The organism is Paenibacillus agri (genome assembly GCF_013359945.1).
Classification (GTDB): Bacteria; Bacillota; Bacilli; order Paenibacillales; family Paenibacillaceae; genus Paenibacillus_AQ; species Paenibacillus_AQ agri.
In genome coordinates, this window is the sequence record NZ_JABWCS010000216.1 from 1 (window position 1) to 57671 (window position 57671).

Here is a 57671-nt window from a genome sequence, read left to right on the forward strand (position 1 = left end):
TTCCCATATGAATATCCACATCATTCTGCAGCCCGAGTTCATGACACAATCCCTCGCCTCTCCCCCCGTAGATCCCCCCGCTATGTGCCTCATCCACCATTAGCATCGCTCCGTACTCGCGTTTGAGTGCAGCAAGTTCGCGCAATGGCGCCTGATCGCCATCCATGGAGAAAACAGCATCTGTAACGATCAGCTTCCGCCGTTTATCACGATACTTGTTCAATAGCGTGCGCAAATGCTCCATATCATTATGACGGTACCGGGCATGCTCCACTCGGCTCAATACAATGCCGTCCACAATGCTTGCATGGTTCAACTGATCGCTAAAAACAACATCTCCCCGGCCTACAAGTGCACTAATAACACCTGAATTCGCCATATATCCATTAGCAAGAACCAGTGCTGCTTCGCAGTTTTGCCAATCGGCCAGCGCTTCTTCCAGACGACTATAAGACGCCCGGTTACCTGTCACATGGCGTGAAGCACCTGAGCCAGCTCCTTCCGAGAGCAGTGCCTCCCGCATCACTTCAAGTATGGCAGGATGCTGGGAGAGTCCAAGATAGTCATTGGAGGACAGGTTGAGTAGCACTTGCTCTCCGCGCAGCGTATAACCAGGAGATCCGGATACTGGGCTACTTATGTGCAAGGAGCGCTCCAACGAAGCATCAGCCATTAATTTAAGCTCATTTTCCATCCAGATCATGGTTGACACCGCCTTAAAGGGCATTTAATTCAATCTCAAAGCCCAAATCCTCAATGATTTGATGATCAGCCGTAACATCTTGGCCTGCTGTCGTTAAATAATCACCCACAAAGAGTGAGTTGGCGGCGAACAGAGATAAGGGCTGCAAAGTGCGAAGATTGACCTCGCGACCGCCTGCCACGCGGATTTCTTTAGAAGGACAAATGAAACGAAATAGAGCCAGTACCTTCAGAGCTTTCATTGCCGGTGTGCGACCTGCATGTTCCAGAGGTGTTCCCGGTATCGCGTTCAGGAAATTGATCGGAATCGAATCCGCATCTAGTTCGCGGAGTGCATATGCCATTTCAACTATTTCTTGATCGGTCTCTCCCATGCCGATGATGACACCAGAGCAAGGAGACATGCCATGTGTCTTGACCTTCTCCACGGTTTCCACACGTTGATCATAGGTATGGGTCGTCGTGATAGAGGGGTAGTTTGCCTTACTAGTGTTCAAATTGTGATTGTAGCGATGTACGCCGGCTTCAGCTAGACGTTCGGCTTGATCATCCTTGAGAATCCCCAGACATGCGCAAATTTTCAGTGGCATTGTATTACGGATTTCTCTAACCGCATCCACCACTTGATCCAACTCCTTGTCTGTCGGGCCTTTCCCGGACGCTACAATACAATAGGTTCCGGCTTTGCGTGCCAGCGCTTCACGTGCGCCTGAAACCAACGTGTCCTTATCAAGCAAGGTGTATTTTTTAACCGGGGCTGTCGAAACAATCGATTGCGAGCAGTAGCCGCAGTCCTCAGGGCAAAGGCCGCTTTTGGCGTTGATGATCATGTTCAGCTTCACTTTTTTACCGTAAAAATGTTTTCTCACCTTAAACGCAGCCTGCATGAGCAATAGCACCTCATCATTGTCGGCGTCAAGTACAGCAATCCCTTCCTCTAACGTTAAACATTCTCCGTTCAATGCTTTTTGAGCAAGCGCTAGCCAATCCATCTCCGCTGCAATTGTATTCATATCAATTATCCTCCTATGGTCTGAACTGCAAATGTCTCTTTGATAGGCGCGAGTTGTATGGTTCTGCGTACGTTATGTATCAACGTCTCTGATGTTGCTTCATCGGTTAAATGGGGAAAGCGACCGAGAACCTTTAGACCGCTGTATTGTTCGATGAGTTGTGCATTCGTAGCCACACTTGGATCATCATAGGGTTCCGTTGACTCCCCGTCATTCAATATGACACCAACAATTGGAACCCCACGATCCCGAAGAAATGAAGCAGTCAGAAGTGTATGATTAATTGTTCCTAGGCCAGAACGGGCTACAATTAATGCAGGTACCCGAAGCTCCGAGATTAAGTCCACTATGAGAGCGTCATCGGTTAGCGGGACAGCGACGCCTCCTGCGCCTTCGATGAGTAATGCCTCGAAACGTTTAGTCAGCGGTAGACCTGCAGCGATAATCTCCTGTAACGTAAGATCTACCCCAGCTTGTCTGGCGGCGAGCATTGGTGTAAGTGGAGCTTCAAAGGTAAAGGGTGCGACTGCTTCGGGCCGTTCATTAATTCCCGTGCTTTTCAGCAGCCGTTCAGCATCGGTAAGTCCGCTTCCAAGAGGTGCACCCGACTGAACCGGCTTCCAAACACCGGCATTCAACCCTTCGGCTCGGAGCGTAGCGGTAATGGCTGCTGTTATAACCGTCTTCCCGATTTCGGTGTCTGTACCTGTCACAAATAATCCACGTAGCGTTTCATTGTTCGCTTTGTTCATGTAACCGGACCACCTTCAGTGACTTGAGATATGGATTCCGTCAAAATATCTATCATGGCACCAAGTTCAGCCTCACTACTGGCAAGCGGAGGGATGAAGACGATCACATTGCCGAGCGGTCTTGTTAACATTCCGAGTTCTCTGGCCCGCAAGCTTGTCCGAACGCCAACTCGCTCTGCCCAATCGTACGGCTCACGTGATCTTTTATCGCGTACGAGCTCGATTCCGATCATTAGTCCCTTTTGCCGGATTTCGCCGACATGCGGATAATCCTTGAGTGCTGCCAGCTTTTGTTCAACAAATGATGCCTTTGTTCTCACTTCCTCGATCATATTGCGCTCTTCAAACAGCTTCAAACTTGCCAAAGCAACGGCACAGCCGAGTGGGTTCCCAGTGAAGGAATGACCGTGGAAAAACGTTTTCTGCTCTTGGTAATCAGCATAAAATGCTTCGTACACTTCGTCAGTCGCAAGCGTGGCTGCCACAGGCAAATAACCACCAGTCAACCCTTTCCCGATCACCAGCAAATCAGGTGAAACATCTTCGAGATCACAAGCGAACATAGCCCCTGTCCGGCCGAAACCAGTCGCCACTTCGTCAGCGATGAGCAGCACGCCATACTTCCGGCACAAATTAGCCATTTGGCTTAAACAACCCGGCGGCATGACTATGATGCCACTTGCTCCTTGTACGATTGGCTCCACAATGAGCGCCGCAATCTCATCCGCCCGAGTCTCGAGCAAATGACGCAGTGCGGTCAGTGTATCTTCCATTGCCTTCGTCTCACCGCCCTCATGACGATAAGCGTAGGGATATGGAATGACGTGGGAAGGAAATAGCATCGGGCGAAACACATCATGGTACAGAGGGATCGCCCCGACACTCACTGCTCCAACTGTATCTCCGTGGTACGCCTGATTCATCGTGATAAACTTCGTTTTACCCCGTACTCCCTTGTTATGCCAGTATTGAAAAGCCATTTTGATCGCGATCTCGACACCGGTTGCGCCTGAATCTGAGTAAAACACTTTGTTTAATCCTTCCGGAGTAATCCCCACCAACTTTTCTGCGAGCTCAATTGCTGGTACATTGGCCATGCCAAGAAGGGTGGAATGAGCGACTCGCCCCAATTGCTCCGTGATTGCCTGATTTAGCTCCGGCACGTTATGTCCATGTACGTTGAGCCAAACGGATGAGAAACCGTCATAATAAGCACGTCCTTGGACGTCATAGAGCATGATGCCTTCGCCGCGTTCAATAATGAGTGGATCAGAGTTATCGTAATCTTTCATTTGCGTAAAAGGATGCCATAAGTGATCCTTGTTCATGGCAGCAAGACGTTCGTAATCCGTTATCAAAGATTATCACCATCCGTTGTTTATTTAATTGTAAACCAAATAACTTTTATAGGTTCACAATCGGATTTGGTAATTCTAGCAGACAGAAACGCCCCTGTAAAGAGAATTAAAATTGTAAGTTTGAAGATTGATATCACGAAAACTAAGGGAGAACGCGGAAACGTGGTACCTTAAAGACTCAGGTGAAAACATCACCTCAGATATGAAAACAAAGAAAAAAGCCGCTAAATTAGCGACTTTTATTATTTATTCAAATTCATTCCCTCGTCCACACTCTGGCATGTTTTTTGGCAAAATCCATAAAAGATACAGGCGCTTTGCCGGTGACCTTTAATACCGAATCGGTGGTTAAATCCTCTGTCCCCTCCTCACGAATTCTGCGGTCAAGTTCGGTCATGAACGCCGCATACTCTTTGCCTAGTCCTAACGCTAACCAGCTACGGGTGAGTTCATGATCTTCGATAGATGTATGCTTTATAATTCTTCCCGTTACATGGCTTATGATTTGACTGACCTCATCATATGAGAGAGAATCCGGTCCGGTAATCATATGCTCCGTATTATGGGCATGATCATCAACAAGTGCTCTTACCGCAACTTCGGCGATATCTTCCGCGGTAACAAAACCAATCTTCCCTTGTCCTGCAGCCCTTATAATCAGATCCTGATTCGAAATGGTTGCTGCGTGCTGACCTTCGGTGAAATTTTGCATGAAATAGGAAGGTCTGAGCACGGTCCACTCCGGAGTCAGCTCCTTCAACAATTGATGAACAGCACCAAAGACAGGCCCATTCTCTGAAATGGATGCACTGCTGAGTAGCACAAAACGACGTACGCCCTTTTCCAGTGCCAACTCAATAAATGGTTTCATGACTTTAATAGGTTCAGGGTCACCTACTGGTGCAACCAAATAAACGCGTTCAATATCTTTCAATGCCGGGAGAAATGTGGAACTGTCGTACCAGTCGAAGTGGACTTGATTGCTCGGTTCCGTAATGTCCTGGGTATTTCGAAAAGTCGACTTATAAGAATATCCCTGTTGTTCCAGCCGCTCTGCAATTCTTGTGCCTGTCTTCCCTCTTCCGCCTGTTATGAGGATTTTTCGCTGATTTTTCATCTAGAATGCATCTCCTTTCTCCAGACCATTCAGTCCGATATATTCAAAAAAAATAAAACGAAATCACTTATCAGACTATTCAGTCTAAAATAAATAAAATAATAATGAAGCCCTCCTCCTTTGATCACATCATTATCATACTCATTTCGGATCGATCAGTCAAGAAAGGATATCAAATTAACAAAACACAGCAATTGCATGAGACGTATCTCTTACAATTGCTGTGTTATCTTTTTAATAGTTTTGGAGAATAGTCTTATTCTTCTCAAAGAAACGGGCGTTATGAGACGAAACACCGGCCATATCTGAGGCTGTCGGTTCCATGTATAGTTTTGCGCTGTTCACCGCTAAGACCGCATCATTAAAGGCACCTGCGATCAAGCGGACCTTGCTGCCGTAAGTGATACAATCACCGGCCCCGAATATCCCCGGGATACTGGTTCGCATCCGTGGATCAACAGTCATCCCGTAATCTTCCTTGGCTAAGCCCCAATTCAATAATTCGCCAAAATCACGATCAAACCCATGACTCACTACCACTTCATCGACATCAAGGTGTTCAATTGCACCAGTCTCTGCATGTTCGAGGGCAACCTTTTCTATTTTATCCCCTACTCCATGTAAGCGAGAAATACTATAAGGTGTCATCACCGTCGCACTGGCCTTCATTTCTGCAACAGGGAGTTCGTGTGCCGTGAATTGATCCCGTCTGTGGGCAACGGTGACATGCTTAGTCCATTTTACAATCTCGTTGGCCCAGTCAACGGCAGAATCCCCTCCGCCAGAAATAAGAACACGCTTATCTTTAAATCTCGACAAATCCGTAATCGTATAGTGAAGATTCGTTAATTCATAACGGTTGGCACCTTCAACATCCAGCTTCTGAACTTGGGTCATGCCCCGACCAGCACATAATATTAGTGTACGAGAATAATGACGTTCCCCCGATTTCGCTGTGATTACAAAGCTATTATCAGCAAGGCGTTCCAGATGAGCAATTTCTTGGCCAAAAACAATCGTTGGGTCAAAGGTTCTGGCTTGTCTTTCTAAAGAATCTATTAATTGTTCACACGGTATCGGATCGACTCCGCCAACATCCCACACGAGCTTTTCGGGATAGGTCCGCATGAAGCCGCCCAATTCCGTTTTGGCTTCGATAATTTTGGTACGCATGGCTCTCATCCCGCTGTAGAAAGCCGCATACATTCCTGCCGGACCACCGCCGATAATCGTAACATCATATACATCCATTTCGTGTGTACTCATTAAGGCACCAGCTTTTCTACAATATAGTCAATTAACATACCTGTTCCGATCGGACCCTTAGCTTGAATATAATCATTGGTGCGCAATGGGAATACTTGATTATTTTTAACTGCACTCAGGCCTTTCCACAGAGGATTGTCTTCTAATTCCCCTAAGGATTGTGTGCTATCGTAGTCCACCATACTTCTTGTTTCTAGGAAAATATAATCCGGTTTGATTTCCGGTAAAATTTCTAATGAAAACTGTGTGAACCATACGTCCGAATCCTTAGTGACTTCGGGACTTTTCAGCCCAAGCGTCTGATAAAAGAATCTACTGACATCATCATCCGCCTTTGGCCCTAAATAGCGGTACCGGGTAGGCTCAACTCGAAGTACAAGTACCGTTTTATCGCCAATCGCTTGATGAATTTTATCTTTAGCCTCACTCGCTTTCTGGTCTAAAGCGGTTAATACTTTCTCTACTTCGGCTTCTTTATCGAAAAGCACTCCCAGCTCTTTCATGGCCTCATGTACCCCGACACCTGCCTTTATAGCAACGGTGGGTGCAATTTTTGACAACTCATCATACACTTTGGTTTCCATACCTTCCCCTGACGTAAGAATCATATCCGGTGATAAGCTCAGCAACTGCTCAAAGTTATATTCATATTGCGCTTGCGAGATCGTTTTTACCCCGTGTTTTTCTAAATAGGGAGTTCGGTAATCAGGCTCAATCTCAGGAACAACTACGGCTAACTGTGGAGTTATACCCATCTCAATTAGATCCTCTGCATAGCTTGAGCTTGTGACAAGCAGGTTCTTGGGATGGGCCGGAATCGTCACCTTACCAAAAATATCAGTTACAACCCTTGTTTCGCTATGATTTGCCGGCGTTTCCGCAGACACCTCTTCTTTCTTACTGGATTCGTTGGAACATGCAGCTAAAACAACAACCATTAGCGCTGTTCCAAGCAACTTGGTCAATCTTCCTGCCATTATGTACTCGCCCCTTTATTTATTGATAATAATTATCATTATCAAAGATTATCAAATAAAGAGCCTTCCTTCCATAGCGAATGGTGCGAATTCCAATGGATTATTGTGCTACATCCTGCTAATGATTTTTCAAACTGCTAACCACTTGATCAATAATTATGTTCTGGCCAATGACTCCACAGCCATCCACCCACAGACTTGTATCAATGTAGAAAACATGACCGTCCTTTACCGCCCTTAAATGCCTCCACTGCTGGCCTTCTCTTAGTTTCTCCATATTTTCGTCTGCATTAAAATACTCCATCATACGTTTCTCCACAAATAAATAAGCCGGATCGGCTGCAGATAATTGATCGATTGTACAAGGGTTAAACCAACCCTCTCCTGCCATTAGAGACTCGGGAAGCGCCAGCCCTAATCTCTGATACAGCAGCTGTGACACGCCACTGGAGTTGCCGCCCAAATATCGATATCCGAACGGTTCTACTCGCAAGACCATTACTGTGGCCCCAGATTCAATGATTGAGCTTAATTGTTGCCTTGCAGCATTTACTTTATTGTCCATTTGTACCTGAAGAGCGTTAGCTTCTTCTTGTCTATGAAACCAAAGACCAAACTGTTGGAGCAGGATTTCTACATCATTGGTCAGACCGGTTAGGATTGGAGCGACCCCGCGCAGCTTCTTCTTAATATCTTCTGTTATGAAATGCCCCATAATGATCTCAGGCTGCTCTTGCTGAATGAATTCAATATTAGTCTCATATTGGGGAACTTCCAGCTGTTTTACCCCATGCTTTTCAAATAGCTCTTGTTGATGCTGAGGTATTAGTAAAGGTGTTACCATTACAGCCTGGGGAATGATCCCTAATGAGATTAGAACCTCGGCACAGAGTGCTGAGATTGATAATACCTGCCGCTTGTCCAAATGCTGAACATAATTCCTTGGTGACATGCCAGCAAATTGTTTGAAGCGACGGCTGAAATAATGCACATCTTCAAATCCTATCTTTTTGGCAATATCTTGTGAACTGGCTGACGTTAATAGCAACTCTTCCTGGGCACGATGGATTCTGTAATTTGCCAGGTAGTCTAAAGGAGGCTTGCCACACAATTCACCAAATTTGCGAGAATAATGCCACTGACTGACACCTGCGATCTGTGCTAGTTCTTCGCGGGTAATCGTCTCATGATAATGCTCCTGCATATAAGCAATCGAACGCAGAATTCCTTCTTCTGTTGTGTGCTGATCACTCGTTGGTTTAAGATATAAGCTTTTCAATAATCCATATAAAAAAGCCTGATGCTCTACAAGCTGCTCAGATGCTCCCATAGACTGCTGTGTATTTAAAGAATCACTTATGCTCGTTAAAAAACCACCGGTCAGCTGCACAATCTGGTATGTATTTCCTAACGGTACGTGCCAATCTGCTTTCACTACTGTTCCTTCTGCTTTCAGAATGGACCAAGTATGAAATTGGATATGCCAGCCTGCTAAATCCAGGTTTCCGCCCTCTAATACCTCAACGAAAGAGTTCTCTTCAATGGCGATGAAATGACCAAAGGCTAAATGAACATGCTGCCCGTTAATATTCCAAACCGCTTGGCCATCTGTGATCACGATTAATGTATGGGATGTACAATAATTAATTTCACCAGCAGTCATCCATTTCTCTGACAACAATGTAGTCGACTCCCATTGAGCGATCCATGGCCTTACATTGGGTTGATGCGTTTCTGTCCAACTCAAGATGTTCTAACCCCCTTATAGCCTTTAACAATCCATAACGCGCCCTTTTGTCCACATTACAGTGCAGAGACTTTCATTCTACACGAAATTACCATGACCTTGTAGTCGAAGCTGGACGTATAAAAATACCCCCAAATGCTATGCATTGGAGGTGTTCATTATTTCTATGAGGCAGAAAAGAGTACAATAGCTCTTTTGCGCTTACTGTGGATGCAGAAGACTTAACTGCCAAGATACCCCGAACCGGTCGGCGGTCCAGCCGAATTTTTGACTGAATGGGTACGCGCCTAGTGGCATTAGGATTTGTCCACCTTCCGACAGCTCGGCAAAGATCCGGTCAATCTCTTCTTCGGAATCACAGGTGACGAACAGGGAGATCGCAGGTGTGAACGTAAAAGCATGCTTGACATGGCTGTCGATACACATATAGACTTGACCGTTTAACGAAAAGGAGGCCTGTACTACGCTTCCTTCAGCACCAGACTCATTGGGCCCATAACGCTTGATGCTGATGATTTCAGAGTTTTCAAACAAGGAGATATAGAAATTCATCGCCTCTTCGGCCTGTCCTTCGAACATTAGAAATGTGGCAATTTTTTGTGATACTTGTCCCATGCGTAATCAACTCCCGTAACTATTTTAAAATGTACTATTCTTATTTTAGAGGAGTTAGAAGAGAATTGCTACAACCCTCAACTCGGTTTGGTTACCATCCTTATTCCTTCTCAGCTGGAGGAAAAACATTTCTCTCGTATACCTTTAACCGGGCATATACCGTTTGCAGAATAGGGTAATCGCCTTGATCTGGAGCGGCCAATGCCAGAAGGAAACCATGCAGATGATCGGCTTCGATCGGCAGCCTCTTCTGCATATCCCGCTGCATCGATGACATCATTGATGGCTGCATGGAAATCATAGTTTGCAAGGTGGTGGACTCCAGATCTGGATCTACCGGCATTCCGGCACTACGGGCAATGGTGACAATTTCCTTGAGCAGCAGCGAGTATACCGACATGGCTTCAGGTGTTTGAAGAATCGGCCCCACTGGAGACTCCATGAATGTAGTTATGCCGCTAAAACTTGAAATGAATACATATTTCTGCCAGACCACACGCTGAATATCCTCGGATAGAACGACTGTGAATCCCGCACCATCCAGGTGACTAAACAGCCGCTGAGACCGCTCTGATACCCCGCCTGTCCATTCTCCAAATACAATACGGTGAAACGGACTGCTCTGAATGATTGTCCCTTCCTCATCTAGCGTCGATTCAATATAACAAAGACCACCAAGCACTTTCTCACGGCCAAAATGGTTGCCTAACACATTGAAATGGTCGTAACCGTTAAGGAGCGGAAGAATTAACGTATGTTCTCCCACGTAAGGGGCAAGATCACTCAGCAACCCTGACAAATGATAGGCTTTAACTGACAGGAGGATGCAATCGAATGGCTCCGCTTGGTCTCCATATGTAATCGTACGGATTGGGGTATGGAAATCCCCATGCACACTTTTAACCTGCAGCCCATGATCTGCTAATTGACGCTGTTTGGACGGGCGGACGAGAAACGTAACATCTTCTCCTTTTTGAACAAGACGACCACCGAAGTAACCGCCAATTGCACCTGCACCTACAACCAGAAAACGCATGCTTGCCATCAAAATTCAAATCCTCTCTATAACCTTATTGGGATAAATAAAAAGACCTCTTAGCAAATCTGCTAAACAGGTCCGATCGGCAAAAAAAGAGTCAAGTTTTGACCGTTCTTTTGTCTCGGTCCTTGCGGATCAGAGCAAAATCCAACGAGTTCACCTCCATGGCTTCGCGTGAAGAGCTATTCAAATACTGCAATTACTAAGGAGCACCATTCGACCTGGTCGATACAGCCTCCTTCGTGAGTATAACAGAACAGGTATACCTTGCCTATCTTTTTCAAACAGGCCCCTGAAACGGTGATTTGATCCATAATTTCGAGAGATCCAGAAAGCCAAAGGTACTGGTGTGTAATCCATATAAACTTTGATCGAACAGGGCTCTCTTGTTGAGATGGCATCCGTATAGCACCCAGACATTGTCACGAAGTATGCTCTCAGCTTGATTTAGCAGCCTGGCCCTATCAGCTTCATTCTGCTGCGCAAAATCCTCTAAGCTTTGGTCGATAACATCACACTGGCTCTTGAGCAGGAGCAAGCGCAAGTAATTGGACTCGTTTTTAAAATAAGTAATCACTCCCCACTGCCAATCCTCTTCCAGGATCTCCTCACCCAATATCAATTCCGCATGATTCATAACCTCTTCGGCATTATGTCTCTCAAGCGGGTGAAGCTTAAGCGTTATTCCCACCGCGGCACAACGATGCTGCAGCCACTGCGCTTCTTCGCTTTCTTCTTTTTTAGATATAAAAGCAACAGTAATTGCTTCTCCGTCATATCCGCAAGCCCGCAGCAGCTCTTTGATCTGCTCTGCTGAATCAGTTGTATTCTCCCATTTCCTCTCTCTGCTATTCCAGGGCAATAAGCTGTCTGCCGGAGTCAATCTACTGCCTCCGAGCTCCTTAATTACAGCTGTCCGGTCATAAATCAGCCGCAGGGCCTGCCGAAACTTAAGCTGATGATGTATGCCTTTCTTACGAAAGTTGAACAGAATATATCGGCAGCCTAGCGCAGGATAATCAATTCGGTTATTGCAGTCATGACGGTTTTCCCGCTCCTTCAGCAGCTGATCCGGCAGCTCATATTGCCGTTCAGGCGCAACGTCATGGAGCAAAAACCAGATTTCTACCCGGTCGAGCAGCGCACGCAGACCATAATATTGGTCAAATGCCTCCAGCACAAGAACATTCTCATTCAGTTCCTTGACCCGGTACGGTCCGGAGCCGACAAATGCTGTACTGAAATCCACGTCATAAGGCACAATGGACATATGAATATTGCTGAACAAATGTAAAATAAACAAATTCGGCCGGCTCAAATGAAAATGAACACAATATTCTCCTTGCATCTCGGCACTAATAATATCGTTATAAAACCAAAGCGAGGGACTATGCAAATTTCGCAAACGTTCTAGCGACGCGATAATATCTTTGGCGGTCATGATCCGCCCATGATGAAAACGGACCCCTTTACGAAGATAAAAGACCCAGTGTGTATGATCCTCGTTGCTCTCCCACATATGCGCCAAGCCCGGCAAAAAGCGGTTGTTAGCCGTTTCATAGATCACTAACGTGCTGCAAATTTGGCTTAGCAAATAGGATTCAAACGCAGAATAGACAAATGCAGGGTCCAACTTATCCAAGGCCCTATTTCGGACCATCCGCAGCACATCCTGTCCCGAAGTGGACTCCGGCTCATGCTGAAAACCAAGATGTTTGTTAAGTTCGTTCAGTAGACGAACCTTGAACGCCTCATTTCCGGTGGCATTGCCCAGCAGCACGGTAGCTTCTTTTATTTTCCCCTTACGAAGTAATTCCTGAAAGCTGTTCTCCAGTATCTCCTCTTTACTCTGCAGGAAGGTAAGCTGAGACATGTTGCCTCTCCCTCTGCCCGCCTGCCAATGAATCATTCCCTTCTCTTCAAGCTTCCGGAGGATGAATTTCACATTGCGGGAGGTACAGCAGAGGATCTCGCTAAGTTCTTCAATACTTACAGGAAGCGGCTCATGTAGCCGAAAAGCAGGATTCAAGGATTCTGCCATATTCAAATAATGCAATATAGCCTGATTGTACATAACGGCCTCCCTATTTTCCGGAAAAGGTGAAAAGATGAAAGAATATCTTACACTTTTACTTCCCCCTTTAATCAGTACAATTATAAATAAACATTTATGAAAGATACAGAAAATTTACAGCGAATTAGGAGAAATAGCTATGAAACAGCGTTTGCAGCAAATTCATCCCTTAGCCTGGACCATCATTGTGGGTACAATGTTCGGTCGTTTAGTCACATCCATGAGTATTCCCTTTCTATCCATTTATCTAGTCCAAGTGCTCGGAGCCACCCCTACGCAGACTGGCATTACGGTTGCCGTCAGCTCACTTGCAGGGATTCTGATCAGCTTCTACGGCGGCTACATTTCTGATAAAATCGGCCGGAAGGTCATCATGCTGATTTCCGTCTTTAGCTGGGCGGGCGTCTTTTTTGGCTTCGCGGCAGCACAAGAACTATGGGTCTTCTTTCTCGTTAATATGCTTAACGGAATCTGTCGCGCAGTCTTTGAACCCAGCTCGCGCGCACTGTTATCAGATGTTACTCCGGCTAAACACAAACTGCTTGTCTTTAATCTGAGATACGCTGCGATCAATCTGGGGGTTGTATTCGGGCCGATTATCGGGCTGCAGCTCGGCTCGGTACAATCCAAGTTTCCCTTTATCATTGCCGGGATCGTCTACATTGTCTATGGACTGGTCATCTTTCTCCAGTTCACTTTGCACCGTTCTGCTCTGCCTGTTCACACCGATGTCACGACACCACGTCTTCGGGAAGCCTTAACCACGACAGGGAAGGATGGCGTGTTCGTGTCGGTACTCATTGGTACGATCTTTTGCATTATGGCTTATGGACTTTTTGATTCCACGCTAGCGCAGTATCTGACTATGAACACGCACTTCTCTAATGGCAAGCAGCTGTTCTCATATATGCTATCGCTGAACGCAGTGACCGTATTGGTTATGCAATATCCTGTTGTGCGCATCGCCCGCAGATTCTCGCCACTGGTCCCGTTGATCCTGGGGAATGCTCTTCTTGCGTGCAGTATGATGCTCTTTGGCTTAGCTGGAGGCATTGGCTTGTTGAGCTTTAGTGTTGTGCTATTTACAATCGGTGAAGTACTGCTCGCCTCGATGATGGATATGCTGATCGACCGGATCTCTAAACCTGAATTGAAAGGCACCTACTTTGGCGTTATCGGGTTTAACAACTTGGGGAACGTTATAGCCCCGGTTATAGGTGGTCTTTTGTTGGATGAGTTCGGCATGCAGAACGGCCCTGCCGTCTTTCTCCCGTTGGGATTAATCATAGCTCTCGGCATCCCCTTCCTGCTCATCGCTAAGAAAAAGCTTGCGGCCAGAGAGCGAGATGCTGTGCAAGTGAAAGAGCAGATGGATATAGCTTAATTGCATCTTAAATAATACTGACAAGACCCGGTAAAGAGACGATATCTCTTAGCCGGGTCTTTATTTTAGCGTATAGGGGGGAGCGTGAATTGAAATGTAATTCTAAGAACGATTAATGCGAGTGGGGTCAATGGATGGAATTACTATTTATACGACAAAATGTTTTGAAGTACTTGAAAGCACTTGAAAGCATTTGAAAGGTAACAATAGGAATTCTTATTGTTCAAATCACGTTAGTTTACATAATATTATTTCCGTAAACTATCATGTATACTTCCCGAACATTGTAGAGATTCGTTCTATGACAAACTCCCTAAGAACTGCAGGCTCAACCATTTCAGCGTAGCTCATTAGCTTCAGTACTGTGTTACAAGCGGACTCATAGTCGTACATATTCACGGTAAGCAGCTGTTGTTCCCCCTCTTCAACCACGCTTATGATCTCTAGATTCCCGAGTGCTTGAACATGCTGTAGATCAACTTTGAGTATAACTTCATACTGCTCCGCCTACCTTCCGCGCCACGAAAAACTAGAGTTCTAAGTGAAGATGGGTCTTGGTTACCTTTTTCCATGGTTTTGCTGATAGAAATGATAGGCGTGTGTATTTAAATGAAAGTAACTAGGTGAAGGGATTCTTTTTGGTTTTACTAATATGAATTTTTCATATGATGAAATCGCAGAATTTTCAGTTGTCTCTTTACTGATTATTGGATTCGGTGGTTGGTTTATTTGGTTGTTTTGTGTTAGTTCAGTTGGTTAATTAGTTGTTTATTCGTAATTCACGCCATTAATTAATTGTTCGTGTTGTCGAAAAACAAACCTTTAGTTAACATAATTTTTGTTATGTTTATTATTTTCTCTACTCTCGGCTCTTTCCACCAAAAAAGCATCGTTTACCTCTTAGGGTAAACGATGCTTTTAAAGGACTGTTCAAATAGATATCGGCTTACTCCGGAAGTGGTTAGCTAAAACAAACTGTGTCCTTTGCCCTCTTTATTTTCTGGACAATAAAAAGTTCTTATCGTAAATCCATCTCTTTTGTAATTAACCTGGAAACTAAATTTAGAACTTATCCTGAACTTACCGAGAACCGAAGTGACACACACAATATGGGGCTAGCACACGAGTTTAGGGAATCAGAACGCCCATGCCTCCACTCGATTGCCTGTGCTGCTATAGTTGTTATACTTGCTATTTTTCTATAGTTCCTATAGTTGCTATGCCGTCGTTTTCCTTCGTGTAACATTTATTTTTTCAAAGTTCTCCAAAGTCTACACAGTGTTTAAATAGCGGCATTTTTGTACCTTATATTGATGATCTTAGCGTGAAAAAGGGAATTAGGAGCATTATTGTACCTTATTTTCCTACATATCCCTCAATAGACGATATCCCCAAAGAATTAAGATACAAAAATGCACTTAATCGAGGTTCCCCCTTCGTTATCGCCGAATTAAGGTACAAAAATGCACTTATTTATGCATACCCGAGGACAGAAGGGCAAACCGGTGCTGAGCCAGAAAGTCCTTCCCTTGTCGTTCCAAAGACGGAACAAGTTTGAAGAGGGCACGGATACATCTGGTGACGAACAGCAAGTTTATCCTAGTATAGTAGCTTGCGAGCGTCTCAAAGACCGGTGTCGCTGCTTGCTTACACAAGTTTATTTTTCGCCTGTTTGCTCAAAATCCTCACTTATCCATAACGAATATCATTAAATTGGGGCAAAAAACTAAGGTTGATGTAGAGCGTGATTCAGTGATTTCTTAGTGCTGTAGAGCTTTTAATTACCTATTACTTTATAGTATTAATATTTAATGTACTGAAATATTGACTGGGATTGCCTTGCTTCGGATTAAACCGCTCCTGAAAAGCCCCATCGGTATAGCTACCGATCACGCGGTGCCAAAAATTACGGGCCGGAATGTTGGCACGGACCTGCGACACCTTCCAATCACCTGGGAACATGTCGAACAGCTTATGTGCAGCCCAGGTGCCCACACCAGTGCGGCGATATTTTTTCATCACAAAAAATTCGGTCATATAGAACTGCCCTTCCGTGCTGCGCAGCAGCCTGTCCACCAACGCAAAGCCAGCTGTGGCACCGTCCACCGTCATCTGGTAGGCAAATTTGTTATTCCCGCTGCTCCAATAGGCTTCTAGCCCCGGATAGATCGGGAACAAGCCGTCACGATTCACATCAAGCTCCAAATACTGCGTGAAGTCATACAGATAGAACTGCATCAGGTTGCTGATTAGTTGTTTACGTTCCTTGGGAACCAGTTCAATTCCAAGTTCCATGAGGTTCACCCCTGCAAGTCGCTTTTTTTATAACCCATCATATAACTTTGTCTCCCTTCGAGCAAGGTACCCTCCCCTGTAACCCCCTGCACTTCGGGCCAAGCCAGGAAAAACATGTTAAGATAGAGTAAAGTTAACCCGATGGAATACATACAAGAAGGTGATATTGATGAGCATTCAAAAGACCAACGACCGCAAGCATCTAGACCTGAAGCTGCCGCTCATGCCCTGGTTTGTGCAGCAGTTTATCGATTATAAACGACCTGACCTTTCTCCCTCCACCCTGCTGGAGTATATCCGGGATTATGAGTCTTTTTTCAATTGGCTGCGAGCAGAGGGTTTGTCCATTGCAGATAGCAATACGGGGATTACGCTGCTAGAGCTGGAGACACTCCATATGGAGAGCATTATCAGCTATCGGCTGCATCTCACCACACGTGCAGAGAGTACGAACAGTAAGGTCACCGTCTCCCGCAAGCTGTCCTCTCTTCGCTCTCTGTTTCATTATCTGAGCCAGATTGCTGAAGATGAGAATTTCTACCCCCTCCTCAAACGCAATATCATGGCCAAGGTGGAGATCAAACGCATTCACAAACCCAAGGATACAGCGGCCAAATTAAAGGGTAAAATTCTGGAGGAAGAAGAGCTACTGGAATTCGTAGGCTACATTTATGAGGGGTACGGGCGTGATGTTGAGGGTAACAAGCAAGCGTATTATTCTTTTCAAATCAATCGGGAACGGGATGCCTGCATCGCCAGTCTGATTCTCAACTCCGGTCTGCGCGTATCAGAAGTCGTCAATCTCAACGTGGACGATCTGGATCTGAACAATAAAATGCTGTATGTATACCGCAAGGGTCACAATGATGAAACCTTTAAAACCCCGGTCTATTTCCGGGAACAAGCCAAAGATGATCTCACCCATTATCTCGGCCTGCGCTCCTCGCGGTATAAGACTCCTAAGCGGGAAAAAGCGCTCTTCATCGCTCTCCCCAACGGTAGTCAGGAAGGCAAACGCATGACTAAGCGGGCCATGCAGGAGATGATCATCAAATACGCCAAGCGTTTTGGCAAGCCTTATCTGACGGTTCACAAGCTGCGCCATTCTTTTGCAACCGACTATTATTTGCAGAATGATATCTATAAGACCAAAGAGCAGCTTGGACACGCCTCTACAGAGACCACCGAGGTCTATGCCCATCTGACCGATAAAACGATGTCTGAAGCGATTGAACGGCGTCTGGAGTCCTGATTGCCGCATACGGCGGCTCTGCCCTATCTACTAACGGGCTGGAGCCGCTGCTTTTGTGACGAGGGGTTTATGGACGTGTCGGAGATACGGACGTGTGGTTAATTTCAAATTTTCTATTGTGAATTTTTCACATATTGATATTTGGTGAATAAAGAGCGCAGTAGGAGCACTATTTTTCGTCACCGTTTGTTCAATGTTCGTTCATTTTCTGTAAAAAAAACGGATACACCCTCCAAAGAAGGTTTGTATCCGTTTGTATCCGTTTACATTGTAATTTATCCTTAATCGTTAAAGCACGTGTTATAGATACCTAGTAGATTTCGTAGCCCGCTTGAGCCGTTCTATCTCCTGATCGGACAGCTTTTCCTTGCCAAGCAAGTGATTATACACTTGTTTTGTCGTAAACTCAGGCGTTGCATTCACTTTCTTTTCTGTGAGGTCTGAATCCCAAATCGAACCGATAGTCGCACCTTTTAGGATTGATTTACCAATATCTTTTAAAGAGGTGATCGTCTGTTTCTCATCCTTCATCGTGATTCCCTCCTGTGAAATTAATTGCCTTGCTACTTTAGTATTACGACTGTTATGTAAAAAAGGTACATCAAAACGCTGGTAAAATCAACTAATTCCACCCATAACTAGAGAACCAGTGGCCATCCTTATGGTCTTTCAGCGCTTGTCCGATAAAAGGGATCAGGTTGTCAGGAAGATCATCCATAGGGAACCAGCACATATGATCACATTTATTAGGCTCGGCATTTCGGATCTCTCCCGCCCAGCGCTCAGTAATAAAGAAAAAATCCACCCGCTCGTTAGCGGCTTTGATGTGCATAACACCAGTCATCTCCAGATCATCCGGCTGAACCACAACGCCGCATTCTTCTCGGACTTCACGTATAGCGGCCATTTTCACTTCTTCGCCTCCGTCAAGCTTTCCTCCCGGGGGGGCCATACCTTCCATCCTCATGACCAGTGTTACAACGGCGCATTAATAGTACTTTCTGATCCCTAACTAGAAACACATGCGCTACACTCACCAGTCCAAATTGACTCACCATTAATCCTCCAATATGTAAAGTGAAGTGGGGAAAATAGCAAACACGAACATACGTTCTCAATACAAGAATACCACACTTTTAGTTCAGTTACATCCATTTTAAAAAAGAATATCTTCGCTTCACGCGTCCTTTTTTCCAACACGCTCTATCTCTTTTCTACCCCATCTCATAAAAAAAGCAGAGCCGCTCTTACTGACGCGTCTCTGCTTGATGCTTGGGGTGTTACCTACCCCTTCGGCCGATTTTCCCGGTACCAAAACGGGTTTTGGGTTTGCTAATTTTGGGCTTCGGAGCATCGAAAATGCTGGACCCGCCCTTCTTACGGGAAATGCTGCCTTTGCTTGTACCGCTATCACTCTTACTGCTCCCTCCGGTCACACTGCCCGGATCGGTGACACTCTTACTGCTCCCCCTGCGGGTGAGCTGTCCCTTCCGTTCTACGGTGATCGGTGGCGCAATTTTCTTATCCTGCTCAGTCGGCTTGTGATACGTTCCTTGCTTAGGCTTATATTCATCCTTACTTCCATAACCCCTGTAAGAGCCATAACCGCCCCCTGAACCGAACAAATCGCCGATCAGCCTGGCAGCGAGATACGTTTCCAGAAAGCTGGAGTTATAGTTGCTACGCACATACTCTTCTGAATCGACTTCGACCAGCGTATCCTCCGGCTTTTTCGGATCTTGTTGCAAATGGTACCACTGTTTGCCGTATACCAGGAACATATGTTCCGAATTAGCGGATGAGATCTGATCAGGCTTCTTCTGTGACGCCAGTTCATCTGCTACTTCCTCGACCGATTGGCCACTTGCCCTGTAGACATAGGAGGTGGAATGACCTTCCTGGTTCACCGATTCCAGCGGATAGTTCTCCTTGAGGTCGGGAGCACTTCCGCATGCGGCAAGCACGGAGGCCAGCAGCCCCAGTACCATAACTAAGGATAACAAGCGTGCTAACTGTCTTTTCATGGGCACCCTCTCCTATGAAGCCCGGATTACCCTAACATCGCCCGGGATCACTTTCTCACCTTCATACAGCATAAACCGTCCGTTCTGCCATTCAATGCGCAACAGACGGAAGTCGTCGGACTGATACTGCCACACATGCTGCTCTCCCCCATTCATGAATGGGGTCTGCCCCGCCACTGCTACATGACCTTCGTATTCTTCCTCTAGGAAATACTCATGGCCGTCCAGTTCCAGCGTTGTTGGCACCTCTGCAGGATTATCCAGCCGTCCGTCAATCGGTTTATACAACCCATATTGTAGCTGCTCCCGCTCCTCAATATGCAGATAGGCGATTTCACTTCCATCGCGTAACGTCAGCACAACTGCATTCCGTCCTCGGTTATGGGTCCTCCCAGTGACCTCATACGTAACCAGCGAGACTTCACAGATATCCCCGGGCGCAAGACTTAGCATGCTCTTGGGTACTGCCGGAGGCTCCGGCTTGGAGAATAAATTGCCTATGCGTTTCCAGATACTCAACCTCCATCAATCCTTCCTACAAAAAAGCTGAAATTATTAAAGCCCCGACGATATGCAGCGAACCTGAAAGCAAGCCATAGCCGATTTTACCCTGCTGCGTCCCATGATCCAGATCCAGCTTGCCCCAAACGGCAAACAACAGGCGCACAGTACGCTCAAGTAACAGCAGTAATGCAAAAGAAACCACTGATACAAGCAGCGCTTCCCCGAGCCGGTTTGAAGTTGCGATCGAGGTTGATAATATGTATGCCTGGGTCAGCAGCTTCAGTACGAGCCTGGTCGTGACAGCCATGTTGCCCGCTTTCAGTTCTTCAATATCGTTATAACGGGTAAAAAGTGAATCCACGTACATCAGCACGAACAGCAAAATAACACTGCATACCGTCCATACCACCATGGACACCAGTATATGGAGATCCATTCCCTTCAGCCCCCGCTAAATTAATTTTCATATCCTTCACTTGCATAGATAAAAGCGAAGGAGAAACGATCCCGCTGTCTCCCCTTCGCCTTAATATTAAGCCGTTATTCCGGCTCTGCTTGCCTTACTTCTTGTCGTATTGCTTAAGCAGTGCAGCCAGTTCGTCTTCCACAGCCTGGTCCTTGTGAAGCTTCTCAAATTCGTCATCCAGCGATTTGCTGCCGGAGCTCATTTCGTTGCTCGCTTCCGCCTGTGCTTCTGCTTGGAGCATCTTCTCTTCCATACGTTTGAGGCCTGCTGAGGCCGAGTCAGAGCTGAATCCGCTCATAGCTTTGTTGATTTCAGTTTGCGCTTTAGCAGCGTTGTAACGCGCTACCAGCGTCTCACGTTTGTTCTTCATCTGAGCAAGTTGCTTGCGCATCTCATCCAGCTTACCGCGCAGGTTGTCTGCTGACGCTTTGTTCTGATCAAAGCTAGCCTTGTACTCCACCAGCTTAGCTTCCGCTGCTTTCTTCTCTTCAAGTGCACGGCGGGCAAGATCAACATTCCCGGCTTGAGCGGCCGCGTGAGCCTGCTGGTTGCGTTTGTCGACCAGTGCTTCCTGCTCTTCGTAGAGCTGTTTGAATTTCTTCTCAATGGCGATTTGAGCCGCTACTGCTTTCTCAGCATCCTCCAGATCCTCAGTCATATCGCGGATGTATTGATCCGTCATCTTAATTGGATCTTCCGCCTTATCGATAATCGCATTAATATTGGACATTGTGAGATCGCGTAATCTTTTAAAAATAGACATTGTTCATTCCTCCAAAAGAAAAGTTTAAAAAACTGTTTGTTATCTCATACGCAAAGATGCCGCCGCCGTTTCAACTTTGTTGCAATAAATACTGTTCCACTTTGGCATTAACAATTTCTACAACCTGCTGAATGCCCTCCTTGGTCAGATCATCATAATGAATGCCCATGACTACCGTTACCGATCTCCGCAGTGCAGTTGCTATCCTGTGAGCAATCCCCTCACTCAAAGTGTGTTCTTTGTGATGAGGAACAGCCGAGGTCAGCACTTCAACTTGATCCCCGATTAGAAAAGCTGTACTGGCTGCGCCGATATGACTGACACCACCGGTAATAAGCAGCAGCAGATCACGGCCAACCTCCAGTGCGGTCAGTTCAATATCGCCCGGATGAATGTACTCGTCAGCCAATTTCATAGCCTCCTCTTATTTTAACCGAATCATCAAGAAATAACTTCCTTCCCACCTGCTACGGCAGTAAGGTGAGACCTCTGTTACTTACTTTACTATATCATGGAACTGACTGTCTCTGGTAGAACACAAGAAGCCTTCCTAATGAATCATGCAAACAGGGCTGAATTTAGAGAACAGCCCCAAAAAACACGGGGCTGCACCTGAAATTTATATAATTCCGCGAATTTCGTCCAACGATCCGATCTTTTCTTCCTCCATAAACTGCAGCAGTTCATCAGCCAGCGTGCTACCGGCCCGCAGATTCATAAAGTTGTAAGTTCCCACCTGAACCACCGTAGCCCCGGCCATAATGAATTCAATGATATCGGTGGCTGAGGTGATTCCGCCCATGCCCATGACGGGAATGTTCACGTTCTTGGACACTTGATGCACCATCCGTAGTGCAACTGGCTTAATGGCCGGACCGGATAATCCGGCATACAGATTGTTGAACACACTGCTACGTTTGCGGACATCAATTTTCATGCCTGAAATGGTATTAATGAGAGAGACTGCGTCCGCACCTTCCGCCTCACACATTTGTGCCATCACGGCGATATCCTCTGCTTGGGGCGACAGCTTCACAGCGAGCGGAAGCTGCGTGACCCGCCGCACGGCCCGTACCACTTCTTGCGCGGCCGGTGTTTTGATACCAAAAGCGATCCCGCCCTCCTTGACGTTAGGACAAGAGATGTTCAGTTCGATCATGTCCACAGCAGTTGTTCCGGCGCGCTGACGGGCATCCGCGTCCTGCTGGATCAGCTCCGCACCGAGCACATAATCCTCAAGCGTCCCTCCGCCAAGATTGACGATACGAACCGTATCAAGGTTCTCCCAGTAAGGACATTCCTTGGCGAGGAACGCTTCTATGCCGGGATTCTCCAGTCCAACGCTGTTGAGCATGCCTGAAGCGGTCTCGTATACGCGAATACCGGGGTTGCCCGCCTTGGGATGCAGTGTCAGACCTTTGCCTGAGATCCCTCCCAATGTGGACACATCATACATTTTTCCATACTCATGTCCAAAGCCAAAGGTGCCGGAGGCCATAACAATTGGATTCTTAAAATGAACATTGCCGATCTTGGCGCTCAGATTAGTCATGGAAAATCACCTCTTCCGCCAAAAAGACCGGTCCGTCTGCGCAGGCTTTGCGCTGTCCGTCACGACAGGACACGCTGCATACTAGACAGGCACCGATGCCACAGGCCATCCGGTTCTCCAGCGATAGATATACCTGAGTTCTGCTTCCCGCCTCCATCGCAGCCTGGCCCTTCTGCTGGGCTGATTTCAGCATGGGATGTGGTCCACATACGAAGATATGGTCATACGCAGCAAAATCAACGCTGTCGAGGATCCGTCCGCCCACATCCACCGTTAAGGATGCGGCGCGGGAAGAAAAGGCCTCCGTGCGGAAGGCCTCCCTGCTGAAGCCTAAGTATACGTCGCTGCCTGGCAGCTTCTCTGCGCAATAAAAAAGCGGGGCAATACCGATCCCCCCGCCTACGAGCGCTACTTTACCGGAAACAAACGGAAACCCGCTACCAAACGGCCCTTCCAGATTTACCGTATCACCAGGGATCAAACCAGCTAATATTGCTGTACCTTCCCCAACCACATGATACAGAAATTCAACTCCATCATCATTCACTTGATGTATACTAAGCGGCCTGGACAGCAGCGGATAGGCTCCCCATGCCCGCAGCATGTAGAATTGACCCATTTGTCCGCCATGATTTCCCTCCACCCTGAGATGGAAGACCCCTTCTGCCAGCCGTTCGTTACTTATAACTGTCGCCACGTTATCAAGCTCCTTCAAATTTAATCTTATTAAAGATTGCCTTAGAAGGAGCTTGAAATCTGTGACAATATTCACACTAACAACAATCTATTTTCTATTCCACAGCCCGCGCTCATAAGCTTTGGGCATCTGATTTACGCCTCCCAGCGCTTCCTCTGCATGCAGCGCCCAATAAGGATCACTCAGCATGCCACGCCCTACCGCGATCAGCTCAGCACGTTCCTCTGCCACTATGGCCTGTGCATCCGAATAGGATTCCAAACGCCCTACCGCAATCACAGGTACCTGAAGTCCGTTCCGTAAGTACTCGGCCAGATCCGCCTGATATGCGGGAACAGCATTCGGTCCGCCATTGGAGCCGATTGGACCCTCCCCTCCGGAGGATACATGGAATAGATCTACCCCGGCATCCCGATAACGGGTGCAGAATTGTAGCGCATACTCGTGGTCATATCCCCCGTCTACATACTCCTTTGCTGAAACCCGCATGATAACAGGCATATCCGCTGGCAGCACTTCTTTGACGGCTCTGACGACCTGCTCACCGAACAAGCCCAGATCCTTGCCATATTCATCTTCTCTGACATTCGTCAGCGGAGAATGGAACTGATGGATCAGATATCCGTGCGCACCATGAATCTCCACGCTGTCAAATCCCGCTTCCACCGCTCTGCGCGCAGCTTCACGATAGGCATCAACCAGTTCAGCAATCTCTTCACGAGACAAAGCTTTAGGAGTCTTAGAGCGGCTGTCGAAAGGTATTGCAGACGGTGCTACCGGCGGCTCTGCATCCACTGCCTTACGTCCAGCATGGCCAAGTTGAATCGCAATTTTGGCACCATGACTATGCACGGCATCTGTGAGCTTGCGATAAGCATCAATCTGTCCGTCAGCCCAAATCCCGGTGTCTTGGTTCGTGATGCGGCCATCCGGGTGAACACCCGTCATCTCTACAATAATAAAGCCTGTACCGCCAACGGCACGGCTGACATAATGCACAAAATGCCAGTCATTAGGGATGCCATCCTGTTTGTCTACGGAATACTGGCACATTGGAGGCATTACAATCCGATTTTTCAGCGATAATCCTTTCAATTCATAAGGGGTGAATAAATTCGGCATACTTGTCTCCATCCTTCCCTGATCCCTATCTATCGGGCATTTTCATTGTCCCGTTTCATAAGTATACACGCATTGCCTGCTAGAAGAAATATTAGCCACAGAACGACGGGGACAGCATAAAATCCGGCATTCTGGGGGATAACAAAGGAAGATAATGGCCGTGATCATGACAAAAAAGGAGGTGCTTTCGGATGAATGATCTGTCCAAGGGCTGGAGACCGACCCTTATGGCAGCGGTGATCTGCGCCCTACTATTTTCTCCCCCTGCACCAATAAATGCTTCAGCTATTGCTAATCAGACACCTGCGCAGCAGATTAGCTCCAATGATCCTGAGGCCTTTTTTTCCGAAGGAAATCCCGCAGGGCCTGCAGAGACAACCTCTTCCATGGAGGCAGCCCGGCCGCGGAAGGATTCCAAAGGGCTTACACTGAGCCAACTGCTGCACAAATATCCTGAGACCATCAAGACCAGCGGTCCCCGGCGAAAGATCATCGCCCTTACCTTCGATGATGTGCCCGACCCGCGCTTTACTCCGCAATTGCTGGATGTCCTCCGCAAGTACAAAGTGAAGGCCACCTTTTTTGTCGTAGGAAGCCGGGCAGAGAAACATCCGGGGCTCGTTGCCCGCATGATCAGGGAAGGACATGTCATCGGCAACCACTCGTATAATCATCCGCAGTTTGTGAAGCTGCGACTGAATGATTTTCGGACACAGATTGTTCGTACTGAAAATATTTTGCAAGCCATCGCAGGCTATAAACCCCGCCTGATTCGCCCTCCCTATGGAGATATCAATGAGCAGCAGCTTAAATGGGCGAAATCGCATGGCTACAAGCTGGTCAACTGGAATGTAGATTCGCTGGATTGGAAAGGGCTCTCCAAGACGCAGGTCAAGAACAACATCCTCTCTCATGCCGGCAAGGGAGCGATCATTCTGCAGCATGGCGGCGGCGGACACGGGAGTAACTTGAGAGGAAGTATACAAGCCCTGCCCGAGGTGATTACAAGCCTGCGACAACGGGGCTACACCTTCGTAACGGTTCCCCAGCTTCTGCAAATTTCGAAAAGCAAATAACAAAAACGGAGGACGCCGCTATCAGCGGGCATCCTCCGTTTGTATTTCAGGCTATGTTTTAATCAACTATTGAATAACGTATAATTGTACATACTGGTAACCAAAGTCTGCTACAAAGCTTGGGCTTCCCGGGATAAAAATATCAATCCGGTTTCCCTTGATTGCACTCCCCATATCCGTAGCCGTAGCAACAAAAGCGGACTTCGGTAATCCTGGGTGGGTATAACCTGTCACCAGAACTTTGGTGCCGATCGGAATGACGGATGGATCTACAGCAATCGTGCCCAGCTTCAGTGGGTTGCCAAGATAATCGACCGCGCCCCATTTCCCGTTCTCGCTGCTTGCAGACGAATAAGCCGAGGCTTTGACCTGTAGCGTACGATCATAGTTGAATACTTTTCCCCAAGCCGATACCGTATTGGTTTCCGGTTGAACGTTGAGATTGGCAGTGATGACCTCTGCTTTGGCAGATTCACTTTGTGCTACCAAAGTAGGCGTTTTACCAGGGATGTTCAGTTTCAAACCTGAATAAATGTTGGTTGCAGACACCTGCGGGTTAGCTTTCATTAAGGCGTCAACACTGACTCCATATTGCTTGGACAACGTATAGAAAGTGTTCCCTTCCTTGGCGGTGTGAATGCCGTCAGCATGGACAGGAACGGCTTGCAGCGCAGCGCTGATTCCTATAAGAGCAGCAAAGGTTTTGATCATTTTAAAATTAATCTTCATTTCTTCCTCCTTGGTTTACAATGCACGGCGGCCGCTAATCAGCGCACTGCGCAAGTCTTTACCCAGTAGCTATGTATGAATTACTAAAGGGCATCAAAATGCAGCTCTTTGTAAACTAACAGAATCGAATATATCACAATTTTGTAACCAACGCCAAAGCAATTGTTACCATTTTGAAAGAACTGTTCTTTTTAACGAAAAAGAGGGCTTTTATTTGGAAAACAATATAGGTTACATAACCTTAATTATGTTAACTTGTATTTCACTATCCGACCTGCACCGCAAACTTTCGGCAAATTAAACCAAAGATTTTACACAGATTTAACAAAACTATCTTCTTCAAATAGTAAAATGGTAAAATACGATAAGCCGAAATTACGGCTGCACCGCCACCAAAGCGGTAACGAAAGAAAAAAGAATGACGTGGAGGGGCCATGAGCAAAATGATCGAAGAAGAGAAAAAGAATATCTTTAGCAGCAGTCCTGCCACTGCCTATCTCAACCGGGACCTCAGTTGGGTCGAATTTAACCGCCGGGTGCTGCAAGAGGCCCAAGATGTGGACAATCCTTTGATGGAACGGGCCAAATTTCTGGCTATTGTGTCCAGCAACCTGGATGAGTTCATCAGCGTGCGTGTAGCGGGCATCCAGGACCAGATCCGTGCAGGATATACGAAAAAAGACTTCACCGGTTATACTCCATCCGGCTTGTACAAACGCCTCTTCAAACGGGTCTCCAAAATCATTGCCGACCAGTACCGCACCTTCCGCGATATCTCCAGGAATCTGCACAAGGAAGGCATTGTATTCGTTGATTATGGCGATTTGACACATGCACAGGAACTTTCCATAGAACAATATTACCGTGATATTATTTATCCTGTTCTTACGCCGATGGCAGTGGACCAGAGCCGTCCATTTCCGCTAGTACATAGCCAATTCATCTACTTGGCGGTGGTTCTCTCCCGTAAAAATGCTCTAGAGGAGGAACCGTATTTTGCGATCCTGCAAATTCCGTCCAATCTGCCAAGATGTATCCCTCTGCCCCATCGCTCCAACAGCAAGAAGCGGCAGTTCGTATTCATTGAGGATGTCATCAGGCATCATATTCAGACCTTGTTCAGCGGCTATGAACCGGTCTCAGTGAGCGAGTTCCGCCTGACACGCAATTCGGACCTTACGATTGATGAGGAAGGCGCTGAGGACCTGCTGGAGGAGATTGAAAAAGAGCTGCGTAAGCGCAGACGCGGCGTACCGGCCCGCCTGGAAGTACAAAAAGGCATCCACCCCTATGCGCTGGAGCAGTTGCAGGCTGAATTCGAAATCGAGGATTTCGTATTCGAGATTGACGGTCCGCTGGATCTCGGATTTCTGCGCCAGTTTGCTGGTAGCCTTAAAGGCTTCAGTTATTTGAACTACCCTCCGGTGGAGCCACTATATCCGGTGGAGTTTGAAGAGAATGAGGATTTCTTCGAGGTGCTGCAAGAACGTGATGTGCTGGTATATCATCCGTACGAATCCTTTGACGCGATGACCGATTTTATTATTCAAGCCTCTGAAGACGAACAGGTCATGGCCATCAAAATGACACTATACCGGGTCAGCGGCAATTCTCCGCTGATTACGGCCTTGGCAAATGCTGCCGAGTCGGGCAAGCAGGTCACGGTCGTAGTTGAGCTTAAAGCCCGCTTCGACGAGGAGCGCAACATCGCTTGGGCGCGCAAGCTTGAGCAGTCTGGATGCCATGTCGTCTACGGACTGGTCGGGCTGAAGACCCACGCCAAGATCACATTGATTGTACGCCAGGAAGGCACAGAGCTGAAACGGTATGTGCATGTCGGGACCGGTAACTATAATGACAGTACCGCCAAGGCTTACACGGACTTGAGTTTGTTCACTGCGAATACCGATATCGGTCTGGATGCTTCCGAGCTGTTCAATCAAATGACCGGCTACTCCGCCAATTATGACTGGAATTCGTTCATCGTCGCGCCAACCAACATGAGCCTGTCCTTACAGAAGCTGATGCAGCGTGAGGCTGAGCATGCTGCGGCTGGACGTCCGGCCCGTATTATCGCCAAGATGAACTCCCTGTCCAACCAGCAGGTTATTGACGATCTCTACATCGCAGCCCAGGCCGGCGTATCCATTGATCTCATCGTGCGCGGGGTCTGCTGCCTGCGGCCGGGAATTGAAGGATTAAGCGAGCGGATCACGGTACGCAGCATCGTGGACCGCTTCCTGGAGCATTCACGCATTTATTATTTTGAGAACGGCGGCAAGCCAGAGGTCTATCTCTCCAGTGCAGACTGGATGACACGAAATCTGACCCGGCGAATCGAACTGATGTGCCCTGTGCATGACAGTACCATCCGGACGCAGATCATCAAGATTCTTGAGCTGACACTGAGCGATAACACCAAATCAAGTTTCCTGCAACCCAATGGATATTATGAACGCGCGGACGACAAAAAGGCCCCTTTCCGGAGCCAGTTTGCCGCTATGGATGTTACACGTTGGAAGGGAAGTCGAGCTTTACCTTTAGACCCCAAACGTTCCTGAATGCTTTCAGAGCGTTCTCAATATCTTCAAGACCGATCAGAATGTCTGTGTCACCCTGAAGGCTCATATGGAGGGTATTCCCTTGCATATGGCCTTCCAGGCCCCTGACAACGCCAATCTCGGTGCTGTCCAGTGCAATGCTCAACTGAACAAGCGTTCCAAGCTTGTGAATCCACTCTTCGTCGGAAGCCAGTAAAATGTCCCTGTGTTCGGTGGACAATTTCTGCTTCCGGCTTTTTGTGCTATAGGAAGAAATCATGGCGCACAGGATGAGCTGCCGATGCGTGAGACCGCGTATGGGCGAGTTCATTAGCCAATATCTCGTGTGGCGCTTGGACTGATAATAATTAATATTCGATCCCGTTCGGTGCAACATGATGGAGACATAGACCAGCATCTCGATCTCCCGGGTATCCCCTTCGATCTTAAGCATGGACAGTAGGCTGCGTGCGAGTTTGTGAATGTGATCCAGATGCGTCTTGGAGGTGCGGATATCAAAGCGAATGATCGTATCCAGACTAAATTCCAGAGCGCTGTCGCGCACCGGCTGCTCCGGCTTCAGCAGATCATGCAGCATGCCTTCCCGCAAGCCTTCGCCGCTGATAACAGCCTGCACAGCACCAACATATTTGTATACGGTGTGAAAAATAATCAAACCGGAGACAATGATATCCGCCCGGCTTTTGGACAACCCGTCCAGTTCCTTCCGCTTATCGAGCGGCAACGCCGGCAGTGTAGCCATGAATTGCTCAATCGTCTCAGACGACAGCGTATATCCGTGCGAGTTTGGCAGCGAATAATCATTACTCTTCTGATCCAGCTTACCCAGTGACCGCAGAGTACCGCCCAGTCCGAACAGAGGCAGGCCTTCCCCGGTAGTCAGCCAGTCATGCTCCACAAGCCGCCCCAGCACGTATGCTTGAAGCTTATGAACCTGCTCCGCTGTCCAGTTACCGCCGTGGCCGAACATGACATTGGTATTTACAGCTCCGAACGGAAAAGAAATGCTGTGCTGATACCGGCGCCCTCTAAACAGCGTGATCTCCGTACTTCCGCCCCCGATGTCGATAACAAATCCGTCCTCGACATTAAACGCATTGATCACCCCGAGGAATCCAAAATAGGCTTCCTGATGACCGCTGATCACTTCAATTGGAATCGTTGAAGCTTCGGATAGGAAGGATATAATTTCGGCCGAATTAGCAGCATTACGGATGGCTGCTGTTGCACCTGCCCGGACTCTCTCTACACCGAATCCGTCGCAGATCTCCTTGAACTGACGCAGCACCGGGACAACGGTCTCCATGTCCTTCCGATCCAGCCGGCCATCTCTTGTTATTTTCTCACTCAGACGAGCGGAGTATTTGCATTCCTTTATGATCTTATAGCCTCCCGCCGGCGTCGTGTCATAGATTACCAGACGAATGGAGTTGGAGCCAATATCAATAATGCCGATCCGGCAGAGGTCATCTTTCATATGTATGTACTCCTTTTCAGGTTCATTAACCACTTATTATACATGGTTTAGACACATAAATGAACTTTAAAACAAAACGGCCTCCGGTAACCTACCGGGGGCCGTTTTATATATTATGCATTACAGCACTTTGCTCAGGAAATCCTGAGTCCGCGCATGCTTGGGATTACCGAAAACTTCCGCAGGGGTTCCCTGCTCAACAATAAAGCCCCCATCCATGAACAGAATGCGGTCGCCGACTTCTCGGGCGAAGCCCATCTCATGGGTCACGATCACCATGGTCATGCCGTCTTCAGCCAATTTCTTCATGACCTCCAGCACCTCACCGACCATTTCAGGATCAAGTGCAGAGGTCGGCTCATCGAACAGCATCACATGCGGCTGCATGGCCAAAGCACGGGCAATTGCGATCCGCTGCTTCTGTCCCCCGGACAACTGATTCGGATAAGCATCCTTTTTATCCTCCAGACCGACGGTCCGAAGAAGATTCAGAGCGAATTTCTCAGCTTCCTGCTGCGACTGCTTCTTCACCTTGATCGGCGCCAAGGTGATGTTCTGAAGTACGGTCATATGCGGGAACAGATTAAATTGCTGGAACACCATCCCCATCTTCTCACGGGTAAGGTTGATATCATGCTTACGCGAGGTAATGGACTCGCCCTCAAAGGTGATTTCGCCGCCAGTTGGCTGCTCAAGCAGGTTCAGGCAGCGCAAAAAGGTGCTTTTGCCAGAACCGCTGGGGCCGATCACCACGACAACCTCCCCTTTTTGGATCTCCAGATCTATGCCTTTCAGAATTTCCAATTTTCCGTAATGCTTCTCCAGATTCTTAACGGCGATCATCGGTGTTCAGCCTCCTTTCGAGTCTGCCAAGCAGCTTGGACATGGTAAAGGTCAACACAAAGTACATCACAGCAACGACAATTAACGGTGTAAACCCGTCATAGGTAATTGTAGTTACTGCACGGGATTGGAACATAAGATCTGCCACCCCGATAAAAGAAACGATCGACGATTCCTTGATAATCGTAATAAATTCGTTGCCGATAGCTGGAAGTACGCTTTTCAAAGCCTGTGGCAGCACGATGTGGCGCATCGTCATTGCCTGTCTCATGCCGAGGGAACGCGCAGCCTCCACTTGCCCCCGGTCCACCCCTTGAATCCCTGCCCGGAAAATCTCGGCCAGATATGCGGAGCTGTTAATGGACAGTGTAATCGCACCCGATTGCACTGCACTGAACTCGACACCAAAGCTGGCCAGACCATAGTGAATCAGGAAGAGCTGCACCAGCATCGGTGTCCCCCGTAGGAACTCTACCCAAGCCGTGGCAATAAATCTGAGTACACGCAATTTGGACATGCGAAGCAGCGCAACAGCAATCCCCAGTACGAAACCGAAGAATACGCCGAGCACGGCCAGCAGCAGGGTGTACTGTAGACCAGACAGGAAAAAATTCCGGTAATCATAAGCTAAACTAAAGATGTTCATTATACCTGCACAACCTCCAATCTCCAAAAAAATAGAAAACAGCGGAACAAGCACCGCTATTTTCTGTAAGTACAGCTGTTCATTCCAATTGATAACAGATTAATTACTTCTCAGCCAGTTCGCTTGCTTCTGTTACGTATTGATCAATCTTACCTTCGGAATTCAGTCGGCTAAGTGTCTTGTTAACTTGATCCAGCAGCTCTGTGTTGCCTTTCTTGATCCCTACCACATAGCCATCATCTTCAGCTTCTGGTTTGGCATCTGTAATCACGATTCCTTTGACGTTCTTTACAAAGGACTTCGCAACAGGACCTTCAATAATAGCAGCATCCACACGATTGGATTGCAGCTGGAGCACGATCTCAGAAATTTTGCCAAGGGAAGTCAATTGTGCGCCTTCAATGCCTTTAGCGAGCTCTTCCTGGATCGATCCGGTCTGAACGCCGATCTTCGTTCCTTTAAGCGAGTCCATCGTGGAGAACTTGTCCTTATCTGCTTCGCGAACAACCACAGATTGCTCTGCTTTGTAGTAGATATCGGACAGCTCGACTGCTTTCCTACGCTCTTCCGTTGGGCTAAGGCCCGAGATGACCATATCGATTCTTCCGCTCGACAATTCATTCAGCAGGGAATCAAAAGGCAGATCCTTAATTTCAAGCTCAGCGCCCATGTCAGCGGCGATATCTTTGGCAATGTTGATGTCAAAACCGACGATGCTGTCTTTACCGTCAATAACCTTGTGGAATTCATAAGGCGGGAAATCCGCACTGGTACCCAGTGTCAGTGTTTTTTTGGTAGTAGATCCGGTGTTAGCTTCTCCGCTAGCTGCGGAATCATTGCCATTCTTATTTTGACCGCAGGCCGTCAGTAGTCCTACTGCAAGCAGCAAAGTTAGTGAAAGTGTGCCCCATTTTTTCATTTCTATATCTCCCTTTTCTGTATTTAGCGTATGCTGTTTAATTAGACCGATTTATTATAAATCAGTTCGTATGAATATGCAAAGACATTTTTACTAGAAATGCTTATTATATTGTGTAATTTTCAGTAAATTTCAATCTTTTTGCACAGTGTTGACATAAAAAGTATATACTGATTTTAAACAAAACACCCATTTTCAGAGTTTGGTTCATTCCACAGATTCAAAGGGTATTAACATGCTAACAGACTGTTGCCAGGCGCATAATCCTTGCTCTGAACCTATTCATTAAGGAGGTGCTGTCATGCTTTTGGAAGCTTTGTACCATGTCCCCCGCGACAAGTGGGCCTATGCTTACGATACTGAAACCATTCACTTGCGTGTCCGCACCAAACGGAACGATGTAGATCATGTAACGGCTCTGACCGGCGACAAATATGACTGGAAACACACCTATTATGAGGTACGGATGGAAAAAGCCGCTTCCGACGACATGTTCGACTATTGGGAGGCGGCTGTCAGACCCAAATATAAGCGATTGTGTTACACTATACGAATTAGTTCTGGATCTGAAGTGATTTATTTGCTCGATAACGGCATCATCCGCCACGAATACCCCACTCCACCGAGTCATTATTATGAGTTCTCCTACATTCACAATATCGATGTGTTCAAGGTACCTGAGTGGGCCAAAGACGCGGTATTCTACCAGATCATGACGGAGCGGTTCGCGAACGGCGATCCTTCAATCAGTCCCGAGGGTACAGAGGAATGGGGAGGCCGACCAAAGCTGGACAATTTTTTCGGCGGAGATCTCCAAGGGGTGCTGGATCATCTGGACGACCTGCAGGAGCTCGGCATCAATGCCATTTATTTCACCCCGCTATTCCTCTCGCCCTCCAACCATAAATATGACATTGTGGATTATAAAAAAGTCGACCCTCATTTTGGTGATAATGCACTGCTAAAGCATGTGGTACAACAATGCCATGCGCGGGGCATACGCGTCATGCTGGATGCGGTCTTCAATCATTGCAGTGACCAGTTCCCTCCCTTTCAGGATGTACTGCAAAAAGGCGAATACTCTGTGTACAGGCACTGGTTTCATATTAATTCTTTTCCAGCCGAGATTGTCGATGGGATTCCTACCTATGACACCTTCGGTTTTTTTGGCAATATGCCCAAATTCAACACGGCCAATCCGGAAGTCAGATCCTATCTGCTGGAAGTTGCAGAATACTGGATTAAGGAGATCAAAGTAGATGGCTGGCGGCTGGATGTTGCAAATGAGGTGGACCACCATTTTTGGCGGGACTTCCGCAAAGTCGTGAAGAATGCCAACCCCGAAGCCTATATTGTTGGAGAGGTGTGGAGCGATTCACTAACCTGGCTGCTTGGCGATCAATTTGATTCGGTTATGAACTATCCCTTCTCAGGTACTGTGCTGGAATTCTTTGCTGGTGGCATGAACGGTGTGACATTCGGGCATCGGCTTGGTGGACTACTGATGCGTTATCCGCAGCAGACGAATGAGGTGGTCTTCAATCTTCTTGGCAGTCATGATACCCCTCGTTTGCTGACCTGTGTAGGTGAAGATAAACGCCGCCTGAAGCTTGCCGTTGTCTTCCTGTTCACATTCATGGGCACACCCTGTATTTATTACGGTGATGAGATTGGCCTTAGCGGTTATGAGGACCCGGACTGCCGGAAATGCATGGAGTGGGACCCCGCCAAACAGGACCGGGATTTATATGAATTTTACCGGACGATGATTGCCCTGCGCAAGGAGCACAAGGCGCTGCGCGAAGGGCGGTTTCGCCTGCTGCATGCTAGTGAGAGCGATGCCTGCATCGTCTATGAGCGGGCGGACAACAAGCTGCACTTCACGATCTGGATGAACAATATGCCGGAACCGCGCACGCTGAGTCATCCTATGGAGACCGATGACTGGCAGGATGCTCTGACGGGAGAATCTGTTTATCCGCAGAACGGGATCATGAACATTCGGCTGGAACCCTATGATTACCGGATACTGTCCCGTAATTTGAACTAAAAAAACAGGCTGTCCCTTGTGCCATCGTATATGGCAGGGACAGCCTGTTCCATTATTCCTCCGGCAGATCCGTCACAGCGCCTTTCGCCGCTGAAGAGACCAGACGCGCATACTTGGCAAGTGCGCCTCTGGTGACTTTAAGCGCCGGCTTCTTCCATGCCGCCCTTCTGCGCTCCAATTCATCCGGTGTAACCTCGAATGAGATCTCCTGAACCTCACTGTCGATTGTCACCAGATCATTAGTCTGCAGCAGTGCGATCGGTCCGCCGACTTGCGCTTCCGGGGCCACATGACCCACGACAAAACCGTGGGAACCACCGGAGAATCTGCCGTCGGTAATCAACGCTACGTCACCGCCGAAGCCTTTTCCGACAATCAAAGCAGTTACCGAGAGCATTTCCGGCATGCCGGGGCCACCTTTAGGACCGCAATAACGGATAACGACAACATCGCCTTTGCGGATTTCATTGTTCAAAATGGCGTCTGTGGCTTCAGTTTCACTGTCATACACTTTCGCCGGGCCGGTAAAGCGAAGCTTCTTCATCCCGGACATCTTGGCGATCGCCCCTTCTGGCGCCAGGTTACCCCGGAGCACAACCAGTGGTCCGTCAGCCTTGAGCGGCTCGTCGAACGGACGGATAATATCCTGACCCTCCGGAAGAGGAGCAGCCTCAGCCAAATTCTCCGCCAGCGTCTTGCCAGTGACGGTCAGGCAATCCCCATGCAGCAGTCCTCTTTCCAGCAGCACCTTCATGACGCCGGACACGCCGCCGATATCATTCAAATCCTGCATCACGTATTTACCGCTAGGCTTAAGATTAGCAAGATGTGGAACTTTAACGCGGATGCGCTCAAAATCGTCATAGGTCAAATCAACCCCTACCGAATGGGCAATCGCAATCAGATGCAGGAAAGCATTCGTGGAACCGCCGAGGGCCATGACTAGTGTTATGGCGTTCTCAAAAGCTTTTTTCGTCATAATATCCCGCGGATATATCTCCTTCTCCAGCAGGCTCAGTACCTGTTTCCCTGCTTTAGCGCATTCTTCTGCTTTATCCGGGGAAATTGCAGGTGTTGAGGAAGATCCGGGCAGGCTCATGCCCAATGCTTCGGCAGCGGAAGCCATTGTATTGGCGGTGTACATGCCGCCACAGGCGCCCGGACCTGGACAGACGCTGCATTCAATCTTGTGCAGCTCCTTCTCGGTCATTCGGCCGTCATGATACTGTCCAACCGCTTCGAAGGCCGTGACGATATCCACCTTCTTACCATCTAGCGTACCTGGCTGTATCGTTCCACCATAGACGTAGACTGCCGGCAGATTCAGCCGACCAATTGCCATCAGACAGGCCGGCGTATTCTTGTCACAGCCGCCAACTGCGACGAGTGCATCCAGGCGTTCCGCACCCATGACAATCTCAATGGAATCGGCAATGGCTTCCCGGCTGGGCAAAGAAAAAGACATGCCTTCATGACCCATTGCGATTCCATCTGCAACGGTGATCGTGTTGAAGATGAGCGGCGCTCCGCCGTTATCCTTCACTCCTTTTTTAGCCTTGACCGCCAGTTGGTCAATATGCATGTTACACGGAGTGACTTCACTCCAAGTGCTGGCAATGCCGATCATCGGCTTCTTGAAATCTTCGTCTGTAAATCCTACCGCCCGGAGCATCGCCCGGTTCGGCACACGATTGACCCCCTCGCTGATGACTTTGCTGCGTATCCTCAGATCTTTACTTGTTGACATGTTCTCACCCTTTTCTAATAGATCAGTTCATATAGCTTATGCAGTATTTCTCCATAGCTTTTCCAAACTTCGCAATTAATTGCTACCTTCGTACACATCCAAATTACTAAAGGGAATTAGTAAGGTAATCAATTTCCTATCCTCTTTTTCTTAGTATGCAATATATCGCATATATATATTAAAATCAAGTTATTTTCTACATATAAAAAACCGCTCCCCAAGGTCACTTGATCTTAGGGAACGGTTTATTGTGGTTTCTTACTCTATATCTCGCCGGGAGAAATTCTGGGCTGCTATCCTTTAATTCTCTTATAGATATCAATGTACTGCTGTGCAGATACATTCCAGCTGTAATCTCCCGCGAAGGCGTTCTTCGTGATTCTTTTCCAATGCTCAGGTTGGTTATAGATGGAAATCCCCCTGCGCAAGGTGTGCATCATATCATGCGCATTATAGTCCTTGAAAGTAAACCCGTTGCCCTCCCCCGTCACTTCGTTATAAGAATGCACGGTATCGTTCAGCCCACCCGTCTCCCGCACTACCGGGATGCTGCCATAGCGGAGGGCAAGGAGTTGGCTAATGCCGCATGGTTCGAACTTGGAGGGCATCAGGAACAGATCACTTGCGGCATATATTTTGCGGGACAGACCCTCGCTGAACGTAATTTGTGAAGACACCTTATCAGGATATCTCCAGGCTGCTTCGCGGAACCAACGCTCATAAGACTCATCCCCGGTTCCTAAGACGACAAATTGAAATTCATCATTATATAACAGCTCATCCAGCACCCGCGTCACAAGATCCAAGCCTTTGGAATCCACGAGACGTGTAACCATAGCAACGAGCGGAACTTGGGGATTCACGGGTAGACCGAGCTCCTGCTGCAATCCCACCTTATTCTCGGCCTTCTTGGCCAAATTGGAACGGTAACGGGTAAAAATATGAGGGTCTGACGCTGGATTGTAGCTTTTAGTATCAATGCCATTCACAATACCGCTCAAACTGTCTGCCCGCTCATTCAATAACCCGTCCAACCCATAACCATAATAAGGTGTGCGGATTTCTTCGGCATAGGTCGGACTCACGGTGGTAATATGGTCGCTATACACAAGGCCGCCCTTCATATAATTCACGTTGCCATAGTACTCCACACCGAGGAAATAATTACTGTCAAGGCCAAGCAGCCCGCTCAGCACCTCATATGGAAACACTCCCTGATACAGCAGATTGTGGATCGTAAACACCGTGCGTATATCACTGTAGAAAGGGTTGTGGCGATAATGCCCCTGCAGCAGCAAAGGGATCACCGCGGCATGCCAGTCGTGGCAATGCAGTACATCCGGCTGAAAGTCGATGGCGGGCAAGCATTCCAGCACGGCACGGTTGAAGAAGGCAAAACGCTCCCCATCATCCATATATCCGTAAATGGCATCCCGCCCGAAATAATACTCGTTATCGATAAAATACACCGTGATTCCGTCATGCACGAGTCGTTCAATACCGCAATACTGGCTACGCCAGCCGACCGGGACGTTGACTACGGTAACCGGTTGTAGCTGAGATGTGAATGTTTCAGGAATTCCGCGATACTTTGGCATAATGACTCTGATATCCACCCCTGCACCCTTCAGTGCTTTAGGCAGGGCACCAATAACATCGGCCAGACCGCCCGTTTTGATAAACGGATGACCTTCGGCTGCGGCAAATAAAACTTTCATGTTTATTTCCCCCTTCGGCTTCTGTATTTGTTCACAATTACTCTGACGTCTCGATCTTCTTACTGACACGAGGTGCTTTCTTCAGCACCACGAAACTTAGCGGCGGAAGAACCAGTTCAATGCTGTTAGTCTGATTGTGCCACATCAGCTTGCTGCTCTTCAAAGGTGCATTAAGGATACCGGAACCGCCATAAGCCGGGGACTCCGAACTGAATATTTCCTCGTAGATTCCTGCGCGTGGCACTCCAATCCGGTACGTGCTGCGTTCCACCGGCTGAAAATTAATGATAATGAGGAGCGTGTCCACAGGACGCTTACCTCGGCGAATGTAAGAAATGACGCTCTGACCCTTGTCATTAGCATCAATCCATTGGTATCCCTCCAAGGTATGGTCCTGCTCCCATAGAGCTTTTTCACTCCGGTAAAGCTTGTTCAACGCAGCGGTGTAAGCCAACATCTGGCGATGACGCTCATAATCGAGCAACAGCCAGTCTAGCTGCTCCTGATCCTTCCACTCGATGAATTGTCCAAATTCGCCACCCATGAACAGCAGCTTTTTGCCCGGATGAGTGATCTGATAACCTAACAGCTGCCGGAGGCCGGCAAATTTCTGCTCATATGACCCAGGCATCTTGTCCAGCAACGATTTCTTGCCATGCACGACTTCATCATGGGATAGGGGCAGGGTGTAGTTCTCGGAATACGCATAACAGATCGGGAAGGTAAGCAAATTATGATGATAGGGCCGCGCCCCGAAGTCATGTTCTATGTATCCAAGGGTGTCGTTCATCCAGCCCATGTTCCATTTGTAATTGAAGCCAAGTCCTCCCTCATGGGCAGGTGCAGTCACACCGGGCCAGGCACTGGATTCTTCCGCCATCATTAAAGCATGAGGATAATGCTGGAATATAACTTTGTTTAAGCGCTGCAAAAAGGATATAGCTTCCAGGTTCTCTAGCCCACCATTGGCATTGGGCCGATATTGGTGGTGCTGTTTCTCGAAGTCAAGACGCAGCATGCTGGTTACCGCATCCACCCGCATTCCGTCTATGTGGTACAGATCAAACCAGAACAGTGCATTGGAAATTAGGAATGAAGATATTTCAGGCTTACTGAAATCAAAGGAAAGCGTGCCCCAGCCGGGCTTTTCGGCCAATAGTGGATCAGCATACTCATACAGTGGCGAACCATCAAAAAGTCTCAGACCATGAGCATCCTTGGCAAAGTGAGCGGGCACCCAGTCCAGAATCACACCGATGTCTGCCTGGTGAAGGTGGTCTATGAGGTACATTAGCTCATGCGGCTCACCATAGCGGCTGGTTGCTGCAAAATAGCCTGTCCCCTGGTAACCCCAGGACAAGTCATATGGATGCTCTGCCAGCGGCATGAATTCCACATGGGTATAGCTCATTTCCACCAGATAAGGAATCAATTGATCAACAAGTTCCTTGTACGTATAGAATTGTCCGTCTTCCTTTTGTCGCCATGTGCCTAAATGCATTTCATAAATATTAAGGGGTTTGTTGTACGGAGTCTTGTTCTTGCGCCTCCAGGCCGCATCCCCCCAGCGATAACCCCGAAGATCAGTCACAACTGAAGCGGTTGCCGGGCGAACCTCGGCCTTGAACGCGTAAGGATCTGCTTTAAGGAAGCTTGTGCCATCAGCGGCAATAATTCTATATTTGTATAACATTCCCAGCTTCATCCCCGGGAAAAACCGACTCCAAAATCCCGAATCGGGTATCTTATATAACGTATCCATGTCCTGCGTTCCGTCCCAGCCATTGTGATCGCCGGCCAAACCTACATATGTCGCATGAGGAGCCCATACGGTAAAGCGCACACCGGAAGTCCCTTCCCAAGCGGCAATGTGCGCACCTAGGATGTTATAGCTGTGATAGTGCGTGCCCTCATGAAACAAATAAATATCAATATCATCCGTTGACGGGAGGGTTTCTGTTCTTGGTGTCTCAGCCAATTCATCACCACCTTTTTATATAGGATGCACCTATAACATTACCCGAAAAAGTTCCATTTGAAAATGATTTGACTTGAAAAGAAATTTTTTATGGATAAAGAAAATAATTCATGTAATTTTTCCAGTTTCAAAGCAATATACTTCACCTATGTCGTTTCAAGACTGGATCCGCAGTTTATATTACAAGCATTGACAAAAAAATGGGAGGGATAACAAATGAGTAAAAAAGAATGTATCGCCATGTTATTGGCCGGTGGGGAAGGACGAAGATTGGCTCCCCTGACGTCCAGCATGGCTAAACCGGCAGTCCCTTTCGGCGGACAGTATAGAATCATTGACTTTCCCCTCAGTAATTGTGTCAATTCCAATATTGACACTGTAGGCGTACTTACGCAATATGAAGCCGAATCGCTCCACAGTCATATCGGAGAAGGTGAGCCTTGGGGGCTCCATACAAAGAACGGCAAAGGTGTGACTCTTCTCCCTTCCGGCACTGAAGGCAGAGACCTTTATTCAGGAACAGCTGATGCTATTTATAAGAACATTGATTTTATTGACAATCAGAATCCGGAGAATGTGCTGATTCTCTCCGGTGATCATATTTACCACATGGATTATCAGAAGATGCTGGAATACCATATCGGCAAAGACGCCAAAGCCACCATCTCTGTGATGGAGGTGCCTTGGGAGGAAGCCAGCCGCTTTGGGGTGATGAATGTGAACGAAGCGTTGAAGATTTCCGAATTTGCCGAGAAGCCCAAGGTGCCGCAGAGCAATCTTGCTTCTATGGGCATTTACCTCTTCCGCTGGGACTACCTGAAAGAGCATCTGCTGCGTGACGCTGCCAACACTGACTCCAGCCATGACTTCGGTAAAGATGTCATTCCAAGTATGCTGAGTACTAATGATGATCTGTTCGCCTATCGTTTTCAGGGATACTGGAGAGATGTAGGAACCGTAGACAGTCTCTGGGAAGCTCATATGGACCTCTTGACAACAGACAATGGCTGGAAGCTTGAAAATGAAGTGTGGCCAATGTACAGTCGAGCCCGTCGTACCAAGCTATCTGTTCACAAGTCGCGCAGCCAAATGTCAGGTGCCGACTGCCTCGTGAACGACTACTGCACACTGGAAGGAAGCCTGCAGCGCTCAGTCGTCTTCGGGGGCGTTGAGATCGGCAAAATGTCGGTCATCAAACAAAGTGTAGTGATGCCTGGTGCCCGCATCGGACGCGGAGTGCACATTGAGAACGCAATTATCGGCGAAGGTGCTGTCATCAAGGACGGAGCCATCATCAAAGGCAGCACAGACAACATTGTTGTCGTCGGACCGCATGAGATTGTCGCTGCGAAGCCAGTAATTCGGACTCAGCCCTCTCGCCTGCTGCAGGATGTTTATGAGAAGACCGGCCGGCTTCGGGCCGCTGAAGGACTTCCTTCCTAAGTACAGCGTTCACCGTATCAACAGTTTACGTCCTGAGTCTGATACAAAGCTATAAAGGATATTAATGTGACGCAGAATAATCATTCTGCTTATAACAACTATAGAACGCGCATCTCTCTAATGGAGATGCGCGTTATTGATGTGTCTTGAGATCTGAGCCTTCGCTTAAGCGGGTATGTAGTCTTCTTGTTAAATATTCGTGTCTCAACGCTTGAGCAAGTGCTCCCCAACAATACATAAAAAGCTGCCTTTAGCACGGATACACCGCACCAAAAGCAGCTTAATATGAAACAAGAATACGCTAAGTTTAACCGGTAAGCTCCTGCCATTCCCGGTCTAGAAGGCTCATTTCAAGGCAATCCACATACCGTCCGCCGATCAGAGCCGCTTCGCGCTGTGTCCCTTCATGAACAAAGCCTGCCGCCTCATAAGACTTGCGGGCGCCGGTATTAAAGTCAAATACACCTAGCGAAAGCCGATGTAGCCCAAGCCCTGCAAAGCCAATCCGCAGGGTCTCCTGCAGCATTCGCGTCCCAATTCCCCGACCTCTGAACTGCGGATCAACCACCAGTCGGCTAATACGGGCATTGCTGTCCTCCCTATTGATCTGGCTTAGACTGACATGTCCAACAACCTTTCCACTGCCCCTGTGCATAGCGCTATAAATCAACAGTGACGATTGTGCCGGATGGTTGGTATTCTCCATATATTTCTGCAGCTGTTCGTCGTCCAGAGGGTAAGTCAGCGAAGGACCAGCCCATTGCTTCAGAAAATCCGGCGACAGACTCCAGCTTTGTAGCAGCGGGAAGTCAGCCGCCGAGAAATAGCGAAGCAGAATATTGTCTGGGTCCTCACTGTTCTCATGATACTGATACAGATTTACGAGACGCCCGCCCCCCGCATCATTCGTGCCCTGATAACGGAACCCCAGGCTTTGATAATAACGGTTCAGCTTGACATTATGTGACACCGTATCCAGTCGAAGACCCTTACGGCCCAGCTTCAGCGCCTGTTTGGCGGCGAACATGATCATTTGCTCACCGAGACCACTGCCCCGGTAAGGACCAGACACGGTTAGACGATGTAAGTAAGCGAAGCCGTCATCATTCTTGTTCCCCCAGTACTGAGGATCGCTGAATTGGAGGGTGAACAGACCTACAGGGGTCTCTCCATCGAGCGCCAAGTACACTTCCCTCTGGTCAAAATAACCTTCTATCTCTTGAGCCGTGAATTGGTCCGGGGACCATTGACGGATTCCGTTATCGACCATCCATTGAGCGGCCGCTCTCAGCATCCGGAGAATATCCTCCGTCCTGTCCACACCTACGCGTTCGACACGAATTGGATCTTGCGAGGATAGGTTCTCCCCGTTCTCTCCAGTATCCGGTTTCGCCATATCCAATTCCCCCTATCCTGGTGTTTATCTAAATCCGATCGAATTTATTAGACTAAAGCTTGCTCTGTAGCTAGCGGCAAAATGACAGTGACCTGTGTCCCCTTACCCAGCTCACTATGCATTTCGATCCGGCCATTATGCAGTTCGACGATCTGTTGGGTAATGGCAAGCCCCAGTCCAGTTCCGCCATTGAGGGCATCCACCTGGAAAAAACGATCCCTGACCTTGGCCAGATGGGCTTCGCTGATCCCGATCCCGCTATCCCGGACAATGATGGCAACCTCCTGATTAGACAGTGATTGCACAGTCAGCACAATACTGGAATCCTCATGGGAAAACTTAATGGCATTATCTACTAGATTCAGAAATACCTGCTTCAGTCGGTTGGCGTCACCCTTTACAAACACAGCGTCATCGCATTCCAGAAGCAAATGGATTCTCTTCTTCTCCGCCTTCGCCCAGACATTCAGAATGGTCTCCTGCAGCAGCACCTTCATATCAACAATGCCGATGGACAGCTTCATTTCATTCTGCTGGAGCTTGGAGAAGTCGAGAATCTCCTCTACCAGCCCAATCAGCCGGTCACTTTCTTTGGAGATGATTCCCATGCCGAGCTTCGTCTCCTCCGGATCATAGCCTCCGGACACCAGGGTCTCACTCCAGCCCTTGATACTGGTGAGTGGTGTGCGCAGTTCGTGAGAGATTGACGAGATAAAGTCATCCTTGATCTGATTACTGCGTACTATCTCTTGGGCCATATAATTGATCGTGGTGGCCAACTCGGCAATTTCGTACCTATAGTTGCCTTTGATTCTTGTATTGAATTTGCCTTTCGCCATTTGGGCGGATACGGCCGTAATATTATTCAGCGGCTTAACGATGGAATTGGCAAGTCCGATACTGAACAGGGCAACAATGACCAGTACAGCTCCGCCGATCCCTACGGAGAGCAGGGTGAGATTCAATAGCCCGCTATTAATCGACTCCACCGAAGTGAGGTATCTCAGGATGTAAACATCCCGGCCGTGAATTTGCAGCATTTTGGAGACCGCCATAACACTCTCGTTCGTTCCTGGTTGTCTACCAACCCAGCGGCCAATACTCCCTCCTGCTGCCTCTGGAACATCGCTGGTGGTAATTGTCCGGTCTGGCTGGAAGCCTGTAGAACTGGTAACGATATCACCATTACGCGTAAGCACCTCAAGCTCTGTGTTATTAAACGTGAAGGTGTCCAGCAGATCCTGCAGGCGAACCGTGGAATCCATGCCCTTAACCTGGTATTTGTTAAAATAGGTCTCTGCTGTGCTAAGTTGATTGGTAATCTTACTATAAATGCTGTCATAGTAGTAGGTCCGAATAGCCAACAGGAAAATCACTTCTACAAGGAGAAGCGCCAAGAAGACTACAAGAATGTAATGCAGTACGATCTGTCTGCGCATCCCCTTCTTTATCATTGTCCTTGGCCTCTCCATTTGTAACCGTGGCCCCACACCGTTTGCAGATATTCCGGCTCAGAAGGATTATTCTCGATCTTTTGCCGCAGACGGCGGATGTTCACGTCCACGATTTTGGGATCTCCCATATATTCCTTCCCCCACACATGATCCAGCAGCAGATCACGGCTGAGCGGTGTATTCTCCTTTTCCAGGAAGAACTGTACCAGCGAGAATTCGGTCGGGGTCAATTCAATGAGCTCCCCACTGCGCTTGAACTGCTTGGAGATCAGATCCAGCGTAAAATGTCCGGATTGGAACGAGACTTTAGCCGATGGCTCCCGGTGAACGTTAACCCGGCGCAACAGCGACTGAATACGGGCAATCAGCTCTGTAGGACTAAACGGCTTGCTGACATGATCGTCCGCGCCTACGGACAACGCGTAGACCTTATCCTGCTCTTGAACTTTGGCTGTGAGGAAAATAATGCCCAGCCGCTCGTTATTCTCACGTACGCGTCGACACACTTCAAATCCATCAATGCCGGGAACCATGACATCCAGGAGTGCAATATCAATATCGGGGATCGTGGTCAGCTTGTGCAGCGCTTCGTTACCGTCTGCTGCCTCCAATACCTCGAACCCGTTACGTTTCAAATTGATGACAATAAAACTGCGGATGGACTCTTCGTCCTCCAGTATGAGCACTTTACTCATCTATTCCCTTCCTTTCGATCGGGGCGGTTATTTTGTTGCTGTTTGCCCCGTTGTTTTTCTGTTCCAGCTTGCCGCGGTAGCCAATGAATGTATTGCCGTCACGTCCCCAAAGCTCCCAGTTGCTGTTCTTCAGCTGCTCCCATTCATGCGGCGAGAAGAACGACACTTCGGCAACCGTCTCCCCGGTATCTACCAGAATAAACTTCAGGTATTTATCCAGTACAGACTTCGTATCCACCGTGATGTTTCCATGCCATTCTGGCGGAAAATTGATATAGAAACGGTCGGCAGGATCACGATACTGCTGCATGGCAAACGTCAGGCCATCCTTGCCGTCCCATTTATAATAGGAATTGAAATACGGGATCGTGTTGGGATCAAAATATTCCCAGCCCTTCGGTTTCTCCAGCAAACCGATTTCAATAATACCATCGCCATCGATGTCCTCGCTAACAATTTTCCGGTCTTTTAGGGTCCGATCATCCCCAGGCACAACAACCCGCAGCTTGTTGTTCTCCATGACCACCACAGAGGTGTAGGCGGAATTGGACTCCACGGCTGCATCCAGTACGATACCTTCTTTGTTTTCAGCTACTTTTCCTGCGACAATATTGTAATAATTATTAAAATACGGATCGATGTTATCCAGCTTATCCAGTACCTTGAAGCCGCCATCGGCGTATTGATAAGTCGTAATGGTCGCATATTCATTGCGCTTGAAAGAAACCACGGTAATGTCCTGGATACCGTCACGATTCAGATCATCTATAATATATTTGGTATAAGGAACCTGCAGTACTTCTTCAAGCGTACCGTTAGAATAACTATAGACTACCATTCCTTTGTCTTCACCACGGGAGTACCCGGCAATAATATCCAGTTTCCCGTCGTTCGTAACATCCTTCAGATCCAGTGATTCAAGCACTGTACCATCACCGTCAAAGACCAGCTTCTTGACCCAGGCATCCCCCTGCTTTTCCAGAAGCATGCCATGAATCTGCACAGCCTCTCCCGGTGTCTCATAGAAAACAATCGTCTCCATGATCCCGTCCTTGTTCAAATCCTCCGTACGGATCGAACTGTCATCATCATTCTTTGGCCGGATCAGCGAAGAACCCGAAGGTATCATCGATGTAATCGCAGTCATCAATGTTGCCTTGTCTGCCGACAACCGCGGCGTTTTCATCTGGGATACCGGGTCGCTGATGAACGTACACCCCGAGAGTAACGACAGCGCCAGTGACGCGGCGGCCAACCGGCTTATGATTCTTCTATTCAACATTCATCACTCTTTTCCTTGATTAAAGGCTGAGACGCTCCTGAGAGGTCAAGCGGCGGCCGTTAACGTTATGCTTGATACGACCGTCCTTCAATACCCACAGGCGCGAGGCGTAGCGCTCTGCCAGCTCGATAGGCAGAACGGCGATGACCGTCAGGCCGCTTTCCTTGCACAGCTTGCGGAGGTTCTCCATAACCCGCTCTGCGGACTTCGGATCAAGCCCTGTCACAGGCTCATCCGCCAGGATGACCTTGGCGCCATGCACCAGGGCGCGGGCAATTGCCACACGCTGCCGCTCGCCACCACTTAACTGGCTTGCCTTAAGCTTCGCTTTGTCCAGCAGGCCAAGGGCCTCCAATTCGTCCATGGCTCCCATATAATCATCTGAGCGGACCATTCCTGTTACCATACGCCATAATGGGGTTTGGGCAGATTGGCCGATCAGCACGTTCTTCAGTGCGGTCCGATTAGGATTAAGCTCGGCATTCTGTTCAAGATAGGCCCATTCGCGGCGGATTTTCCGTTTACCGGAGAAACCGCTCTTCAATATATCTTTTCCATCTACGCGGAAATTTCCCCGATCCCATTTTTCCCGTAGCGCCAAACAGCGCAGCAGTGTAGATTTACCGCTGCCGCTTCCCCCGAGCACTGCAACAAATTCCCCTTCTTCCAACTGAAAACCGATGTCTTGCAGCACCGGAAGCTTGGTCTCCCCGACTGCTTTGGCTAAATGTTCAACTGTGATCATAGTTCAGCTCTCCTGTCCTCATCTCTATACTATAGTGTATTGGAAAGCGAGATTAAATTCCATGCGAGCACCCGTTCTTATTTTACTTCAAATTTGTGACCGTGGCGAGAACAATAATCCCAGCAGTCCAAACAAGATAAAGAGCAGTCCCATGAGCCCGAATACACCGCCGCCGGAGCTGAGCTCCAGCAGCAGTCCGCCCAAAGCCGGACCGAGAATACTGCCTGCGCTAAAGTGAAAAGATGCCACAACATTGGCCGCCGGCAACAAGTTACGCGGCAGAATATCTGCTGCATAGGCTAGACCAAGCGAGAAGAATGAACCGACAAAACCGCCGGCAAATGCAAGCAGAACTAGCGAAAACATGAAATGATCTCCCGCCAGCGGCAGCAGCGTGAAGCTCAAACCGCCTCCGATCCCGGCAAGCATGAGAACTTTTTTGCGGCCGAACCGGTCGCTCCACATCCCCAGGGGAAGCTGAAGCACTAGCCCCCCGATACCGGCAAAAGGCAGCAGTGCAGCAATCTGATCCGCGCTGTAACCAATCCGCAGGCCATAGATCGGGAAGTTGCTGTTCAGGCTGGCCTCCATGTAGCCGTATAGAAGAGCCGGAATCAAGGCATACCAAGCGAGACTGTAGCTTCGCCCAAAGCGGCGCGCCTGTCCCTCCCTACTCTCGGAGGTTTCCGGGCGGGATTCCGGGAGCTTGATCAATGTCAGTAGTAGAGCCATCAAGAACAGCGTAGCTAAGACCAAGAAAGGCGTGGCTTGTCCGAAGCGCAGCAGACTAATCCCCACAGGACCAAGACTGAAGCCAAGACCATATGACATTCCGTAGATGGAAAGATTACGTCCACGGTTCTGTGCCGGGGTCATCAGCAGCACCCAGAGCTGGGCAGCATAATTGATGGCTGAGTCCCCGATACCGACAAGCAGTCGAAGCACGAACCACGCCTTAATACCCGGCAGCACCGGGAATAGCAATAGGCTCACCAGCACGAGTGTGAGTCCTGCGGCAATGAGCTTTTTAAAACCAATGGCTCCCAGTACACGCTCGGCGATGAGTGTCATGCCGAACGAACCGATATACAGTGCCGCTGCGTTTAAACCGTTCAGGGACGAGGAGACCCCTTTTTGCTCCAAAAGAATGGATAAAACTGGCAGCAGCAGCCCTTGGCTAAGTCCGGCGGCAATAATAACCGTGATGAGAATCAGGTAATTCATGTTGCTGTTTCGTTGAACAGCGCTTGAGTGCGGGTCTGACACAGGTGAAAGCCTCCTACAAAACAAATAAAAGTAAACAAAAACAAACGTTATCCGAACTGCATCCAAAAGACAAACACCGAACATTATAGTGGACAAGCCTCTTCAAAACAAGAGATAATATATAGAAGTGACGGATTTCCTGGGGGTGCAAGCTTCATGAACTATGAATTGAAAATTGATGTCTCACCGGTCTATGAGCTGATTGACAGCTTTATGTTATATGTTACGCGAAAATGGATTTCCAATCTGGATATTGGCCCCGACTGGGTCAGTGACGTGGAAAGCCGCTTTCCATCGCATCAGGCTGCGGAGATTATGCAGGCTGCTGAATGGCCATTCAGCGATTATGATGTCCTGTATGCCTGGGCTTACAGCCTTGGACCAGCCGAGAAGGTTCTAAGCTACTTGGATGTACTGGAATCCACTTCGCTTGAAGATTGTTTCCAGCATGTGGCTCCACTCATTACAGGCTTTACCTTGGAAGAATGTCAGCGTATCAAGGACAGCTACACTCCTCTGCTGCGGCTGTGGTACAGTCAATATTTCCGCCATGTGGAGCACAAAATTCTGCCGCTGCTCATCGAGGATGCCTCCGAGAAGAAAATGCTCCAGAGCAAAATGGACCCCATCGCCCTGATTGAATATGCTTCTGGCGGCGTAGTTATTGAAGAACTGCCGAATTTACAAACCATTGTTCTGCTTCCTACGGTCCACAATCGGCCGATCAACACCTATTGCTTCTATAACACTATGGTTATTATCCAATATCCGGTCGACGTGCCTTTAGAAAATGAGGACGAGCCCCCTACTGTGCTGCTTCGTATGACCCGGGCTTTAGCTAATCCCACAAGGCTCAGATTACTGCGGCATGTGGCCCATGAGCCGAAGACACTTTGGGAGATACAGTCCGACTTGAACCAGTCGCGGGAGATGCTCATGCATCATCTGATGATTCTGCGGGTAGCAGGTCTACTACGTATTCATCTGCGCGGTGAATATAATGAACGTTTCAGCATCCGCCCTGACGGAGCATCAGAGCTGCAGATGTTCCTGGAATCCTATATACGTTTATAATAGAATGGACAGAGAACAAAGATTGAGACAGAGACAGAACAAGGAGTGAGTGGCGTGAAATATATGACTCAACAAGTCATTTTCGATTTGGACGATACCCTCGTCCACTGCAACAAATACTTCGATCTCATTCTGGGACAATATTTTGAACTGATGGCAGAATGGTTCCAGGATTATGGACTGCCTACCAGCGAGATGCGGAGTAAACAGGCGGAAATTGATGTCGAAACCGTCAGCACAAGCGGTCTAGCCAGCGATAACTTCCCTAAATCCCTGATTGGGACCTATCATTTCTTCTGCGCCAAATACGGGCGGAAAGCCGATGCTTTTGAGGAGCAGCAGCTGATGAAGCTGGGCATGAGTGTCTATGATCAGGAAATTGAGGCCTACCCCGGCATGGTCGAGACGCTCGATACCTTGAAACAGGAAGGACATGATCTCTACCTCTACACGGGTGGAGACGATACCATACAGCAGCGCAAGATTGAACAAATGAAGCTGGACGTTTATTTTGACGATCGTATCTTTATCCGTAAGCATAAAAATGTCGAGGCTCTGGAGAACATCCTGGCCAGCGGTACTTTTGATCGTAAAGTGACCTGGATGGTCGGAAACTCTCTGCGTACAGATGTACTGCCAGCCGTTACAGCCGGGATCAACAGCATTTATCTTAAACAACAGAACGAATGGCTCTACAACATGATTGAGCTTCAGCGTGAAATGCAGCAAGCCGTCAAGACCATTTCTTCGATCTACGAGGTCCCTCCGGTCATCCGTACCGCAGCGCAGCAGATTAAAATCCACGGCTAGGACCCTTCTCTAGTGTTAGAAATGCCATAGGCTTCCTTTAGCAGCTTTGATTATACTGTTACAGTGAATGATCAAAGCGTGCAGGAGGAAGTCTGGAATGAATAAACAAGTAAATTCAAGACATAGCAATAACAAGTTACTACCCATGCTCTTGACGGTGATTGGTGTTGTTCTGGTTGTAGTCGCTGCCTTTGTCTTCACGGGCAAGAACGGCACTTCCGAGCTCGACAGCTTGCCAAATTACACTGAAGTTAAAGGCAAGATTGTGGTTGACGGTTTAAAGTATGAGAAGCAGCCCCATCTGGGGAGCAGCACTGCCAAAGTCAAAGTGATAGAATTTGCGGATTTCAAGTGCCCTGCTTGCAAAAAGTGGACTGAGCTGTATCTGGACACCTTCATCAAGGACTACGTAGATACCGGTAAGGCGGAATTCTTCTTCATGAACTTTGCTTTTATTGACAGAGACTCCTATCTGGCCGCGAGTGCCGGTGAAGCCATCTATAATCAGAGCAACGAGAAGTTTTGGGAATATGTCCACAAGCTATACGCGAACCAAGGCGATGAGAGCAAGATTTGGGCGACCGAGAAGTTCATCCTGAAGTTCGTCAAGGATAATATCGCCGGCATTGATTATGGTCAGTTCGAGCAGGATGTCAAGAACCACACTTACATGTTCGATGTTAAAGAGGACTTCAAAATTGCCGGCGCCTACGGAGTTAACGGCACTCCTAAATTCATGGTGAATGGTGTGCTGCTTCCCGACTCTTCTTACGAAGGCCTGACTACGGCGATTGAAGCGGCTTTGAAGGAATAGAACGGTAATAGAGCTTCCCAAAGGAGTCATTATGACGGCGGGACGCTCCTTTTTCATATTATTAGACAAAAAGAAACCGGTCCTTGGTAAAGGGGCGTTCTTTGCAGCCGGGAATGGAAGTCAAACGAAGTGGAGTATATGTATATAGAGATATTAATAAGTAGAGTTAGCATCGGAGAACTATACGGTACTGATTACATGATCAACAACCCCTTCTTTCTAGAATTAAAATTATAACTAATCCGTTACACCTGACTATCTGGGTGATAGCAAATTTGGCTCGACCGGCTTACTAAGCCAGTGGTCATCGGTCTGGACATGATTTTTACGGACAAACTTGGCGACACTGTATTTAAAATCCTCATACGCAAAAGGGTCAGCCAGCCGCACAACATACCCTTCCTGCTCTCCCCCGCAATTCGATTGCTTGGTGTAACAAGCCTTTACTGCTTCCTCGTTCCAAATCCCTCTATACAGCACCGGGACGGTTACCAATCCCAGACGCTCCGCCCATTCTTCAGTTTCGTCCCAAGACAAACATTGGTTACTGCGATCCCACACGGAAAAGAGCATAAAATAGGATGGCAGCGCCGAATAGTACAGCGAATGCTTGGCATAGACATTTTCCCCACATAACCGATAGCCTTCGGGAATCAGGTACTTGATACCGCCATGCAGCGTCTTAACGAAATGCCTGGAGTGATGATCCTTGCTGTCCAGCGACCGGGCATGAATGAAGTGACTGTACATCGTGGTGTTCTCTCCATCCATTTTCTCCGTAATGACGACTTCCCGGCCCTTGAAATGCTCAGTATTCCGCAGAATCTTATCGTCGTCCGTGTACCCTCTCGACCAAGGCAGATGCATCGTCCTCGGATATTTCACTTTCATGTTTCTTCACCTCTTTACTTGCCAAAGCTGTCAGCTTCAGCGAAAAAATACAGCTCTGCCAGCAGCTCACCGCCGAGCAGATGATAGATGTTTGAAGCTCCTGCGTCGCCGCCATGCAGAATCTCCATATGGAAGCTGACCAAGTAGACGACATGCAGGACAAAATCGTCATCATAGCCCAGCGCTTTCAGCAGATTGCAGGCAATGATCGCGGAGACATGTTCATGGCCGAAGTAAGAATAATACTCCCGGGTCTGCTTCCAGACCTTGCAGAGCGGTTTGCCTGTATCATGAAACAGCGCCGCCAGCTGCATCACCAGCAAATGTTCTCCCTCATAACATTCGTTGATATATTCCAGCACACTATAGGTATGCTCAGACAACGTCTTGGAATGGTAAGGGTTCCCTTGATCAAATCCCAGCATAATCGAAAAATAAGGTGATGCGGACAGATAGCGAAACAGCTCATCATGTCCTGGCTCTGCTGCTAGCAGCTGCTCCAATTCCTCACGCACGATCCCGGGATCAGCTTCAGCATGTACGATATGCACGGCAGAGAAGCCTTCACCATGTACCGGAAATGCAAAATTTTTGGCGTATTTAGTTAGGATTACCTCGTTCAACCTACGCTTTCGCAGCTTGTTCCGCGCAAGGGCCAGTTCGTAAGGAGCATCGCAGACGTGGCATTCTACAGGAATCCCGCTGAATCGCTTCAGGAACTTCAGTCTGCGTCCCCGGTCAATATTTGTAGCGTCAAAAACAACATTTCGGCCGCCAGCCAGCACCTGCTCCATTTCTGCAAAAGCCGTATCAAACACCAGATAGTTATTTTTCTGCTTGGATTCGTTACCGAATAACCGCTCCCGGATGTCATCTGTAGCCACTAGCACAGCCCGTTCACTGCGGCAAAGCTGCTTGGCATACGTGCTCTTACCACTGCCGGGAATACCCGTCAGCATATGAATGGTACTCATAGTTATCACCTCCCTTCAAGTATTTATTTTATTGCGCTACAGCATAAGTGACAGAGATCGCCGTCGACCCGGATCGCGGGTCCTGATAGGAAGATAGCCTGCCCCAGTCGAAGCTGTACTCCAAATAAGGATAGGGCTCTTTCCGCTCATAATCCGGTTTGCGGGACAGCATTTGAGCCAAGATAGCGTTATGCTTCCTATATCGTTTCAATTCTCCCTGGGTGGTCCATTCCTCCCAAGAGTTCGGGTATTCTTTGCCCTGAACAGAGAGCGTCGCTGAATGAATTTTGCCGTTATAACAACATATCGAAACGAAGAAAAGCTGTGTCGGCAGGAGCGGCACATCCTTGAAGTTGTACCACTCATATCCGTTACCGATGGAACGGCTGGAAGCCAGATGAAGGTTGTACATCATCGTAGAGCGTAACTCTTCCTCAGTCAACCCAGGATAAATGATCCGCTCTCCATCCGCGGCGAGTTCCCCTATTTCCCAACTGGTTGGCAACCCATTCTCTACCTCTCTATTAGTCATCTCTATCCCTTCTCTTCCAATACGGATAATGTGTACTTCATCAGATCTATGAGCAGCAGCTTTAACACCTAACTTAGAGTATAACGAACAAAGACTGGTCCTCACAATCGACCTAAGGGCTTAATACAGGATAACATATTCCAGAAAATTCCAAACAAACGGGGAAGCTTTAAACTGTAGGGGCCGAAGCGCTCGTTTGAAAGCTTTCCATAGGAAAGCTTTCACCGGATCATAGTCTGTCGAAAGATTTCAAGCTCTAGAAGCAGTATTTTCCCCTTCTCCAGTCGTCTTAACAGTGAAAAAGAGAGGCCACCTCATAAACTAACAGCATTTTTGCACCTTATTTTTCTTCAATATAGGCAAATGAGGGAAATAAGGGCATTATTGTATCCTATTTTTTGAAAAATCACGCTGGTCGAGGTTTTCTGGAAAAATTAAGGTACAATATTGCACTTAATCTTCGTTAGCCCATAGCTGCAGAGGATTTAAGGTACAAAAATGCCCTTAATTACACTTCGACGCTTGAGCGATTGAACGAAGCCATAAAGAAACATCAGATAAACGCTTTTACGAAAGGCACATCGCCGTTTGTCTTCGTCTGAAAGGGAGTAGGGTATTGCTTGTCTGGAAAGGGATCATTCCCCTGGACAGCCGCCTAATTTTACAAGTCTAAGCTTCATGTAAGCCAATATATGATGCGAAGCAATGAACATCCGATGGAAACGATTAATTGCGGTTTATATAATCTGTTCTCTGGGCTAAAATATTTATGCGATTTTCCGTAGGCATTTTACAACTCCCCCTCAAGAAACTTTATGAGGTGCAATTCAGGATGCTCGAGGAACTCTGTAAAGCTGCATAAATCAGCGTAGACCTGGTGCTCCATGTCATAACAGCCGATTAAACCTTTTTTCTTTGGATTCCAAAGCAGTTGCAAGCCAGAGTAATTGTCAATGTCGGCTGAAAGACGCAGCAGCTTTTGCCTTCCCACTTTCATCTGGATCGTATCGGTCAATGTAAAAAAGTCGATATACCCGATTTCATATTCATTTGGCGCCAGCTCAAGGCGTAGCTTGTCTCCTGTAAGAAAGCTGACCAGTTCATATGTTAATTTATATTTTTTAAGCTCAAGCTTCTTGTTCGCCACACTATGAAAATCAGCCGGTTCCAGCGATTTCAGATAGTCAGCCAAGTCAGTATGCTTATTGCTGACCGCAATTGTATATGGCCGCTCGCCGTCTTTTTCCGCCAAAGTAACGTCTGCGCCGTGTTCAATCAGAAATTTTACCATATTCATAGACCCCATTCGCGCAGCCACAGTTAATGGAGTTGCTTCATAAGGATAGACCATATCCGGTTTATTATAATTGATGTCCACTCCCTGATGCAGTAAATACGTGAGTGTCTTATAGTCATGGTCCGATACCGCTTGACGCAATACGGCGCCGCCATGCAGCTTGATATCTAATCCGAGCTCATGAATAAGCGGAATGTTCTTTTTGTTGCCATAGTAGGCCTGTGAATATGCACCCGATCCTGTGTGATTGAGCTTGTCCATCTTGGCTCCCTGCGCAACAACGTAACGAACGATATCCTCCTTACCATAGCGAACAGCTCGCAAAAAGGCCGGATTATGATGGACATTCAGATTGACGCCATGCTCTACCAGCAGCTTCACAACTTGCGTTTGCTGCGATATAAGCGCCAGATCCAACGGACTAACGGTGATATGCTTGCTCAGTACGATACCCTGTTCTATATCCCAATCTGATGCGATGGCAGCCTGTAAATCCGGAATATTTCCTTTGTAAATATGCATCGCCCTTTCAGGCAATTCCTCGAATCTCCCGATATCTTTCAGGACGATCATCCACACCACTCCTACTTAATAATCTTATGAAATCGTTTCGCACCCTTTAGACAAGAGCCATTGCTTCATAACAGCAAACGCCTTTTGCGCATCCTGTTCGTAGAAGACAGCCACCTCTTGCTGGTAAGCATAATTCAATCGTATATAGCCGCCCAGTTCTCGGTAAAACAGGAAGCGCGCATATAGGGTCTCAATGGACAAATCCGGTGGAAAATCAGCTTGGCACACTCTGGCCAGTTCACGCAGCGAAAGCTGATTCTGCCCTGGTGGCAAACGCAAAAAGAGATGGCTCCGAGTGCCTGTCCACGGTTCATAATAGACGTCTTCCTCTAGGCTGCTTCCATAAATCTGACGGTATATGTCGTCCAGTACCAAGGCGTACGTCCCTTCGTCCTCCTGCTCCCGTGCCTGCAGCGAAATGGCCTTTATGTGCTCCGCATGCCGAGGCAGCCAGAGCAGCCCAGCCGTCGCGGGATGTACTGCCAGAAAGTCACCGTCCACCGTCGTGCCTATAGCGATACACTCGCCGATCTGTTGTTCATGAATGGGGCTGTCTTCGCCATACTCCCACAACCCATACTCGGCAAAAGGTTGCAGCACCTCCGGATCAGGCAATTGGACATTCATCCATCCTCTGTAAGTCCCTTCGCCGAATCGCCGTAAAAAGCGGAGGTAGCCTTGAGGATAAATAGCGGCATCTTCCTTCGCGAGCACTTGGTTTTGGGCCTCAGACAGCGGATTTTGCTGAGATACTATGTACATGAATACTCCTCCGGTTTCCTTATTTCGCCTCCAATTGAGCCAAAATCACTCGGGCACGACCAAGCTAAAAATCCATCACATCCGTATCCAAGTTCATAGAAGCAGCTTCTTCGAGGGCCAGATTCAGCCATTCGGCGGCAGGTTCGAGCCTCCCCGTCTCCGACAATAAATCGCCGTAACAGACCACGGCCTGTATGAAAACGGCGTTGTCGCTAGCGATCTTCGCTGCTTCTATTGCTTGTTTCAAACAATGCTCGCCCTGCTCCATTTTCCCTGCATCCAAGTATCTCAGGGCCTTGTTAAACTCCTGGTAAGCCTCCAGTGTATCCACCTCTTTGTTACGACATAGACACCAACAAAAACCAGCTTTCCAGAGATTGGGCTTCATCCCAACAGATTGAATCTTACTTATCCATCAGTAATCGCGGGCTGCATCGAACCAGCTTTGAGCCATCTCCTCAGTTATAGGCTGGCCAATTAAATGATTGGACTGGCTGAGTTGCCATACTGCTTCGCCAAGGTCTTCTCTTTCGGTAGTTTCGATACCTTTGAGGGTATTGAAGCGCATGGTGAAAGCCGTAATGGCCGCCTCGGCATCGGCAAAGCTGCGGGCCTGGGCCAAGGATACCTGGGCAACGTTGTAAGCTTCATTAGCCAGCTTGGCCTGACGTTTAGGCCAGGACGAGAACGGGCGACCGAACTCGGTCATCCACCATTCAGGTTTTCGCAATTGGCTCACTGAAGCATGACCAGTCCACGGACGGGTTTTAGCGCGTGCTTTCATTTGCTGTCTTAGGCGCTTGCCCACAGTCTCTTCCACATTGTAGGCGATAAATCTGTCAAGTAACGGCCACGTATCCAAGGAGGGCAAGTCCGCCAGATCAGGCATGAAGCGCAGCTCCAGATTCGTTAACCCGGTATGACGAGCCAACGAGTCCATGTCGCAGAAGTTCCCCCACAAACTCACTGATTCAAGGTGTGGGAACCGGTCTAGACAGCCCAGCGAGATGGACTGTCCCAGCGGCGCGTTGTGCAGCATCAGGCTCGTCACCTGGTGCAATTCACCGAGGTCCGGCAGTATGAAGGGAGGATCATTCTTGCGTCGGCTGGTATGCGGCGCGAGTACCAGAGAAGACGGCATATCCCCAGTGGCCAAGAAGCGAGATAGATCGCCGGACACGTTCAGTCGGAAAGGTCTCT

General features: G+C 48.1%; 53 protein-coding genes (1 of these 53 running past the window's edge). 9 read left to right on the top strand and 44 right to left on the bottom strand.

Features of this window, described 5'->3' with window-relative positions; genetic code table 11:
- From HPT30_RS20350 to HPT30_RS20400, 11 genes are all read right to left on the bottom strand, one after another.
- Window positions 1-703 (bottom strand): aminotransferase class I/II-fold pyridoxal phosphate-dependent enzyme (locus tag HPT30_RS20350; protein ID WP_175373163.1); only part of this gene is annotated, 703 nt, incomplete at its 3' end.
- Between the two features lie 13 nt (window positions 704-716).
- On the bottom strand, window positions 717-1715 hold the full coding sequence (gene bioB, locus HPT30_RS20355) for a biotin synthase BioB (protein ID WP_175373164.1): 999 nt from the start codon (window positions 1713-1715) through the stop codon (window positions 717-719).
- Window positions 1716-1720: 5 nt separating this feature from the next.
- Window positions 1721-2467, bottom strand: coding sequence for a dethiobiotin synthase (gene bioD, locus HPT30_RS20360; RefSeq protein ID WP_175373165.1), 747 nt, complete (start codon window positions 2465-2467; stop codon window positions 1721-1723).
- The gene (gene bioA / locus HPT30_RS20365; protein WP_217622471.1) at window positions 2464-3795 is read right to left on the bottom strand and encodes an adenosylmethionine--8-amino-7-oxononanoate transaminase; all 1332 of its coding nucleotides are present in this window, start codon (window positions 3793-3795) and stop codon (window positions 2464-2466) included. The genes bioD and bioA overlap by 4 nt, the downstream gene beginning before the upstream one ends.
- A 286-nt stretch (window positions 3796-4081) precedes the next feature.
- Window positions 4082-4942, bottom strand: a complete 861-nt coding sequence (locus HPT30_RS20370; protein WP_175373167.1) for an ergot alkaloid biosynthesis protein — start codon at window positions 4940-4942, stop codon at window positions 4082-4084.
- 234 nt (window positions 4943-5176) lie between these two features.
- The gene (locus HPT30_RS20375; RefSeq protein ID WP_175373168.1) at window positions 5177-6208 is read right to left on the bottom strand and encodes an NAD(P)/FAD-dependent oxidoreductase; all 1032 of its coding nucleotides are present in this window, start codon (window positions 6206-6208) and stop codon (window positions 5177-5179) included.
- On the bottom strand, window positions 6208-7185 hold the full coding sequence (locus tag HPT30_RS20380) for an ABC transporter substrate-binding protein (protein ID WP_246317302.1): 978 nt from the start codon (window positions 7183-7185) through the stop codon (window positions 6208-6210). Before HPT30_RS20380 ends, HPT30_RS20375 begins: the two co-directional genes overlap by 1 nt.
- 118 nt (window positions 7186-7303) lie before the next feature.
- Entirely contained in the window at window positions 7304-8932 is a 1629-nt protein-coding gene (locus HPT30_RS20385) for a helix-turn-helix domain-containing protein (RefSeq protein ID WP_246317304.1), read from the bottom strand.
- Window positions 8933-9133: 201 nt separating this feature from the next.
- Window positions 9134-9547: a VOC family protein gene (locus HPT30_RS20390; RefSeq protein ID WP_175373169.1), complete on the bottom strand. Its 414-nt coding sequence runs from the start codon at window positions 9545-9547 to the stop codon at window positions 9134-9136.
- Window positions 9548-9647: 100 nt separating this feature from the next.
- The gene (locus HPT30_RS20395; RefSeq protein WP_175373350.1) at window positions 9648-10583 is read right to left on the bottom strand and encodes a ketopantoate reductase family protein; all 936 of its coding nucleotides are present in this window, start codon (window positions 10581-10583) and stop codon (window positions 9648-9650) included.
- A gap of 283 nt (window positions 10584-10866) precedes the next feature.
- A complete protein-coding gene (locus HPT30_RS20400; protein ID WP_175373170.1) occupies window positions 10867-12660 on the bottom strand; it encodes an ABC transporter substrate-binding protein in 1794 nt (597 codons plus the stop codon).
- 139 nt (window positions 12661-12799) lie between these two features.
- On the opposite strand from HPT30_RS20400, the gene HPT30_RS20405 reads away from it, so the two are divergent.
- A complete protein-coding gene (locus HPT30_RS20405; RefSeq protein ID WP_175373171.1) occupies window positions 12800-14044 on the top strand; it encodes an MDR family MFS transporter in 1245 nt (414 codons plus the stop codon).
- Window positions 14045-14308: 264 nt separating this feature from the next.
- Here the strand turns inward: HPT30_RS20405 and HPT30_RS31200 are convergent, their stop codons facing one another.
- Together HPT30_RS31200 and HPT30_RS20410 are read right to left on the bottom strand one after the other, a co-directional pair.
- Entirely contained in the window at window positions 14309-14533 is a 225-nt protein-coding gene (locus HPT30_RS31200; protein WP_446685663.1) for a hypothetical protein, read from the bottom strand.
- A 1299-nt stretch (window positions 14534-15832) separates the two neighbouring features.
- Window positions 15833-16339 (bottom strand): GNAT family N-acetyltransferase, encoded by a 507-nt coding sequence (locus HPT30_RS20410; RefSeq protein ID WP_175373172.1) that lies wholly within the window; start codon window positions 16337-16339, stop codon window positions 15833-15835.
- A gap of 169 nt (window positions 16340-16508) precedes the next feature.
- Here HPT30_RS20410 and xerS point away from each other — a divergent pair, with 169 nt between their 5' ends.
- Window positions 16509-17591: a tyrosine recombinase XerS gene (xerS, locus tag HPT30_RS20415; RefSeq protein ID WP_175373173.1), complete on the top strand. Its 1083-nt coding sequence runs from the start codon at window positions 16509-16511 to the stop codon at window positions 17589-17591.
- Between the two features lie 300 nt (window positions 17592-17891).
- On the opposite strand, the gene HPT30_RS20420 is transcribed toward xerS, so the two are convergent.
- The 10 genes from HPT30_RS20420 to HPT30_RS20465 form a co-directional block, all read right to left on the bottom strand.
- Complete coding sequence (locus HPT30_RS20420; protein WP_175373174.1) at window positions 17892-18122, bottom strand: hypothetical protein; 231 nt, start codon at window positions 18120-18122, stop codon at window positions 17892-17894.
- Window positions 18123-18213: 91 nt separating this feature from the next.
- A complete protein-coding gene (locus HPT30_RS20425; RefSeq protein ID WP_312876356.1) occupies window positions 18214-18543 on the bottom strand; it encodes an NUDIX domain-containing protein in 330 nt (109 codons plus the stop codon).
- A 328-nt stretch (window positions 18544-18871) separates the two neighbouring features.
- A complete protein-coding gene (locus HPT30_RS20430; protein WP_175373175.1) occupies window positions 18872-19615 on the bottom strand; it encodes a DUF4247 domain-containing protein in 744 nt (247 codons plus the stop codon).
- Between the two features lie 12 nt (window positions 19616-19627).
- Window positions 19628-20134 (bottom strand): DUF4178 domain-containing protein, encoded by a 507-nt coding sequence (locus HPT30_RS20435; protein WP_175373176.1) that lies wholly within the window; start codon window positions 20132-20134, stop codon window positions 19628-19630.
- Window positions 20135-20150: 16 nt separating this feature from the next.
- Window positions 20151-20555, bottom strand: a complete 405-nt coding sequence (locus HPT30_RS20440) for a DUF350 domain-containing protein (protein WP_175373177.1) — start codon at window positions 20553-20555, stop codon at window positions 20151-20153.
- A gap of 124 nt (window positions 20556-20679) precedes the next feature.
- Window positions 20680-21348, bottom strand: coding sequence for a PspA/IM30 family protein (locus tag HPT30_RS20445; protein ID WP_175373178.1), 669 nt, complete (start codon window positions 21346-21348; stop codon window positions 20680-20682).
- 70 nt (window positions 21349-21418) lie between these two features.
- Window positions 21419-21757 (bottom strand): prenylated flavin chaperone LpdD, encoded by a 339-nt coding sequence (lpdD, locus tag HPT30_RS20450; protein WP_246317307.1) that lies wholly within the window; start codon window positions 21755-21757, stop codon window positions 21419-21421.
- A 210-nt stretch (window positions 21758-21967) separates the two neighbouring features.
- Window positions 21968-22900 (bottom strand): dihydroorotate dehydrogenase, encoded by a 933-nt coding sequence (locus HPT30_RS20455; protein ID WP_175373180.1) that lies wholly within the window; start codon window positions 22898-22900, stop codon window positions 21968-21970.
- Window positions 22893-23597: a dihydroorotate dehydrogenase electron transfer subunit gene (locus HPT30_RS20460; RefSeq protein ID WP_175373181.1), complete on the bottom strand. Its 705-nt coding sequence runs from the start codon at window positions 23595-23597 to the stop codon at window positions 22893-22895. The genes HPT30_RS20455 and HPT30_RS20460 overlap by 8 nt, the downstream gene beginning before the upstream one ends.
- Window positions 23598-23684: 87 nt before the next feature.
- Window positions 23685-24719: an NADH:flavin oxidoreductase/NADH oxidase gene (locus HPT30_RS20465; protein ID WP_175373182.1), complete on the bottom strand. Its 1035-nt coding sequence runs from the start codon at window positions 24717-24719 to the stop codon at window positions 23685-23687.
- A 191-nt stretch (window positions 24720-24910) separates the two neighbouring features.
- On the opposite strand from HPT30_RS20465, the gene HPT30_RS20470 reads away from it, so the two are divergent.
- Entirely contained in the window at window positions 24911-25795 is an 885-nt protein-coding gene (locus HPT30_RS20470) for a polysaccharide deacetylase family protein (RefSeq protein ID WP_246317308.1), read from the top strand.
- Window positions 25796-25861: 66 nt separating this feature from the next.
- Here the strand turns inward: HPT30_RS20470 and HPT30_RS20475 are convergent, their stop codons facing one another.
- Window positions 25862-26524 (bottom strand): 3D domain-containing protein, encoded by a 663-nt coding sequence (locus tag HPT30_RS20475; protein WP_175373183.1) that lies wholly within the window; start codon window positions 26522-26524, stop codon window positions 25862-25864.
- 443 nt (window positions 26525-26967) lie between these two features.
- Between HPT30_RS20475 and ppk1 the strand changes: the two genes are divergently transcribed.
- Window positions 26968-29085 carry a polyphosphate kinase 1 gene (ppk1, locus tag HPT30_RS20480; protein WP_175373352.1) on the top strand — a complete coding sequence of 706 codons (2118 nt, stop codon included), beginning with the start codon at window positions 26968-26970 and terminating at the stop codon, window positions 29083-29085.
- Here the strand turns inward: ppk1 and HPT30_RS20485 are convergent.
- From HPT30_RS20485 to HPT30_RS20500, 4 genes are all read right to left on the bottom strand, one after another.
- Window positions 29033-30562 carry a Ppx/GppA phosphatase family protein gene (locus HPT30_RS20485; RefSeq protein ID WP_175373184.1) on the bottom strand — a complete coding sequence of 510 codons (1530 nt, stop codon included), beginning with the start codon at window positions 30560-30562 and terminating at the stop codon, window positions 29033-29035. The genes ppk1 and HPT30_RS20485 overlap by 53 nt on opposite strands.
- A 120-nt stretch (window positions 30563-30682) precedes the next feature.
- Window positions 30683-31405 carry an amino acid ABC transporter ATP-binding protein gene (locus HPT30_RS20490; RefSeq protein ID WP_175373185.1) on the bottom strand — a complete coding sequence of 241 codons (723 nt, stop codon included), beginning with the start codon at window positions 31403-31405 and terminating at the stop codon, window positions 30683-30685.
- Entirely contained in the window at window positions 31392-32051 is a 660-nt protein-coding gene (locus tag HPT30_RS20495) for an amino acid ABC transporter permease (RefSeq protein WP_175373186.1), read from the bottom strand. Before HPT30_RS20495 ends, HPT30_RS20490 begins: the two co-directional genes overlap by 14 nt.
- Before the next feature lie 103 nt (window positions 32052-32154).
- Complete coding sequence (locus HPT30_RS20500; RefSeq protein ID WP_175373187.1) at window positions 32155-32970, bottom strand: transporter substrate-binding domain-containing protein; 816 nt, start codon at window positions 32968-32970, stop codon at window positions 32155-32157.
- A gap of 301 nt (window positions 32971-33271) precedes the next feature.
- Between HPT30_RS20500 and HPT30_RS20505 the strand changes: the two genes are divergently transcribed.
- Complete coding sequence (locus HPT30_RS20505; RefSeq protein WP_175373188.1) at window positions 33272-35020, top strand: alpha-glycosidase; 1749 nt, start codon at window positions 33272-33274, stop codon at window positions 35018-35020.
- 52 nt (window positions 35021-35072) lie between these two features.
- Here HPT30_RS20505 and ilvD read toward each other — a convergent pair whose 3' ends face one another.
- From ilvD to glgB, 3 genes are all read right to left on the bottom strand, one after another.
- A complete protein-coding gene (gene ilvD, locus HPT30_RS20510; RefSeq protein ID WP_175373189.1) occupies window positions 35073-36767 on the bottom strand; it encodes a dihydroxy-acid dehydratase in 1695 nt (564 codons plus the stop codon).
- Window positions 36768-37060: 293 nt separating this feature from the next.
- Window positions 37061-38485 (bottom strand): glycogen synthase GlgA, encoded by a 1425-nt coding sequence (gene glgA, locus HPT30_RS20515; protein ID WP_175373190.1) that lies wholly within the window; start codon window positions 38483-38485, stop codon window positions 37061-37063.
- A gap of 37 nt (window positions 38486-38522) precedes the next feature.
- Entirely contained in the window at window positions 38523-40463 is a 1941-nt protein-coding gene (gene glgB / locus HPT30_RS20520; RefSeq protein WP_175373191.1) for a 1,4-alpha-glucan branching protein GlgB, read from the bottom strand.
- A gap of 216 nt (window positions 40464-40679) precedes the next feature.
- Here glgB and HPT30_RS20525 point away from each other — a divergent pair, with 216 nt between their 5' ends.
- Window positions 40680-41906 carry a glucose-1-phosphate adenylyltransferase gene (locus HPT30_RS20525; RefSeq protein WP_175373192.1) on the top strand — a complete coding sequence of 409 codons (1227 nt, stop codon included), beginning with the start codon at window positions 40680-40682 and terminating at the stop codon, window positions 41904-41906.
- Between the two features lie 307 nt (window positions 41907-42213).
- Here the strand turns inward: HPT30_RS20525 and HPT30_RS20530 are convergent, their stop codons facing one another.
- The 6 genes from HPT30_RS20530 to HPT30_RS20555 form a co-directional block, all read right to left on the bottom strand.
- Window positions 42214-43302: a GNAT family N-acetyltransferase gene (locus HPT30_RS20530; protein ID WP_175373193.1), complete on the bottom strand. Its 1089-nt coding sequence runs from the start codon at window positions 43300-43302 to the stop codon at window positions 42214-42216.
- A gap of 47 nt (window positions 43303-43349) precedes the next feature.
- Window positions 43350-44756, bottom strand: a complete 1407-nt coding sequence (locus HPT30_RS20535) for a sensor histidine kinase (RefSeq protein WP_175373194.1) — start codon at window positions 44754-44756, stop codon at window positions 43350-43352.
- Complete coding sequence (locus tag HPT30_RS20540) at window positions 44753-45451, bottom strand: response regulator transcription factor (protein WP_175373195.1); 699 nt, start codon at window positions 45449-45451, stop codon at window positions 44753-44755. The genes HPT30_RS20535 and HPT30_RS20540 overlap by 4 nt, the downstream gene beginning before the upstream one ends.
- Window positions 45444-46733, bottom strand: a complete 1290-nt coding sequence (locus HPT30_RS20545; RefSeq protein ID WP_175373196.1) for a hypothetical protein — start codon at window positions 46731-46733, stop codon at window positions 45444-45446. The genes HPT30_RS20540 and HPT30_RS20545 overlap by 8 nt, the downstream gene beginning before the upstream one ends.
- Before the next feature lie 19 nt (window positions 46734-46752).
- Entirely contained in the window at window positions 46753-47478 is a 726-nt protein-coding gene (locus HPT30_RS20550; RefSeq protein ID WP_175373197.1) for a phosphonate ABC transporter ATP-binding protein, read from the bottom strand.
- An 87-nt stretch (window positions 47479-47565) separates the two neighbouring features.
- Window positions 47566-48744, bottom strand: coding sequence for an MFS transporter (locus HPT30_RS20555; RefSeq protein WP_512699081.1), 1179 nt, complete (start codon window positions 48742-48744; stop codon window positions 47566-47568).
- Window positions 48745-48900: 156 nt separating this feature from the next.
- Here HPT30_RS20555 and HPT30_RS20560 point away from each other — a divergent pair, with 156 nt between their 5' ends.
- The 3 genes from HPT30_RS20560 to HPT30_RS20570 all read left to right on the top strand — a co-directional run bounded on the left by HPT30_RS20560 (window position 48901) and on the right by HPT30_RS20570 (window position 51442).
- The gene (locus tag HPT30_RS20560) at window positions 48901-49818 is read left to right on the top strand and encodes an ArsR/SmtB family transcription factor (RefSeq protein WP_175373198.1); all 918 of its coding nucleotides are present in this window, start codon (window positions 48901-48903) and stop codon (window positions 49816-49818) included.
- A gap of 54 nt (window positions 49819-49872) precedes the next feature.
- On the top strand, window positions 49873-50628 hold the full coding sequence (locus tag HPT30_RS20565) for an HAD family hydrolase (protein WP_175373199.1): 756 nt from the start codon (window positions 49873-49875) through the stop codon (window positions 50626-50628).
- A gap of 97 nt (window positions 50629-50725) precedes the next feature.
- Window positions 50726-51442 carry a DsbA family protein gene (locus HPT30_RS20570; protein WP_175373200.1) on the top strand — a complete coding sequence of 239 codons (717 nt, stop codon included), beginning with the start codon at window positions 50726-50728 and terminating at the stop codon, window positions 51440-51442.
- 255 nt (window positions 51443-51697) lie between these two features.
- On the opposite strand, the gene HPT30_RS20575 is transcribed toward HPT30_RS20570, so the two are convergent.
- From HPT30_RS20575 to HPT30_RS20605, 7 genes are all read right to left on the bottom strand, one after another.
- Window positions 51698-52333 (bottom strand): RNA ligase family protein, encoded by a 636-nt coding sequence (locus HPT30_RS20575; RefSeq protein ID WP_175373201.1) that lies wholly within the window; start codon window positions 52331-52333, stop codon window positions 51698-51700.
- A gap of 14 nt (window positions 52334-52347) precedes the next feature.
- A complete protein-coding gene (locus HPT30_RS20580; RefSeq protein ID WP_175373202.1) occupies window positions 52348-53307 on the bottom strand; it encodes an AAA family ATPase in 960 nt (319 codons plus the stop codon).
- Window positions 53308-53335: 28 nt separating this feature from the next.
- Window positions 53336-53839 (bottom strand): hypothetical protein, encoded by a 504-nt coding sequence (locus tag HPT30_RS20585; RefSeq protein ID WP_175373203.1) that lies wholly within the window; start codon window positions 53837-53839, stop codon window positions 53336-53338.
- Between the two features lie 790 nt (window positions 53840-54629).
- Window positions 54630-55709 carry an ankyrin repeat domain-containing protein gene (locus HPT30_RS20590; protein ID WP_175373204.1) on the bottom strand — a complete coding sequence of 360 codons (1080 nt, stop codon included), beginning with the start codon at window positions 55707-55709 and terminating at the stop codon, window positions 54630-54632.
- Window positions 55710-55733: 24 nt separating this feature from the next.
- Window positions 55734-56471 carry a hypothetical protein gene (locus HPT30_RS20595; protein WP_175373205.1) on the bottom strand — a complete coding sequence of 246 codons (738 nt, stop codon included), beginning with the start codon at window positions 56469-56471 and terminating at the stop codon, window positions 55734-55736.
- A 64-nt stretch (window positions 56472-56535) separates the two neighbouring features.
- Window positions 56536-56718, bottom strand: coding sequence for a hypothetical protein (locus HPT30_RS20600; protein ID WP_175373206.1), 183 nt, complete (start codon window positions 56716-56718; stop codon window positions 56536-56538).
- Window positions 56719-56886: 168 nt separating this feature from the next.
- Window positions 56887-57671 carry the 3' portion of a hypothetical protein gene (locus tag HPT30_RS20605; RefSeq protein WP_175373207.1) on the bottom strand. It continues 424 nt past the right edge of the window, so 785 of the gene's 1209 nt are visible here — the last part of the coding sequence; its start codon lies off the right edge, out of view; its stop codon occupies window positions 56887-56889.

What these genes read in the sequence shown, in the direction of transcription:
- bioB (WP_175373164.1), bottom strand. Translation starts at nt 1,715, where the DNA reads ATGAATACAATTGCAGCGGAGATGGATTGGCTAGCGCTTGCTCAAAAA.
- bioD (WP_175373165.1), bottom strand. Translation starts at nt 2,467, where the DNA reads ATGAACAAAGCGAACAATGAAACGCTACGTGGATTATTTGTGACAGGT.
- bioA (WP_217622471.1), bottom strand. Translation starts at nt 3,795, where the DNA reads ATGAACAAGGATCACTTATGGCATCCTTTTACGCAAATGAAAGATTAC.
- HPT30_RS20370 (WP_175373167.1), bottom strand. Translation starts at nt 4,942, where the DNA reads ATGAAAAATCAGCGAAAAATCCTCATAACAGGCGGAAGAGGGAAGACA.
- HPT30_RS20375 (WP_175373168.1), bottom strand. Translation starts at nt 6,208, where the DNA reads ATGAGTACACACGAAATGGATGTATATGATGTTACGATTATCGGCGGT.
- HPT30_RS20380 (WP_246317302.1), bottom strand. Translation starts at nt 7,185, where the DNA reads ATGGCAGGAAGATTGACCAAGTTGCTTGGAACAGCGCTAATGGTTGTT.
- HPT30_RS20390 (WP_175373169.1), bottom strand. Translation starts at nt 9,547, where the DNA reads ATGGGACAAGTATCACAAAAAATTGCCACATTTCTAATGTTCGAAGGA.
- HPT30_RS20395 (WP_175373350.1), bottom strand. Translation starts at nt 10,583, where the DNA reads ATGCGTTTTCTGGTTGTAGGTGCAGGTGCAATTGGCGGTTACTTCGGT.
- HPT30_RS20400 (WP_175373170.1), bottom strand. Translation starts at nt 12,660, where the DNA reads ATGTACAATCAGGCTATATTGCATTATTTGAATATGGCAGAATCCTTG.
- HPT30_RS20405 (WP_175373171.1), top strand. Translation starts at nt 12,800, where the DNA reads ATGAAACAGCGTTTGCAGCAAATTCATCCCTTAGCCTGGACCATCATT.
- HPT30_RS20410 (WP_175373172.1), bottom strand. Translation starts at nt 16,339, where the DNA reads ATGGAACTTGGAATTGAACTGGTTCCCAAGGAACGTAAACAACTAATC.
- xerS (WP_175373173.1), top strand. Translation starts at nt 16,509, where the DNA reads ATGAGCATTCAAAAGACCAACGACCGCAAGCATCTAGACCTGAAGCTG.
- HPT30_RS20420 (WP_175373174.1), bottom strand. Translation starts at nt 18,122, where the DNA reads ATGAAGGATGAGAAACAGACGATCACCTCTTTAAAAGATATTGGTAAA.
- HPT30_RS20425 (WP_312876356.1), bottom strand. Translation starts at nt 18,543, where the DNA reads ATGGCCCCCCCGGGAGGAAAGCTTGACGGAGGCGAAGAAGTGAAAATG.
- HPT30_RS20430 (WP_175373175.1), bottom strand. Translation starts at nt 19,615, where the DNA reads ATGAAAAGACAGTTAGCACGCTTGTTATCCTTAGTTATGGTACTGGGG.
- HPT30_RS20440 (WP_175373177.1), bottom strand. Translation starts at nt 20,555, where the DNA reads ATGGATCTCCATATACTGGTGTCCATGGTGGTATGGACGGTATGCAGT.
- HPT30_RS20445 (WP_175373178.1), bottom strand. Translation starts at nt 21,348, where the DNA reads ATGTCTATTTTTAAAAGATTACGCGATCTCACAATGTCCAATATTAAT.
- HPT30_RS20455 (WP_175373180.1), bottom strand. Translation starts at nt 22,900, where the DNA reads ATGACTAATCTGAGCGCCAAGATCGGCAATGTTCATTTTAAGAATCCA.
- HPT30_RS20465 (WP_175373182.1), bottom strand. Translation starts at nt 24,719, where the DNA reads ATGCCGAATTTATTCACCCCTTATGAATTGAAAGGATTATCGCTGAAA.
- HPT30_RS20470 (WP_246317308.1), top strand. Translation starts at nt 24,911, where the DNA reads ATGAATGATCTGTCCAAGGGCTGGAGACCGACCCTTATGGCAGCGGTG.
- HPT30_RS20475 (WP_175373183.1), bottom strand. Translation starts at nt 26,524, where the DNA reads ATGAAGATTAATTTTAAAATGATCAAAACCTTTGCTGCTCTTATAGGA.
- ppk1 (WP_175373352.1), top strand. Translation starts at nt 26,968, where the DNA reads ATGATCGAAGAAGAGAAAAAGAATATCTTTAGCAGCAGTCCTGCCACT.
- HPT30_RS20485 (WP_175373184.1), bottom strand. Translation starts at nt 30,562, where the DNA reads ATGAAAGATGACCTCTGCCGGATCGGCATTATTGATATTGGCTCCAAC.
- HPT30_RS20490 (WP_175373185.1), bottom strand. Translation starts at nt 31,405, where the DNA reads ATGATCGCCGTTAAGAATCTGGAGAAGCATTACGGAAAATTGGAAATT.
- HPT30_RS20495 (WP_175373186.1), bottom strand. Translation starts at nt 32,051, where the DNA reads ATGAACATCTTTAGTTTAGCTTATGATTACCGGAATTTTTTCCTGTCT.
- HPT30_RS20500 (WP_175373187.1), bottom strand. Translation starts at nt 32,970, where the DNA reads ATGAAAAAATGGGGCACACTTTCACTAACTTTGCTGCTTGCAGTAGGA.
- HPT30_RS20505 (WP_175373188.1), top strand. Translation starts at nt 33,272, where the DNA reads ATGCTTTTGGAAGCTTTGTACCATGTCCCCCGCGACAAGTGGGCCTAT.
- ilvD (WP_175373189.1), bottom strand. Translation starts at nt 36,767, where the DNA reads ATGTCAACAAGTAAAGATCTGAGGATACGCAGCAAAGTCATCAGCGAG.
- glgA (WP_175373190.1), bottom strand. Translation starts at nt 38,485, where the DNA reads ATGAAAGTTTTATTTGCCGCAGCCGAAGGTCATCCGTTTATCAAAACG.
- HPT30_RS20525 (WP_175373192.1), top strand. Translation starts at nt 40,680, where the DNA reads ATGAGTAAAAAAGAATGTATCGCCATGTTATTGGCCGGTGGGGAAGGA.
- HPT30_RS20530 (WP_175373193.1), bottom strand. Translation starts at nt 43,302, where the DNA reads ATGGCGAAACCGGATACTGGAGAGAACGGGGAGAACCTATCCTCGCAA.
- HPT30_RS20535 (WP_175373194.1), bottom strand. Translation starts at nt 44,756, where the DNA reads ATGATAAAGAAGGGGATGCGCAGACAGATCGTACTGCATTACATTCTT.
- HPT30_RS20540 (WP_175373195.1), bottom strand. Translation starts at nt 45,451, where the DNA reads ATGAGTAAAGTGCTCATACTGGAGGACGAAGAGTCCATCCGCAGTTTT.
- HPT30_RS20545 (WP_175373196.1), bottom strand. Translation starts at nt 46,733, where the DNA reads ATGTTGAATAGAAGAATCATAAGCCGGTTGGCCGCCGCGTCACTGGCG.
- HPT30_RS20550 (WP_175373197.1), bottom strand. Translation starts at nt 47,478, where the DNA reads ATGATCACAGTTGAACATTTAGCCAAAGCAGTCGGGGAGACCAAGCTT.
- HPT30_RS20560 (WP_175373198.1), top strand. Translation starts at nt 48,901, where the DNA reads ATGAACTATGAATTGAAAATTGATGTCTCACCGGTCTATGAGCTGATT.
- HPT30_RS20570 (WP_175373200.1), top strand. Translation starts at nt 50,726, where the DNA reads ATGAATAAACAAGTAAATTCAAGACATAGCAATAACAAGTTACTACCC.
- HPT30_RS20575 (WP_175373201.1), bottom strand. Translation starts at nt 52,333, where the DNA reads ATGAAAGTGAAATATCCGAGGACGATGCATCTGCCTTGGTCGAGAGGG.
- HPT30_RS20580 (WP_175373202.1), bottom strand. Translation starts at nt 53,307, where the DNA reads ATGAGTACCATTCATATGCTGACGGGTATTCCCGGCAGTGGTAAGAGC.
- HPT30_RS20585 (WP_175373203.1), bottom strand. Translation starts at nt 53,839, where the DNA reads ATGACTAATAGAGAGGTAGAGAATGGGTTGCCAACCAGTTGGGAAATA.
- HPT30_RS20590 (WP_175373204.1), bottom strand. Translation starts at nt 55,709, where the DNA reads ATGATCGTCCTGAAAGATATCGGGAGATTCGAGGAATTGCCTGAAAGG.
- HPT30_RS20595 (WP_175373205.1), bottom strand. Translation starts at nt 56,471, where the DNA reads ATGTACATAGTATCTCAGCAAAATCCGCTGTCTGAGGCCCAAAACCAA.